At 73.1% G+C, this 40,885-nt stretch carries 38 protein-coding genes, 3 tRNA genes and 1 pseudogene; 13 read left to right on the top strand and 29 right to left on the bottom strand.

Features of this window, described 5'->3' with window-relative positions; all coding sequences use genetic code 11:
• Positions 1-78: 78 nt before the first annotated feature.
• The 9 genes from AB0H28_RS27815 to AB0H28_RS27775 all read right to left on the bottom strand — a co-directional run bounded on the left by AB0H28_RS27815 (position 79) and on the right by AB0H28_RS27775 (position 6,317).
• Positions 79-420 (bottom strand): hypothetical protein, encoded by a 342-nt coding sequence (locus tag AB0H28_RS27815; RefSeq protein WP_358046300.1) that lies wholly within the window; start codon positions 418-420, stop codon positions 79-81.
• 360 nt (positions 421-780) lie between these two features.
• A tRNA-Phe gene (locus tag AB0H28_RS27810) sits at positions 781-854 on the bottom strand.
• A gap of 75 nt (positions 855-929) precedes the next feature.
• A tRNA-Asp gene (locus tag AB0H28_RS27805) sits at positions 930-1,003 on the bottom strand.
• A 33-nt stretch (positions 1,004-1,036) separates the two neighbouring features.
• A tRNA-Glu gene (locus AB0H28_RS27800) sits at positions 1,037-1,109 on the bottom strand.
• Between the two features lie 143 nt (positions 1,110-1,252).
• Positions 1,253-2,050 carry a polysaccharide deacetylase family protein gene (locus AB0H28_RS27795; RefSeq protein WP_358046297.1) on the bottom strand — a complete coding sequence of 266 codons (798 nt, stop codon included), beginning with the start codon at positions 2,048-2,050 and terminating at the stop codon, positions 1,253-1,255.
• A gap of 74 nt (positions 2,051-2,124) precedes the next feature.
• Positions 2,125-3,072, bottom strand: coding sequence for a MerR family transcriptional regulator (locus tag AB0H28_RS27790; protein ID WP_358046294.1), 948 nt, complete (start codon positions 3,070-3,072; stop codon positions 2,125-2,127).
• Positions 3,062-3,655, bottom strand: coding sequence for an isopentenyl-diphosphate Delta-isomerase (gene idi / locus AB0H28_RS27785; RefSeq protein WP_358046291.1), 594 nt, complete (start codon positions 3,653-3,655; stop codon positions 3,062-3,064). The genes AB0H28_RS27790 and idi overlap by 11 nt, the downstream gene beginning before the upstream one ends.
• A complete protein-coding gene (gene crtI, locus AB0H28_RS27780) occupies positions 3,652-5,133 on the bottom strand; it encodes a phytoene desaturase family protein (RefSeq protein ID WP_358046314.1) in 1,482 nt (493 codons plus the stop codon). Before crtI ends, idi begins: the two co-directional genes overlap by 4 nt.
• A gap of 29 nt (positions 5,134-5,162) precedes the next feature.
• The gene (locus tag AB0H28_RS27775) at positions 5,163-6,317 is read right to left on the bottom strand and encodes a polyprenyl synthetase family protein (RefSeq protein WP_358046288.1); all 1,155 of its coding nucleotides are present in this window, start codon (positions 6,315-6,317) and stop codon (positions 5,163-5,165) included.
• 65 nt (positions 6,318-6,382) lie between these two features.
• Here AB0H28_RS27775 and AB0H28_RS27770 point away from each other — a divergent pair, with 65 nt between their 5' ends.
• Together AB0H28_RS27770 and AB0H28_RS27765 are read left to right on the top strand one after the other, a co-directional pair.
• Positions 6,383-7,297 carry a phytoene/squalene synthase family protein gene (locus AB0H28_RS27770; protein WP_358046285.1) on the top strand — a complete coding sequence of 305 codons (915 nt, stop codon included), beginning with the start codon at positions 6,383-6,385 and terminating at the stop codon, positions 7,295-7,297.
• Positions 7,294-8,616: a deoxyribodipyrimidine photo-lyase gene (locus AB0H28_RS27765; RefSeq protein WP_358046282.1), complete on the top strand. Its 1,323-nt coding sequence runs from the start codon at positions 7,294-7,296 to the stop codon at positions 8,614-8,616. The genes AB0H28_RS27770 and AB0H28_RS27765 overlap by 4 nt, the downstream gene beginning before the upstream one ends.
• Before the next feature lie 10 nt (positions 8,617-8,626).
• Here AB0H28_RS27765 and AB0H28_RS27760 read toward each other — a convergent pair whose 3' ends face one another.
• A complete protein-coding gene (locus AB0H28_RS27760) occupies positions 8,627-9,727 on the bottom strand; it encodes a serine hydrolase domain-containing protein (RefSeq protein WP_358046280.1) in 1,101 nt (366 codons plus the stop codon).
• A 92-nt stretch (positions 9,728-9,819) separates the two neighbouring features.
• Here AB0H28_RS27760 and AB0H28_RS27755 point away from each other — a divergent pair, with 92 nt between their 5' ends.
• Positions 9,820-11,304, top strand: a complete 1,485-nt coding sequence (locus tag AB0H28_RS27755; protein WP_358046277.1) for an FAD-dependent oxidoreductase — start codon at positions 9,820-9,822, stop codon at positions 11,302-11,304.
• 5 nt (positions 11,305-11,309) lie between these two features.
• Here the strand turns inward: AB0H28_RS27755 and AB0H28_RS27750 are convergent, their stop codons facing one another.
• Both AB0H28_RS27750 and AB0H28_RS27745 read right to left on the bottom strand, forming a co-directional pair.
• Positions 11,310-12,074 carry a crotonase/enoyl-CoA hydratase family protein gene (locus AB0H28_RS27750; protein ID WP_358046274.1) on the bottom strand — a complete coding sequence of 255 codons (765 nt, stop codon included), beginning with the start codon at positions 12,072-12,074 and terminating at the stop codon, positions 11,310-11,312.
• 123 nt (positions 12,075-12,197) lie between these two features.
• The gene (locus AB0H28_RS27745; protein ID WP_358046272.1) at positions 12,198-12,665 is read right to left on the bottom strand and encodes a nitroreductase family deazaflavin-dependent oxidoreductase; all 468 of its coding nucleotides are present in this window, start codon (positions 12,663-12,665) and stop codon (positions 12,198-12,200) included.
• A gap of 80 nt (positions 12,666-12,745) precedes the next feature.
• On the opposite strand from AB0H28_RS27745, the gene AB0H28_RS27740 reads away from it, so the two are divergent.
• Positions 12,746-13,597 carry a Rieske (2Fe-2S) protein gene (locus AB0H28_RS27740; RefSeq protein WP_358046269.1) on the top strand — a complete coding sequence of 284 codons (852 nt, stop codon included), beginning with the start codon at positions 12,746-12,748 and terminating at the stop codon, positions 13,595-13,597.
• Positions 13,598-13,615: 18 nt separating this feature from the next.
• On the opposite strand, the gene AB0H28_RS27735 is transcribed toward AB0H28_RS27740, so the two are convergent.
• The 12 genes from AB0H28_RS27735 to AB0H28_RS27680 all read right to left on the bottom strand — a co-directional run bounded on the left by AB0H28_RS27735 (position 13,616) and on the right by AB0H28_RS27680 (position 22,575).
• Entirely contained in the window at positions 13,616-14,653 is a 1,038-nt protein-coding gene (locus AB0H28_RS27735; protein WP_358046266.1) for a LysM peptidoglycan-binding domain-containing protein, read from the bottom strand.
• A gap of 14 nt (positions 14,654-14,667) precedes the next feature.
• The gene (locus AB0H28_RS27730; protein WP_358046263.1) at positions 14,668-15,099 is read right to left on the bottom strand and encodes a hypothetical protein; all 432 of its coding nucleotides are present in this window, start codon (positions 15,097-15,099) and stop codon (positions 14,668-14,670) included.
• Positions 15,096-15,566 carry a TadE/TadG family type IV pilus assembly protein gene (locus AB0H28_RS27725; RefSeq protein WP_358046261.1) on the bottom strand — a complete coding sequence of 157 codons (471 nt, stop codon included), beginning with the start codon at positions 15,564-15,566 and terminating at the stop codon, positions 15,096-15,098. Before AB0H28_RS27725 ends, AB0H28_RS27730 begins: the two co-directional genes overlap by 4 nt.
• A complete protein-coding gene (locus AB0H28_RS27720) occupies positions 15,563-15,973 on the bottom strand; it encodes a TadE family protein (protein ID WP_358046311.1) in 411 nt (136 codons plus the stop codon). The genes AB0H28_RS27725 and AB0H28_RS27720 overlap by 4 nt, the downstream gene beginning before the upstream one ends.
• A gap of 77 nt (positions 15,974-16,050) precedes the next feature.
• Positions 16,051-16,254, bottom strand: a complete 204-nt coding sequence (locus tag AB0H28_RS27715; RefSeq protein WP_358046258.1) for a hypothetical protein — start codon at positions 16,252-16,254, stop codon at positions 16,051-16,053.
• 25 nt (positions 16,255-16,279) lie between these two features.
• Positions 16,280-17,140 (bottom strand): type II secretion system F family protein, encoded by an 861-nt coding sequence (locus tag AB0H28_RS27710; protein WP_358046309.1) that lies wholly within the window; start codon positions 17,138-17,140, stop codon positions 16,280-16,282.
• A complete protein-coding gene (locus AB0H28_RS27705) occupies positions 17,140-18,042 on the bottom strand; it encodes a type II secretion system F family protein (RefSeq protein WP_358046255.1) in 903 nt (300 codons plus the stop codon). The genes AB0H28_RS27710 and AB0H28_RS27705 overlap by 1 nt, the downstream gene beginning before the upstream one ends.
• Positions 18,039-19,583: a CpaF/VirB11 family protein gene (locus AB0H28_RS27700; protein WP_358046252.1), complete on the bottom strand. Its 1,545-nt coding sequence runs from the start codon at positions 19,581-19,583 to the stop codon at positions 18,039-18,041. Before AB0H28_RS27700 ends, AB0H28_RS27705 begins: the two co-directional genes overlap by 4 nt.
• A complete protein-coding gene (locus AB0H28_RS27695) occupies positions 19,573-20,406 on the bottom strand; it encodes a ParA family protein (RefSeq protein ID WP_358046249.1) in 834 nt (277 codons plus the stop codon). The genes AB0H28_RS27700 and AB0H28_RS27695 overlap by 11 nt, the downstream gene beginning before the upstream one ends.
• Positions 20,406-21,071, bottom strand: a complete 666-nt coding sequence (locus AB0H28_RS27690) for an SAF domain-containing protein (RefSeq protein ID WP_358046246.1) — start codon at positions 21,069-21,071, stop codon at positions 20,406-20,408. Before AB0H28_RS27690 ends, AB0H28_RS27695 begins: the two co-directional genes overlap by 1 nt.
• The gene (locus tag AB0H28_RS27685; protein WP_358046306.1) at positions 21,068-21,907 is read right to left on the bottom strand and encodes a hypothetical protein; all 840 of its coding nucleotides are present in this window, start codon (positions 21,905-21,907) and stop codon (positions 21,068-21,070) included. The genes AB0H28_RS27690 and AB0H28_RS27685 overlap by 4 nt, the downstream gene beginning before the upstream one ends.
• A gap of 101 nt (positions 21,908-22,008) precedes the next feature.
• Complete coding sequence (locus AB0H28_RS27680; protein WP_358046303.1) at positions 22,009-22,575, bottom strand: hypothetical protein; 567 nt, start codon at positions 22,573-22,575, stop codon at positions 22,009-22,011.
• A gap of 580 nt (positions 22,576-23,155) precedes the next feature.
• Between AB0H28_RS27680 and AB0H28_RS27675 the strand changes: the two genes are divergently transcribed.
• Positions 23,156-23,926, top strand: a complete 771-nt coding sequence (locus tag AB0H28_RS27675) for a prepilin peptidase (protein WP_358046243.1) — start codon at positions 23,156-23,158, stop codon at positions 23,924-23,926.
• Between the two features lie 103 nt (positions 23,927-24,029).
• A complete protein-coding gene (locus AB0H28_RS27670) occupies positions 24,030-24,803 on the top strand; it encodes an SAM-dependent methyltransferase (protein ID WP_358046240.1) in 774 nt (257 codons plus the stop codon).
• A gap of 56 nt (positions 24,804-24,859) precedes the next feature.
• Here AB0H28_RS27670 and AB0H28_RS27665 read toward each other — a convergent pair whose 3' ends face one another.
• The 3 genes from AB0H28_RS27665 to AB0H28_RS27655 all read right to left on the bottom strand — a co-directional run bounded on the left by AB0H28_RS27665 (position 24,860) and on the right by AB0H28_RS27655 (position 29,423).
• A complete protein-coding gene (locus AB0H28_RS27665) occupies positions 24,860-25,153 on the bottom strand; it encodes a hypothetical protein (RefSeq protein WP_358046237.1) in 294 nt (97 codons plus the stop codon).
• Positions 25,154-25,413: 260 nt separating this feature from the next.
• Entirely contained in the window at positions 25,414-28,683 is a 3,270-nt protein-coding gene (locus AB0H28_RS27660) for a DUF87 domain-containing protein (RefSeq protein WP_358046234.1), read from the bottom strand.
• Complete coding sequence (locus tag AB0H28_RS27655; protein ID WP_358046231.1) at positions 28,680-29,423, bottom strand: hypothetical protein; 744 nt, start codon at positions 29,421-29,423, stop codon at positions 28,680-28,682. The genes AB0H28_RS27660 and AB0H28_RS27655 overlap by 4 nt, the downstream gene beginning before the upstream one ends.
• Positions 29,424-29,723: 300 nt before the next feature.
• On the opposite strand from AB0H28_RS27655, the gene AB0H28_RS27650 reads away from it, so the two are divergent.
• The 7 genes from AB0H28_RS27650 to AB0H28_RS27620 all read left to right on the top strand — a co-directional run bounded on the left by AB0H28_RS27650 (position 29,724) and on the right by AB0H28_RS27620 (position 39,901).
• A complete protein-coding gene (locus AB0H28_RS27650) occupies positions 29,724-30,041 on the top strand; it encodes a CU044_2847 family protein (protein ID WP_041799159.1) in 318 nt (105 codons plus the stop codon).
• A gap of 15 nt (positions 30,042-30,056) precedes the next feature.
• Complete coding sequence (locus AB0H28_RS27645) at positions 30,057-34,160, top strand: AAA family ATPase (protein ID WP_358046228.1); 4,104 nt, start codon at positions 30,057-30,059, stop codon at positions 34,158-34,160.
• Between the two features lie 107 nt (positions 34,161-34,267).
• Positions 34,268-34,708, top strand: coding sequence for a YbaB/EbfC family nucleoid-associated protein (locus AB0H28_RS27640; protein ID WP_358046226.1), 441 nt, complete (start codon positions 34,268-34,270; stop codon positions 34,706-34,708).
• 434 nt (positions 34,709-35,142) lie between these two features.
• The gene (locus tag AB0H28_RS27635) at positions 35,143-35,436 is read left to right on the top strand and encodes a hypothetical protein (protein WP_358046223.1); all 294 of its coding nucleotides are present in this window, start codon (positions 35,143-35,145) and stop codon (positions 35,434-35,436) included.
• On the top strand, positions 35,433-36,056 hold the full coding sequence (locus tag AB0H28_RS27630; RefSeq protein ID WP_358046220.1) for a sigma-70 family RNA polymerase sigma factor: 624 nt from the start codon (positions 35,433-35,435) through the stop codon (positions 36,054-36,056). Before AB0H28_RS27635 ends, AB0H28_RS27630 begins: the two co-directional genes overlap by 4 nt.
• A complete protein-coding gene (locus AB0H28_RS27625; protein WP_358046217.1) occupies positions 36,043-37,944 on the top strand; it encodes an EAL domain-containing protein in 1,902 nt (633 codons plus the stop codon). Before AB0H28_RS27630 ends, AB0H28_RS27625 begins: the two co-directional genes overlap by 14 nt.
• 484 nt (positions 37,945-38,428) lie before the next feature.
• Positions 38,429-39,901, top strand: a complete 1,473-nt coding sequence (locus tag AB0H28_RS27620) for an endo-1,4-beta-xylanase (RefSeq protein ID WP_358046215.1) — start codon at positions 38,429-38,431, stop codon at positions 39,899-39,901.
• A 126-nt stretch (positions 39,902-40,027) separates the two neighbouring features.
• On the opposite strand, the gene AB0H28_RS27615 is transcribed toward AB0H28_RS27620, so the two are convergent.
• Positions 40,028-40,525 (bottom strand): hypothetical protein, encoded by a 498-nt coding sequence (locus tag AB0H28_RS27615; protein ID WP_358046213.1) that lies wholly within the window; start codon positions 40,523-40,525, stop codon positions 40,028-40,030.
• Positions 40,526-40,802: 277 nt separating this feature from the next.
• A pseudogene (locus AB0H28_RS27610) lies at positions 40,803-40,885 on the bottom strand (IS5/IS1182 family transposase); the annotation flags it as partial.

Here is a 40,885-nt window from a genome sequence, read left to right as displayed (position 1 = left end):
CGACGGCTCAGCGGCCGGCTGTCCCACGGTGGTCTCGGTCGTCATCTGGCGTCTCTCCCTTGATCGGTCGATCAGCCGTTATTTGTACAGTCCCGCTGCGTCATATGCCGCGTTTACAACGTCCCATCCTTCTTTCGGTATCTGCTGAATCACCCGATGGTCGTAGAGGTCCTTGCCGTCGAACGTGAACTGATGTCGATGGATGGTGCTGTGGCAGCAGTCGATCCGGGCCACCTCAGCCCACTCTCCGTCTTCCCGCTGGGTCAGCTGTTGAAGCGCGAAGTCTACGATCCGGCCCTTGTACCAGCGCGGTCGCATGATGATCCTGTGACCTTCTGCAAGGTCCGCATCGATCAGCTCCTCCTCGGCTGGCGGGCAGGTTGGCCGGCGGTACACCTCCTCTTCCGGTTGGGTCGACATGTCGACTAAGCGCCGTCGTCCGCTCTTGTTGCTGTTGTTCGCCAGCGCTCTGCCTTCCCGTCCCCGATCAAGCTAGCCGCACCTCGCTAGGGGGAAATGATCAACATTGATCCCCCGCGTTCCCAGCGTCCCATAGTGGACTCACACGCACCAGAGTCCGATTTGATGGACCGAATCACCGTGAGAGCTAGACCCTGGGCCTGGACCGGCTGTGCGATCGGCGTACGACACGCGGCGGCAAACACCGGCCACGGGCGGTCAACCACGGGCATTGGCGATCGATGCGGCGGGGGCCATAAAGCAAGATCCCCACCGGCGTTTCGGCTGGTGGGGATCTCTGTAGCCCGGCGAAAGGCTATGTGGCCAGGGGCGGGGTCGAACCGCCGACCTTCCGATTTTCAGTCGGACGCTCGTACCAACTGAGCTACCTGGCCGTGGTGCTCGGCACATGCTACCGCACGGGCCGATACGCAGAACGCCGCGCAGGGTGTGCGCGGCGTCAGCGCTTGCGGTCCTGACGGGACTTGAACCCGCGACCTCCGCCTTGACAGGGCGGCGAGCACTCCAACTGCTCCACAGGACCTGGCTGGTGTTGCAACCGGCGCGAGCCGGATCGTGCCCCCAACGGGATTCGAACCCGTGCTACCGCCTTGAAAGGGCGGCGTCCTGGGCCGCTAGACGATGAGGGCGGCCCCGCCATCATTGCACACTCGCAACTTCAAGCGGACTTGCTCCCATCCGGCCCCGCCGGAGGCATGAGAAGCATATGCCATGCCTCCTCGGACGGCCAAACCGGTATGGCAGCAGGCGCATCGTGGAGTGAAACCGCAGGTCAGCGCAGCTGGACGATGCCGTACCGGCGCTTGAGATCCGGGATCAGGCGCCGGCAGGCGGTCATCGTCTGGGTCCGGTCGCCGCCTGCGTCGTGCATCAGCACCACCGACCCGTGTTTGCTGGCGGACTCCACCCGCTTGATGATCTTCTTGGCCGGCGGATGGTCCCAGTCCTGCGGGTCCACGCTCCAGTGCAGCGGACGCAGCCCGAGTTGCCGGGCGACGGTGAGTTCCTCGGCGGTCCACCGGCCGCCGGGCTGGCGGAACCAGGTGATCGGGGCCTTCGGTGCGGCGGCGTGGATGGCCCGGTTCGTTCGTTCCAGGTCGGCCCGGATCTCGGCGAGCGGGCGCCGGCCGAGATCCACGTCGTGCCGCCAACTGTGGTTGCAGAGCTGGTGACCCTCCCGCACGATCTGGGCCACCAGCTCCGGATAGCGCTTCGCCTGCCGGCCGACCAGACAGAACGTCGCAGTGACGTGCGCCGCCCGGAGCTGGGCCAGGATCTGCGGGGTGTAGCGCGGATCCGGCCCGTCGTCGAAGGTGAGCGCCACCCCCGGGCTCCCGCTGCGCCGGTGCAGGCCGGCCGGGAGCGTCTTGGGCAACGGTCGCAGCTTCGGCTTCGGTGGCGCGACGGTGGGGGTCGGCTTCGGCTTCGGCTTCGGGCTGGGGACCGGCTTCGGCGTGGCCGAGGCGGACGGGCCGGCGGCGACCTTCTCGGGAGTCTTGCCCGGGCCGCCGCAGCCGGTGACGAGGAGCACCAGGCCAAGCGCGAACACCATGACGGTGCGTGGACGCATCTGTCGCTCCCGGAGGGGGTCGGGGACGGACTTTCCGACCGTAGTGGACGGCGTCCCCGAGCGGGAGAGGGGCCTCAGCCCGCGGTCGACTGGTCCAGCGAATCCCGCACCGCGACGGCCAGCGAGAGCGCCTCGGCCAGGTCGACCGGCCGGACCACGCCCGCCGGCAGCGAATCGGCTCGCCAGCCGGGCCCGGCGGCCAGCGCCAGCAGCGGCCGGCGCGGGACGGCGAGCAGCGCGGCGAGCTGGTGCGGGTCGGCGGTGGCCCGGGTGTGCGACCAGAGCACCACGGCCGCCGGACCGGTCCGGTTGACCGCCTCGACGAGCGCGGCCACCGGCACCCGGGCGCCGAGCATGCGATAGCTCACCCCCGCCTCCGCCAGCGCGGCGGCCAGCGCCTCCAGCGGCAGCGAGTGCTGCTCCTCGTCGGCGCAGGAGAGCAGGATCCGGGGCGGGCCGACGGTGGGATGCGCCCGGGCCACCGAGGCGAACGCCTCGGACACGCACCGGGACACGAGGTGCTCCACCTCGATCAGCCCGGCGGTGGCGACGTGCCGTTCCCCGATGCCGGCGAGCACCGGCCGGAGCAGCCCCTCCCAGGTCGCCACCACGCCGTTCGCGGCCAGCGCCTCGGCGATGGTGCGGCCGATCGTCACCGAGTCCAGTCGCATGGCGGCGCGGGCCAGGCCCCGGGCGACCGGCCCGGCCCGGCCGACCGGGATGGCGGTGCCGCCGCCGTCGCGGACCGAGGCGGCGCCGGCCTTCAGGCCGACCCGCTCCGGCGGCAGCACGGCCGGCGCCTGCCGTGCCCAACGGGCCGCCTCGGCGGGCGCGATCCCCTCCGTGGTGAGCCGTCGCATGATTTCCAGGCGCGCGAGGTCGGCCGGCGTGTAGCGCCGGTGGTGACCCGGCACGTGTTCGCTGGGACCGAGGCCGTAGCGCTGGTGCCAGGTTCGTAGCGTGGTGACCGCCACGCCCAGACGGCGCGCGACGGCCCCCGCGCTCAGCGCCTCATCGGCCACCCGACCGCTCCGGTGCCTCGGTGGTGGGCGCGTCCGACCGGGGCGGGCCGGCCGGGTGCAGCAGCCGGTTCACCACGCCACCCAGCCAGGGGGCGTACGCGCGGGGGTCGGCGTCGAGGTCGGCCGACACCGCGCCCGGGTCGGCCCAGCGCAGCTCGGCCACCTCGTCCGGGTCGGGCCGGGTGGGCAGCTCGGCGGGAACGTCCGCGCGCAGCACGTGGTCGTACTCGAACTCGACCCGGCCGGTGGCGGGGTCCTCGGCGTAGTAGAGGTAGACCCCCACCTCGGTCAGGTCCACCGGGTCGAGGCCGAGTTCCTCGGCGAGCCGGCGGTTGGCGGCCTCGGTCAACGACTGGCCGGGCAGCGGGTGCCCGCAGCAGGAGTTGGCCCAACGCAGCGGGAACCGGGTCTTGACCGCGGCCCGCCGCTGGAGCAGGACCCGGCCGGCCGGGTCGACCAGCAGCACCGAGAAGGCCCGGTGCAGCCGCCCGGGCGGCTGGTGCGCGGCGGCCACCGTGGCCTCGCCGATCACCCGGCCGCCGTCGTCGACCAACTCGACCAGGTGGTCTTCCCGGGCCGTCATGAGATGCGCCCGGTGATCCGGGAAGCGGCCAGCTTGCCACTGATCAGCACCATCGGCACCCCGACGCCGGGCTGGGTGCCGGAGCCGACGAAGACCACGTTGCCCAGCTCCCGGTGCAGGTTCGACGGGCGGAACGGGCCGGTCTGGAAGAGGCTGTGCGCGGCGGCGAACGGTGTGCCGGCGGCCATGCCCTGCGCCGCCCAGTCGGTCGGGGTGACCGCCCGCAGCACCTCGATGCCGTCGCCGAAGCCGACGTAGCCGCGCTCCTCCAGCGTGGTCACGAGCTGGTCGGCGTAGCGCGCGGTGAGGTCGCCGGGCCAGTCGAACGGCGCCCGGTGGAGGTTCGGCACCGGGGCCAGCACATAGTAGGTGTGCCTGCCGGCCGGGGCCACCGACGGGTCGGTGCGGCTCGGGTTCGTCACCAGCAGCGACGGGTCGGTCATCAGCTCGCCTCGCCGGATCACCTCGTCGAACGTGCCCTTCCAGGCGCGTCCGAAGTGGATGTTGTGGTGGGCGATCTTGCCATAGCCCTGCTTCGACCCGACGTGCAGCACCACACAGGACGGCGAGTAGGTGAGGTCGCGCCGCCGGCCGGGCGGGAGCAGCTCCTGGTAGGCGACCGGCAGGTCCGGGTTGAGCACCACCACGTCGGCGGGGACGAACTCGCCGTCGGCGGTGGTCACGCCGGTGGCCCGCCCGTGCGCGGTCTCCACCCGGGTCACCGTGGTGCCGTAGCGGATCTGCACGCCGTGCTTCTCGGCCGCGCCGGCCATGCCGCGGGAGACCGCGTGGATGCCGCCGCGGGGGAAACTCACCCCGGCCACCGAGTCGAGGTACGCGATGACTGTGTAGATGGCCAGCGCGTCGTGCGGCGACAGGCCCGCGTACATCGCCTGGAAGGAGAAGATCCGCTGGGTACGCGGGTCGCGGAAGAACTGGTTGATCTTCGTCTGGAGCCGCCGGAAGGCGCCGTTGGCGAACAGCTTCAGCAGGTTGCCGGTGAGCAGGTCGGTCGGCGCGTCCAGGTTGCGCTCGATGAAGTCGGCCCGCTCCCACTTCCACAGGTTGCGGGCGTAGTCGACGAAGCGCAGGTAGCCGTCCGCCTCGCGGGGACCGCAGACCCGGGCGATCTCGGCGGCCATCCGGGTGGTGTCGGTGATGACGTCGAGCGTCGACCCGTCCGGGTAGTAGGCCCGGTAGGCCGGGTCGAGCGGGGTCAGGTCGAGCCAGTCGGTCAGCTCCTCGCCGACCGCGCCCAGCGCCTCGGCGATCAGGTCGGGCATGGTGAGGACGGTGGGACCGGTGTCGAACTCGTACCCGTCGACGCTGAGCCGGCCGGCACGCCCGCCCGGGACCGCCTCGCGTTCCAGCACTGTCACCTGCCGGCCGCTGCCGGCCAGGTGCAGCGCGCAGGCCAGCCCACCCAGCCCGGCGCCGACCACGACCACCCGGTCGGTCCGTCCGTTGACGGTGCGCATTCCGGCTCCCTTGTTCACGAGGTTGCTCATCAGGACCGCCGCGCGGTGGCGGCGGTGGCGAGGCCGGTCAGCGCGGTGCGCGCGGTCTCGTCGATCGGTGCGGTGGCGAGCGAGGTCAGCGCCTCGGTCACCCGTTCGGAGATCATCCGTTCCACCCGGGCGGTGGCGCCGGTGTCCCGGACCAGGTCGGCCAGCCGGGTCACCTCGCGGTCGCCGGTGACCGCGCCGGCCCGGTCCAGCGCGCGGCGTTGGGCGGGGTCGGCGAGCTGCCGAGCCAGCATCAGCAGCGCGGTCGGCTTGCCGGTGCGCAGGTCGTCCCCGGCCGGCTTGCCGGTGGTCGCCGGGTCGCCGTAGACGCCGAGCAGGTCGTCACGGAGCTGGAACGCCTCGCCGACGGCGAGCCCGTAGCGGGTGTACGCGGCGATCAACGGGCCGTCCGGGTCGACGCCGGCGAGGCAGGCGCCGAAGAGCAGCGGTCGCTGGACGGTGTAGCTGGCGGTCTTGTAGCGGGCCACCCGCAGCGCCCGGTCGACCGTCCAGTTCGCCGCGTCGTGCTCGCCGAGCACGTCCAGGAACTGACCGGCGACCGTTTCCACCCGCATCTGGTCGTAGCAGCGGCGCACGTCGAGCAGCCGGTCGGCCGGCAGGGCGGCGTGCGCCATCAGCCGGTCGGCCCAGACCATGCAGAGGTCGCCGATGAGCACGGCGACCGCCTCGCCGTAGCGGTCGGGGTCGCCGGTGTGCCCGGCGGCGCGGTGCCGCGCGGCGGCGGCGCGGTGGGCGGTGGGCCGACCGCGCCGGGTGTCGGAGGCGTCCATCACGTCGTCGTGCACCAGGGCGAACGTGTGCAGCAGCTCCAGCGCGGCCAGCGCGGGCAGCACCGAGGGCAGCGGCCCGTCACCGCCGATCACGCCCCGCCAGCCCCAGTAGGCGAACGTGGGACGCACCCGCTTGCCGCCGGCCAGCACGGCGTCGCGTGCCGTGGCGGCGAAACCGCCCATCGCTGCGTCGATCTCGGTGAGCGAGTCGACCTCGGCGGCCAGGAACGCGGCGAGCGTGTCGTCGATGCCGGTGATCAGGTCCTTCGTGAACGCGGCCAGCACGCCGTTGACCGGATCGTCCGTCGCTTCCGGCTGTGCCGGCGCGACGCGGAGCGCATTACCCGCAACTGCGTCGTTGGCCATGTGAGGGAGCGTACCCTAGGGTTACGAGTTGCGTCGATTGCTGCGTCGAAAACCGAGGAGGGCCGGTGGACACGGATCTCACCGCTGCCTATGACCGTTGCCGCGAGCTGCACCGGCGTCACGGCCGTACCTACTATCTCGCCACCCGGCTGCTCCCCGCATGGAAACGGCGGCATGTGCACGCCCTGTACGGATTCACCCGGTACGCCGACGAGATCGTCGACCGCACCGAGGACCTGCCGCCCGCCGAACGCGCCGCCCGGCTGCGCGAGTGGTCCGACCGCTTCGTCGCCGGCCTGCACGGTGCGTCGGTCGACGACCCGCTGCTCCCGGCCGTGTTGCACACCATCGCCGTGTTCGACCTGGACCGCGACGACTTCGCGTCCTTCCTGCGCAGCATGGCGATGGACCTCACGGTCATGTCCTACCCGACCTACGACGACCTGCTCGACTACATGGAGGGCTCGGCCGCCGTCATCGGCACCATGATGCTGCCGATCCTGGGCAGCTCCGACCCGGCCGCCGCCCGCGAGCCGGCCCGCCAGCTCGGGTTCGCGTTCCAGCTCACCAACTTCATCCGGGACGTCGCCGAGGACCTCGACCGGGGCCGCACCTACCTGCCGGACGAGGACCTGGCCAAGTTCGACGTCACCCGCGACGACCTGCTCGCCGCCAAGGCCGCCGGGCGTACCACGCCGGCGATCCGCGAGCTGATCGAGTACGAGGTGACCCGCGCCCAGGCCCACTACCTCGCCGCCGCGCCCGGCATCCCGCTGCTCAACCCCGCCTCGCAGGCGTGCATGCGCACCGCGTACGCGCTCTACGGCGGGATCCTCGACGAGGTCGCCGGGCAGGGCTTCGACGTCTTCGTGCGCCGGGCCCTGGTGCCGCAGCGGCGGCGGATGGCGGTGGCCGCGCGCTCGCTGCTCACCCCGACCGGCACCCCGGTCCGGGTGCCCGGCCCCGCCCCGGCCGGATGAGCGGGCGTACGGCCGTCGTGCTGTTCACCCGCGACCTGCGGGTGCACGACCACCCGGCGCTGGCCACGGCCGCCTCGGCGTTCGACCGGGTGGTGCCGCTCTACGTGCTCGACCCGGCGCTGCAGAAGCTCTCGCCGAACCGCACCCGGTTCCTCCACCAGAGCCTGACCGAGCTACGCGAGGCCCTGCGCGAGCGCGGCGGCGACCTGGTCGTCCGGCGTGGCGACCCGGTGGCCGAGACGATCAAGCTGGCCCGCAAGGTGGGCGCCGAGGGCATCGGCCTCTCCGCGGACGTGAGCCGCCACGCCCACCGCCGGGAACGCCGCCTGCGTGCCGAGTGCGACCGGCACCGCATGTTCCTGCGGCTCTTCCCCGGGCTGACCATCGTCGAACCGGGCGCGCTGCGGCCGACCGGCGGCGACCACTACCGGGTGTTCAGCCCTTACTTCCGCGCCTGGCAGGGGGTGCGGCTCCGGGACGAACTGGCCGCGCCGAAGCGGATCCGGCTGCCCGACGGCGTCGACCCGGGCCGGCTCCCGGAACCGCCGAAGGGCGACAGCCCGGACGCCGCCGAGGGCGGGGAGAGCGTCGCCCAGCGCCGCCTCAGGTCCTGGCTGCCCACGCTCGACCGCTACGACGACATCCACGACGACATGGCCGCCGACGACACCTCCCGGCTCAGCCCGTATCTCAGGTGGGGTTGCGTGTCCCCGCTGGCGGTGGCGAACCGGGCCGGCGACCGGGACGGGCCGTTCGTCCGGCAGCTCTGCTGGCGCGACTTCTATCACCAGGTCGTCGCCGGCTTTCCCGAGCTGTCCACGACCGCCTACCGGCGGGGCGCCCGGGAGGACTGGCGGGAGGACGGGCACGCGCTGGCGGCCTGGACCGAGGGCCGCACCGGGATGCCGATCGTGGACGCCGGCATGCGGCAACTGCGCGCCGAGGGCTGGATGCACAACCGGGCCCGGCTGATCACCGCCGGCTACCTCACCAAGCACCTCGGGCTGGACTGGCGGCCCGGGTTGGAGGTCTTCTTCCGCTGGCTGCTCGACGGCGACCGGGTCAACAACTCGGGCAACTGGCAGTGGGTGGCCGGCACCGGCAACGACAGCCGTCCGTACCGGGGCTTCAACCCGGTGCGGCAGGCCGAGCGCTACGACCCGGACGGCGCGTACGTGCGGCGCTGGGTTCCGGAGCTGGAGTCGGTGACGGGCAAGGCGGTGCACCAGCCGTGGCGGCTGCCCGACGAGACGCGTCGGACGCTCGACTACCCACCGCCGCTGGAGGTGCCCGGCGCCGACCCGGTCTGGTTGCGCTGATCCGAACCGGTCACAGGCAGGAGTGCAACGCCTCGACCAGCTCGTCCACCCGGTCGTGGTCGGCCAACCGCGCCGTCACGTACGCGCAGGTGTAACCGCGTGCCGGGTCCGCCCATGCGCTGCTGCCGCCGATCCCGCCCATGCCCCAACTGCCGTCCGGCTCCCACTGCATGCCGAGCGTCCAGTGCGCCGTCCGACCCAGCACCAGGTCCGGGCCGGCGTACTGCACCCGGGTCGCCTCGGCGACCACGTCCGGGCTGAAGAGGCGTACCCCGTCCAGCGTGCCGCCGGCGAGCAGGCCCGCGTAGAGCCGGGCCAGCGCGGACGCGGAGGCGTGCAGGTTCACCGCCGGGATCTCGGCGGCCCGCCACCGGTCGCCGTTCACCACGGCGACGTCCCGACCACCCGGCGGGTTGTCCAGCGCCCGGGCCCGCAGCGACCCTGGCTCACCGCGCATCCGGTCCGGCCAGCCCGGGTCGCCGTAGGACAGGTCGGCGCACCGCCGCCGGTCGGCCGCGCTCAGCCCGAAGGCCAGGTCCAGCCGCCACGGACCGGCGATCTCCTCGGCCAGGAAGCGGCCCACCGACCGCCCGTCCACCCGGCGGACCACCTCGCCCACCAGGTGTCCGTACGTCCAGGCGTGCTCGCCCGCGACGGTGCCCGGCGTCCACTCCGGCTCGGCGGCGGCCAGGTCGGCGCAGAGCAGGTCCCAGTCGACGATCGCGGCGGCGGGCCGGGGCACCGGGAAGGCGGGCAGCCCGGCGGTGTGGTCGAGCACCTGCCGCACGGTGGCCGGGGCGCGGAACCCCGGCCAGTACGCGGCCACCGGCGCGTCCAACTCCACCCGGCCCCGGTCGACAAGCAGCAGCAGGCAGAGCGCCGCCACCGGCTTGCCCGCCGAGTAGACGTCGACGAGCGTGTCCGGCCGCCACGGCCGGTCCGCGCCGACGACCGGCACCATCACGCCCGGCGGGACCGCCGCCGTGGTGCCGCCCACCAGCTCCACCACCGGCGCGCCGTCGAGCCGGACGCAGAGCGCCGCGCCGGTCTCCCGGCCGGTGGCGAACAGGTCGTGGAAGGCGTCCCGGACCGGGGCGAAGCGCGCATGCATCCGGTCACGGTAGGCCGTCGCACTCATTACCGGCGGAGGAATTACGGCCGGGTCCGGTGGCCCGACAACCGGCGGTGCGGAATGCTTGCGGGATGGCGGAGCCGGAAGTGGTGGACGTGGTCGTGGTCGGGCTCGGCGTCGGCGGCGAGGAGGTGGCCGGGCGGCTCGCCGAGGCCGGCCTCGACGTGGTCGGCGTCGAACGGGACCTGGTCGGCGGCGAGTGCCCCTACTGGGGGTGCGTGCCGAGCAAGATGATGATCCGGGCGGCGAACGCGCTGGCCGAGGCGCACCGGGTGAACGAGCTGGCCGGCGCCGCCGAGGTGCGGCCCGACTGGGCGCCGGTGGCGAAGCGCATCCGGCAGGAGGCCACCGACACCTGGGACGACGCGGCGGCGGTGGACCGGTTCACCGGCAAGGGCGGCCGGTTCGTGCGCGGCAGCGGCCGGCTCGACGGCCGCAACCGGGTACGCGTCGGCGACCAGGCCTTCGAGGCCCGCTACGGGGTGGTCCTCGGCACCGGCACCCGCCCCTCGATCCCGCCGATCGACGGGCTGGCCGACACGCCCTACTGGACGAACCACCAGGCCATCGAGGTCGAGGAGCTGCCCCGGACGCTGCTGGTGCTCGGCGGCGGCGCGATCGGGCTGGAGTTGGCGCAGGTGTTCGCCCGGTTCGGCGTCCGGGTCACCGTCGTCGAGGCGGCCGACCGGGTGCTCGCCGTCGAGGAGCCGGAGGCGTCCGCGCTCGCCGCCGAGGCGCTGCGCGCCGACGGGGTGGAGATCCACACCGAGGTCAAGGCCGGCCGGGTCAGCCACGACGGCGACGAGTTCACCATCCACGCCGACGGCGCCACCTTCACCGGCGAGAAGTTGCTGGTGGTGACCGGCCGCCGGGCCCACCTGGAGGAGCTGGGGCTGGACACGGTCGGCGTGCACGCCGGGCAGCGCTACCTGGCGGTCGACGGGCGGATGCACGTCACCGACGACATCTGGGCGGTCGGCGACCTCACCGGGGAGGGCGCGTTCACCCACATCGCCATGTACCAGGCCGGCATCGTGGTGGCCGACGTGCTCGACCACATGCGCCGGACCAAGGGTGGCCCGGACGCCAGCGGCACCGCAAGCGTGGTCGGCGGCGCGGCCGGTGTGGTCAGCGCGGTCGGCGGGGCGATGAGCGCGGGCGGCTCGCCCGCCGCGCCGGGCAGCGTCCCGGTCGCCGACTACCGGGCGCTGCCCCGGGTCACCTTCACCGACCCCGAGGTGGGCGCGGTCGGCCTGACCGAGCAGCAGGCCCGCGAGCGCGGCATCAACGTCCAGGTCGGCCACACCGACCTGACCTCGTCGGCCCGGGGTTGGATCCACAAGACCGGCAACGCCGGCTTCATCAAGCTGGTCGTCGACGCCGACCAGGGCGTGCTGGTCGGTGCCACCTCGGCCGGCCCGGCCGGCGGCGAGGTGCTCTCCGCGCTTGTGCTGGCCGTGCACGCGGCGGTGCCGATCAGCCAGCTCCGGCACATGATCTACGCGTACCCGACGTTCCACCGGGCCATCTCCGACGCGCTGCGCGACCTGAAGTGACCGCCTCAGCCGGCCGGCGCACCGTGCCGGCCGGCGCCGGCGGCGAACCGGCCGGCACCCCGCGCCCCGTCCACGGCCAGCGACTCCATCCCGTAGGCCAGCTCCACGGCGAGCGCCTCCGGCTCCGGCCGGCCGGCACCCGCGAGCATCGCCGCCCGGTCGTTGCGCAGGCAGGTCTGCGGGTGCCGGGCGATCTCGGCGGCCAGCCGCTCGGCCTCCGCCCGGGCCGAACCCGGCGCGACCAGCCGGTTCACCAACCCCATCGCGTACGCCTCGCCGGCCGGCACCGCCCGCCCGGTGAGGATGAGGTCCATCGCCCGGCTCTCCCCGATCAGTCGGGGCAGGCGGGCCGTCCCGCCGTCGATCAGCGGCACCCCCCACCGCCGGCAGAACACCCCGAGCGTCGCGTCCGACTCGGCGACCCGCAGGTCGCACCAGAGCGCCAACTCCAGGCCGCCGGCCACCGCGTACCCGGAGATCGCGGCGACCACCGGCTTGGACAGTGTCATCCGGGTGGGGCCCATCGGGCCGTCGCCCTCGGCCTCGACCCGGTTGCCCCTCGGGGTGCCGATCGCCTTGAGGTCGGCGCCGGAGCAGAACGTGCCGCCCGCGCCCCAGAGCACGGCCACCGCCGCGTCGGGGTCGGCGTCGAAGGCGCGGAACGCGTCGGCCAGCGCCCGCGCGGTCGGCCCGTCCACGGCGTTACGGGCCTCCGGCCGGTCCAGTACCACAGTGCTCACGGCGCCGGCGTGCTCAACGCGTACCCCCACGCCCCCAGCATGCCCGCCCCAGCACCTACCGCGCCACCGCCCACCACTCCGCCGCCCACCACTCCGCCGCTAATTCACGGAAATAGTCCCCATCCAGCTCGGGATGACCACTATTTCCGTGAATTAGCGGGCGGGGGTGGGGAGGTCGAGGCGGACCAGGGGGAGGCGGGTGTCGACGTCGGCCGGCAGTGGGGCGTCGCCGGTCAGCTCGGGGATGCCGAGGGCGCGGCCCAGCGCCGGGGCGGCCCGCCGGTGCCGCTGCCGGTAGCGCGCCAGCCGCCGCCGCACCTCCTCGCCATCCAGCACCGTCGCCCGCGCCGGGACGCCCTGGTCCGCCCCGCTCCACACCCGCACCGCCGGATCGGCGCGCACGTTGCGGAACCACTGCGACCCCGGACCGTAGCCGGAGGCGAGGAAGAGCGCGCCCGGCTCCCGGTCGACGACCTCCAGCACCACGTACCGGGGCAGGCCGGAGCGGCGGCCCCGATGCTCCAACATCATCAGTCGGCGGCCGAGCAGCCGGCCCAATCCGTGGCGGTAGAGCGGGATCGGCGCGCGGGCCAGCCAGCGGGGGATACGACGACGAGCCATGAGCCGACCGTACGCCGACGGCCAGGACAGAATTCCCCGGCGTCCGGTTTGGGTGCTCCGCTGCCGGGAAGTCGGAACAGGTGCGCCGACTACTGACGAAACTCGAACAGGCATCCGGGCTCGACCGGGTGGGTGACCGGCTGCAACGCGCCGTCCAGGGCACGCTCAGCTCGCAACGGGTCCGGGACGCGCTGCACGGCGTCTGGCTGGGCCACCCGCTGCACCCCGCGATGGTGCAGGTCCCGGTGGGCGCGTGGATCTCCGCCGCCATGGTGGACCTGCTGCCCGGCCAGCGCCGGGCCGCCACCGCCCTGGTCGGGCTCGGCACGGTCAGCGCGTTGCCGGCGGCGGTCGCCGGATGGAACGACTGGGCGGCCCTCTCCCGCGACCAGCGCCGGATCGGGCTGGTCCACGCCGGGGCCAACGTCGTCGGGCTCACCCTCTACGCCGGCTCGCTGGCCGCCCGGCTGAACGGACGGCACGGACTCGGCCGGGCCCTGGCCTACCTGGGGCTGTCCGCCGCCGGTGGCGGGGCCTACCTGGGCGGGCACCTGGCCTACAAGCAGGGCGCCCAGGTCAGCCAGAGCATCTCCGACCTGCACCTGATCGGCGACGGCTGGCACGCGCTGGGCGAGCTGAGCAGCCTGCCGCAGCGGGAACTTGTCACCCGGCGGATCGACGACGTGTCGGTGTTGCTCTACCGGCAGGGCGACGACGTCAGCGTGCTGCTGGAACGCTGCCCCCACCAGAGCGGGCCGCTCGGCGAGGGCGAGGTACGGCAGATCGACGGTCACGCCTGCGTGGTCTGCCCGTGGCACGGCAGCGCGTTCCGCCTCGACGGCGGCGAGGTGGTGCACGGCCCGGCCGCCAACGACCAGGTCGTCCTCCCTACCCGCGTGGTCGCCGGCCGGGTCGAGGCCCGGCTGCCCTGACAGCCCGGCCCGGCGATCTCAGTCCCGCCGGTGCCGTCCGCTGCCCGACGCGCGCGCCGGCACCGGCCGGCGCCGCAGCCCGAGCACCGCGCCGATCTGCGCACCCACGATGCTCGCCACCGCCAACACCGCCGAGATGGCCAGCGGGCGGTTAATTCCCTCCTCGGCCGTGGCCCGGGACGCACCCGCGGCCATCGCCGGCTGCTGCCCGTCCGGTGCCTCCACCGTGGGCGTGGCGTCCCGGGCCGGCGTGTCCGGCGCGGGCTTCGGCTTCGCAGCCGCCGAGGACGCCCCGGCGGGCTTCCCCGGTGCCGGCTTCCCCGGTGCGGGCTTCCCCGGTGCCGGCTTACCCGGCGTCACCACCAGCCGGCCCGCGGCGTGCCGCCGGGCGCCGTCGTCCACCGCGCCACCGGGCAGCTCGATCAGCTGACCGGGACGGATCCGGTCCGGGTCGGCGAGCCGGTTCATCCGGGCCAGCTCCCGGTAGCGGTCGAAGTCGTCCAGGTAGCGGTCCGCCACCTCGCCCAGATAGTCACCCTTCGCGACCCGGTAGACCGCCGGGCCATCGGCGTCCGGCACCGGCGTGGCGACCCGCGGCGCGGAGTATGCGGTGGTGACGGCCGGCGCGGCGACCGCCGGTTGCGGGGCCGTCAGCGCGGCGGCGCTCGCCGCGGCCGGACTCGCCGCCAGGATCAGCGCCACCGAGCCGACCAGCGCGGCGGCGGCCCGCTGCTGGCGGTGCATCCCGGGCAGCTTCGGTGCGGGCCGGCGCAACGCCGACGCGAGCAGCTCCACCACCACCGAGAACGCGAACGTGGCCCAACCGAACCAGCCCACCACGGCCAGCGCCCGCAGGAAGAGCTGCCCGTCGTCGCGGCTGGTCAACGCCGTACCCACCTCGGCCAGCGTGGGCAGGTGGTCGGGCAGCGGGTTGCCGGCGAAGGCCAGCAGCGCCACCGGCCCGCCGGTCAGCACCCCGACCAGCACGACGAGGGCGCCGAGCCCGGTGAGGACCTGACCGGCCCGGCGGGCGGCGGAACGTCCTGGTGCACCCATGGCGGCCTTCCTTCCTACGGTGGTGGCGCGGTGAGCGCCCGAGCGGTGGCCTCACCGGTGACGGTGGCGGTCTTCTGCCCGCCGAACAGACCGATCAGGTCGCGGCGGTAGGTGATGCGCACGCGTACCCGGATCTGGGTCTCGGCGCCGACCACCGGAAAGTCGACGTCGTGGCCGCCGACCCCGCCCGCGGCGCGGAGGTAGTCGGCGACGGCCGCGCGGGCGGCAACCTGGTCGATCCGCGTCGGCCCGCCCTCGACGGCGCTCGCCCGGTCGATCATCTGGCCGCCGCTGCGGGCCGCCTCGGCGGCCAGGTTGTCGGCGCGTTGCAGCGTCCGCAACTGCCCGGCACCGTCGTAGGCGAGGCCGACGATGCCGAGGACGCCGGTCATCGCCACCGCCAGGAAGAGGCTCACCCGCCCGCTCTCCGCGCCGCGCCGCGTCATCCCCGGCTCCGGTAGGTGTCCAGCGGCGAGGTGAAACGCGCCGAGACGGTCTTGCTGCCCGGCACCCCGGGCAGGCCGGGCGCGCGCAGGTCGTCGAAGGAAACGGTGCAGGTCACGGTGACCGTCACGGTCGCCGGCACGCCGGCGGCGCTGCGGTACGCGCGCCTGAACGTGGTCGGTCTGCCGGCCACCGACCCGGCCAGGTCGAGCGTCGGCGGGGCGGTGCACCGCAGGCCCGACCAGTCGAGCTGGTCGCGGGCCGCCTGCTCGGCCGCCCGCTCGCCGTCACGGGCCGTCCGGGCGAGCGACGCGGCCCGGGCGGCGTCGTGCGCGGCCGACTCCACCGCCTCGTCGGCGACCGCGGTCCGGCCGGCCACGCCGGCGAGCACCATCAACCCGATGAAGGCGGGGGCGAGCACCGCCACCTCGATCGAGACGGAACCGCGGTCCCGGGCCGCCGCTCTCATCCCGTGGTCCACCGTTCGGTCGGGCCGTGCGCGGTCTGCACGACCTCGAAGTCCACGCCGGGCACCACCGACAGCGAGCGCCCGCGCACCGTGCAGGTGACCTCCGTGGCGGTCCGTACGCAGGTCGGACCGGCCCTGTCCCAGCCGACCAGCCAGTCACCGGAGCGGCGCAGGAAGGTGATCGCCTGATCCCGCCCCGCGCCCGGCGCGGCGTCGAACGAGCGCTGGGCGTTCACTCCGCTCTGCGCCGCGTTGAGCGCGGTCGACCGGGCGACGAACCAGACGGCGACCTGGATCGAGCCGAAGAGCAGCACCAGGATCGCCGGCATCATCACGGCCAGCTCGACCGGGTTGGCGCCCCGTTCGCGCCCGCCCGCGTCGAGGCGGGCGCGAACGGTGGCGACGATCCGCCCCGGACCGCGCGGACCGGTGGGCCGCCCGGCGGTCGCCGGCCGGCTCCGGACCGTACGGGCGGGGCGGTGCGTCACTTCGGCTGGGTGTTGTTCGGGATGGCGTTCATCCAGTCGTTCGCCTTGGTCAGGGCGAGCGCGGTGACCGCCATGGCCACCGCGACCAGGCCGAAGATGATCACCGCGGTCGGCACCGGGCTGTCACCGCGCTCACCGTCGCGACGCAGCTCGGCGAGGCGGTCGCTCACCGCCGAGTACAGGTAGGTGTAGAGGAACATGTCTTCTCCTTCTCCGGAACGGATGTCACAGGCGGGCCAGGAACGGGTAGACGGCGAAGCCGAGCAGGACGAAGACCAGCAACGAACCGGGAATGTCCAACTTGCTGGTCACCCCCTCGGCGCGGGTCAGGTTGTCGGTGCGGATCTGGTCGCGCAGCGAGTCGGCGCGGGAGCGCAACGTCTCGTGCACCTGGGCGCCCTCGCTGCCGGAGGAGCGCATGATCGCGCCCACGTCGCTCAGCTCCGGGATGCCGATCCGGTCGGCCAGCTCCTGCAACTCGTCCCACGGCGAGTGCATCTGGAGTTGGGCCAGCCGCAACGCCTCCCGGATCCGGTCGAACACCCAGCCGTCGCAGACCGCCGCCGCGCGTTCCAGCGACTGCACCGGGCCGTGCGCGGCGGAGAGCTGCAACGCCACCAGGTCGAGGTAGGTGCAGACCGCCTGCCGGAACTCGTCCCGGGCGGCGTCGGCCTTGGTCAGCACCGCGCGGTGCGCGATCAGGCCGGCGGCCAGCGCCAGGCCCAGGCTGGCCAGCACCGGCACGGCCACCGGCAGGTTCACCCCGCCGAGGAACAGCACGGCCGAGGCGACCGCCGGGGTGGCGAACCCGATCAGCGCGGAGAGCAGCACCGACAGGGCGTACTGCTCGGGCGTCCGGTCGAGCAGTACGAGCTGCCGGGTCGGCGGGCGCAGCCAGCGGGCGAAGCCGCCCAGCCAGTCCGGCCCGGCACCGGCCACCGGCGCCTGGCCGGGCGGCTGGTGCAGCCGGCGCAGGGCCGGGCCGAGCGCCGGGGTGGCCGGCAGCGCCTCCCGGACCGCCAGGAAGAGGCCGAGCCCGACCGCCGACCCGCCCAGCACGGCGATGACAAGCTGCCAATTCAGGATCACGCGATCGCCTCCTGCGGGTCGGGGGCCGGCAGGAAGCGCGCCGGGCGTGGCGGTTGGCTCATCGACCGCACCCAGACCAGCAACCCGATGAAGGCCGCACCGAGCACCGCCATCACGAGTTGCCCGGTCACCGTCCCGTAGGGACGGATGTAGTCGCTGTTCAGCAGCCCGTACGCCAGCGTCGCCAGCGTCATGCCGGTGAGGAACCGGACCGCGAAGCGGGGCTGGGTCCGCTTCGCCTCCACCTCACGGCGGGTCGCCACCTCGGCGGACGCGGCGCCGGCGATCGAGCCGAGCACGTCGCCGAGGCGCTCGCCCCGGTCGGTGAGGTGCAGGATCAGCGCGGCCACCACCTGGTCGGCCACCGGGTCGGCGATCTCGTCGGCGAAGGCGAGCAGCGCGGAGCGCGCGGTCCAGCCGGCCTGGAGGCGGGCAGACAGCGTGCGTACCTCCTCCTGGATCTGCTCGGGCGCGGTCGAGATGGTGCCGACGATGGCCTGTTGCAGCCCCTGCCCAGTGGCGGAGATGTCCTTCAGCCGCCGGGTCCACTCACCGACCGCCTCGACCCGGGCGATGGCCCGCTGCTCGGCCCGGCCGACCGCGAACAGCCACGGCACCCCGGGCACCGCGAGCGCCACCAGCAACCCGACCACCGGCAGCCCGGTGAGCAGGAACGCCAGCGCCCCGGCGACCACCGCGCCGCCGAGCAGGAACTGGTGGCGACGCTGCTCGGCGCGGCCGGCCCCGGAGCCGGTCCAGAGCCGGCTCAGGCCGGGCCCGGCGGTGCCCGGCGTCGACCCCGGCGGCCGGCGGGTGCCGACCAGCGCGACCACGGTCAGCACCAGCCCGGCCACGCAGGCCGCGCCGGACACGAGTGCGATCAGTTCGATCTGCGTCACGCCGGGCCCCCGTTCGGCCGCCGTCCGAGGCGGGTGTGCCGGGGACGCCGCCAGGCGCCCACCCCGGCCTCGACGAACCGGGTGAGCAACCGGGCGTCGTAGCCGACCCGCAGCAGTTGGTCGCGGATCCGCTCGGGCAGGTGGCGCGGGACCGCCCGGCCGTCCGGCCCCGGGCCGAAGACCGTGGTGGTGGTGATCCGGTTGCCCTCGCCGACGCCGATGACCTCCTCGACGTGCGAGACGAAGCGGTGCTTGCGGCCACCGATCGCGGTCTCGTCCTCGACCGTGACGTAGACGATCAGGTCGAGCGCGTTGCCGGCCATCCGGCGGGCCTGGTCGACTGTCATCTCCCGGCCGTGGGAGAGCGCCAGCTCGATGATCCGTTCGCTCACCCCGGCCGGGGTACGGGCGTGGATGGTGCACATCGACCCGCGGCTGGTGGTCATCGCCTGGAGCATCGGCACGATCTCCCGGGACCGCACCTCGCCGACGATGATCCGCAGCACGCCCATCCGCAGCGACACCGGGATCAGGTCGGCGATGCTCACCTCACCGGCGGGTCGCCCGTCCGCGCCGCGCTCGCCGTGCCCCTCCCGCGACTCGAAGCTCATCACCGCCCGGTGCTTGTGCCCGCGCCGGGCCGGCAGCAACTCGCGGCTCTCCTCCAGCAGCACGTACGGCTCGTCGGCGGGGATGTCGTCCATCAACGCCCGGATGACAGTGGTCTTGCCGGCCCCGGCCAGCCCGGCGACCATGATGTTCAACCCGGCCCGCATGGACGCGCGGAGGAAGTCGCGCAGCAACGGGTCGATCATCTCGTCCAGGTCGGGCCGGCCGCCGGCGATGTCCTCCAGGCTCACGTCGAGCGTGTTGTGCTTGCGGATCACCGCGTAGGGGCGGTGGCTGACCAGGAAGACCGCGGCGAGCCGGCTGCCGTCGGGCAGTTGCAGGTCGAGCGTGGGCTTGGAGGTGGAGAGCGACCGCTCGGTGGCGCCGGCCCGGCGGGCGGCGGCCTGGAGGATCTCCACCAGCTCGTCGTCGGTCTCGGCGATCGGCTCGGCCCAGTCGACGCCGCCGCCGTGCCGGGTGATGCGCACCTGGTCGCAGCCGAGGATGTGCACCTCCTCGATGGTGTCGTCGACCAGCAGCGTCTGGAGCCGGCCCAGCCCGACCAGCTCGGCGGTCACCTGGTCGAGCAGGAGCCGCTCCGCGTCGGCCGGCATCGGGGTGCCGCCCCGGCGCACCGCGTCGGCGTACGCGGAGACCACCGCGACGGCCAGCCGGGCCCGCTCGACCTCCTCGGCGTCGGCGTCGAACTCCCGCCCGCGCTGCCACTGGGTGAGCCGCTCGCTCAGCTCCCGACGCAGCTCGCGGACCACCGCGAAGTCGACCCGGGGGCGCGGCGGTGGCGCCGGCGGGACGGCGGGCAGCGCCGGGCCGGCGACGTGATGCCGCCCGTTCGGCGGGGCCAGCGGCGGGACGGTGGAGACGACGCCGTGCTGCTGCCCGCGCGGGTCGTGCGAGACCGGCTCAAACCGCACCGGGCACCCCCTGCGTGGCGGGTGTTGGCGCGGTGGCCGTCGCGGTCGCGCCGGGCCAGGCCAGGCGGGCCCGGCGCCGGTCCAGCAGCGCCCGGACCGGCACCTCCAGCGCGCCGGCCGCGCGCATGAGCGGCCGGTTGGCCCGCACGGTGCCGCCGTGGGCGAGCACCTCGGCCGTACGTGGGTCGTGCGGCAGCCGGGCGATCACCGGCAGCCGCAGCACCTTGCTGATCTCGCTGGTGCCGTGCCCGTCGCCGACCACCAGCAGGCGCAGGTTCCCGGGCGGGACGCGGTGTTCGGTGAGGTCCCGTTCGATCGCCCGGACCGTGGCCCGGGTGGCGGAGAGGTCGGGCAGGTGCGCGCGGGTGACCAGCAGCACCACGGCGGCGGCGCGCAGCAGCGGCCACGGTGGACCGCCGACCGCCAGCCGGCCGCAGTCGACGAGCACGTCGTAGGCGGGTTCACCCCGTTCCAGCCCGGTGAAGTAGTCGGCGAACCGCTGCCAGAGCGGCACCACGCTGCCGGCCTGCGCCGGGTCGACCACGCCGGGCAGCAGCAGCCGTTCCCGGCGGGGCGCGTCCAGGTCGACGAGTTGGGACCAGAACGTGCGTTCCAGGCTGCCGTCGCGCAGCTCGCCGACGGCCAGTTCGCCGATGCCGCGTGGGCCGTCGAGCGCCCCGCCGAGGTAGCCGGCGAGGATCGAGCCGCCCGACGGGTCGCACTCGGCCAGCACGAGCCGGCGGTGCCAGCTCAGCGTGGCGGCAAGCGCCGTGGTGGTGACGCCCGGCGAACCCTTCGCCGAGACCAGGGCGATGATCGCCATCAGGCGGCCTCGGTGAGCACGACCGCGAGCCGGTCGTCGGCGGCCAGCACCACCACCGCCGGCACGTCCCGGACGGCCAGGGCCAGGTAGACGACGACGTCGTCGCTCTGCTGCGCGGCGGTGTCGATCACGGTGGCCTCGAACCGGGTGCCGCCGCCGCGGGTCGCCTCGCCGCTGCTGGAGCTGGTGTCCGGCGTGCTGACCAGCAGCACCTTGTCGCCGGGGTGCAGCTCGCGGGCCGGCACCTGGTCGGCGGAGAGCCCGAGGGCGATCTGCTGCTGGCCGGGGCCGAGCAGGGGGGCGTCGGTGAGCTGGGCCGGGGTGAGCAGCGTGCCCGGGGTGAGCCGGACGGCGGCGCGCAGGCCGAGGAGTTCCGTCATCCGGTCGGCCGGCACCGGCCGCAGCTCACGCCCGCCGGAGACGCGCACCGGCACCAGGTCCTCGGCGGTGAGCTGCTGGCCCACCTCGACCGGCCGGGCCACCGCGAGGTAGCTGCCGGTGGATCGCACCGAGGTGACCGCGAACGCCGCCCCCAGGCCACCGAGCGCGATGAGCAGGATCGCGAGGCCGAGCAGGCCGGGTCGGATCCGTCGCTGCCGGACCACCTTCGGCGGCGCCACCGGCGCCTCCACCGGGGTCCCGTTGCGGGCTGCCACCACACTCATCGGGTCACCACCTGAAGTTCGTTGATCTGCACCGGGACGACACCGCTGACCCGGCTCTGGGCGATCTCGCCGGTCTCCCCGCCGCTGGACGACCACTCGACGGTCCAGAACGTGGTGGCGTGCACCTGGTAGGTGCCGGCCTTCGGGTAGCCGTTGCGCAGGCCGCAGTCGGGCGAGTAGCTGCCGGCCCGCGGCCCGTTCGCGCTGTAGGGGGTGCCCGGCCCGGTGCACTCGACGTCGAGGCCGGGGGCCATGTGCCAGACGATCCGGGTCACCTTCGCGGTGATCGTGACGGTCAGCCCTCGGTCGGAGGCCGAGGCGTGCAGCGGCCCGAAGTAGGACGCGCCGGGGCTGGCCCACATCCAGACCGGCAGGCCGACCAGCCCGGGGCCCTTGCTGCGTCGGGGCGCGACCGCGGCCCGGGGGCGCAGCAGCGAGATCGAGGCCAGCGCGCGGCGGGCCAGTTCCTCCGGGTCGGGCGGGGCGCCGTAACCGGGCGGCGGGGCGTCGAGCAGTTGCTGCCGCATGCTGCCGACGTCGCCCCCGTTGCAGGTGAGCTGATACCACTGCTGCCCGGCCGGCGCGTCTTGCTGCGGCTCGGCGAGCTTGTAGTAGCAGCCGTCGCCGTTGTTGAACCAGCCGAGCTGCTCGTCGTAGCAGGGGATGACCCGGCCGTTCCACTGGCACTTGGCCGCGCCGCCCCCGTTGCCACCTCCGCCGCCGTCGTCGCCGCCCCCGGGCTCGCCGGGGATGCCCGGGTCGTCGTCCCAGACGTCGCAGTCGACCTGGTCGGGGGTGCAGGAGCCGCCCGGGTCGGCGGCGGCCCGGGCGGGCACGCCGCCCAGCGCGAGCAGCGCCACCAGGCCGGCGGCGAACCATCGCCGGTGTGGCGTCCCGGCCCGGGTCCCACGGGCCGGGACGCCGACTCCTCCCCAGGTCAGCACGGTTGGTCCTGGTGCGCCGCGCCGGAGTTGATCAGCCACCGGCCGTCCGGGTAGCGGGCCGCGGTCGCGGTGGCGAGGTATCGCCCACCGCGGGTGCCGGGCACGGTCTTGCGGTCCTTGGCGTAGACCAGCCGGTAACCACGCGCGTCCAGGCAGTCCTGGATCTCGACGGTGGGCGGGTCGGCGGCCAGGTCGACCGAGACGACGGTGGGGTCGGAAACCAGTTTCCCGGTACGCATCGCGCCGTGCTCCTTCGCGTCACGAATTGCCACCCGCACCCGGGTCAGCAGCGGGTCGGCGAGAAAGCGGTCCAGCGCGGGATGGCCGGGATCGCTGCGCGCGCTCGCCGTCCGGGAGGCATCGAGATATCCGGAATAAGCGGTGAGTGCCGCCTTCTCGGCGGCGCTCTCCGCGGCGGTGGAACGGGCGGCGGGTGCGGCGGCACGCCCGGCCAGGGGGCCGGCGGCCACCTCGGGCCCGCTGCCGCAGCCGGCGGCGCCGACCACCAGCGCGAGGCTGAGCAGGCACGATTCCCATCGGCGGGATTGCCATACGCGCAACGCCGAGCCCTCCTCGGTGCCGGCCGGTGCGGTCACATCGAGCCGCCCCGGGCATGCGGAAGCGCGCCCGGATCTGTCCGACCGGGCCTCGATCGCCACCGCTTGCATTTACCTGTGCTGATCTTCGTCAAATGTGGTGCTGATGTCCTCGGTCGGCCTCCGACGCCAATTGATCGGGGGTTGCGTCGTACCCAAGGGGCGAGCATAGGCTGACGTCAGCCGATGCAACAGAGGCAATTCACGTGAACACGGTGAGTGAAGACGGGTGGTGGGGGCCGGTGCATGTCCGGACGGTGACGAGGGGGTCGACAGTGGTCGCCCGAGTGGCAGTTGTGCGCCCACCCGCACCCGTCCACCGGCCCCGGGCGACCCGCCCCGACGCCGCCGGAATGGGCGGAGACCAGCCGGTTCGTCCGATCCGTCCCACCGCCCGGACCCGCCCCACCCGCGCCGGCCGCACCGACCTCCCCGGGGCCCCGACGGGTGCCTCTTTCCGCGCCATCCGTCACACCGTGATCGAGAATCGATCACGCTGCGTGCTCCGAAGTGGAGGCGGCGAGGGCCGACCGGGGGAGCCGACGTGACCACCGAACGGGTCCACCGACCTCATCCGCCGGCGGTCGTCCGTCGACCGGTCGTCCGGCTGCTCGCCATCCTCGCGGTCGTGCCGCCGGTCCGGCTGGCGGTGGCCCGCTACGCCGTACCGCCGGGCCGCCCCGACCGGACCGGCTGCGACGCCTGCGGCACCCCGATCGGGCTGGACCGGCCGCTGCCGGCGCTCGGCCCGGCCGCCCGCTGCCCGGGCTGCCGGACCCGCGTCGGCGCGCCGCCCGTCGTGGCGGAGGTGGCGCTGCTCGTCGCGGCGGCCGTGCTGGTGCTGGCCGGCGGCCCGCTCGGCGCGCGGCCCGCCCTGGCCTGGTGGCTCGCCTGCGCGGTGCCGATGGCCCTAGTGGACGCCGCGTCGCACCGGCTGCCCGACCGGCTGACCTGGCCGGCGGCGGCCGGGACGTGGGCGCTGCTCGGGGTGGCCGCGCTGGCCGGTGCCGGCCCGGCGTCCTGGGTGCGGGCGGTCGCGGCCGGGCTGGCCCTCGCCGCCGGCTTCGCGACCACCACGCTGCTGCTCGGCCGGCGCGGATTCGGCCTGGGCGACGCCAAGCTGGCGCTGGGCGCCGGCGCGCTGCTCGGCTGGTACGGCTGGCCGGTGCTGGTGGCCGGGCTGCTGCTCGCGGTCACCGGCGCCGCGGTGGCCGGGCTGGCGCTGCTCGCCCTCCGGCGACTGCGCTGGTCCAGCCACCTGCCGTTCGGTCCGTTCCTCATCCTCGGCACCGCCACCACCCTGCTGCTGGTGTAAGGAGGGGCCCCTTGTTAACGCATCTGGTAGAGGAGGGGCCCCTTATTAACATGCGGTCACCACGGGTCAGCGAAGCGTCGCCGGAAGTGCTAGACATCAGGGCGTGACGGACGCTGAGACGCGACCCAACGTGGCCCGGATGTACGACTACTACCTGGGCGGCTGCCACAACTTCGCCGCCGACCGGGCCGCTGCCGAGGAGATCCTGAAGATCTTCCCGGACACGTCGGTGGCGGCCCAGACCAACCGGGCCTTCCTGCGGCGCGCGGTGCGCTGGGCCGCCGAGCGGGGCGTACGCCAGTTCCTCGACGTCGGCGCCGGGCTGCCCACCCAGGGCAACGTGCACGAGGTGGTCCGTGCGGTGAACCCGGACGCCCGGGTGGTCTACGTCGACCACGACGAGGTGGCCGTCGCGTACGCCCGGCGGCTGCTGCCCACCGACGGCCGCACCGTGGTCGTCCGGGGTGACCTGCGACGGCCCGACGAGTGGCTGGCCGACCCGACGCTGCGGTCCACGATCGACCTGACCGAGCCAGTGGCGCTGCTGCTGGTCGCGGTGCTGCACTTCGTGCCGGACGCGGACGACCCGTGGGCGGCCGTGGCCCGGCTGCGCGACGCCACCGCCCCCGGCAGCGTGCTCGCGGTCTCCCACCTGACCCTGGACGGCGCTCCGCCGCTGCCCGCGCGGGCCGGCACCGAGGTCTACCGCCGCAGCAGTGCGCCGTTGGTGCCCCGCAGCCACGCCGAGGTGGCCCGTTTCCTCGACGGCTACGACCCGGTCGAGCCCGGCCTGGTCCGGCTGGCCGACTGGCGACCCGACGGCGAGCCGAGGGCGGCGGTGTCACACGGCTACGGCGGGGTGGGCGTGCGCCGCTGAGGCGCGGTGCCGGTCCGGTGGAGGCCGCGACGGGCGGCCCCCGAGCGCGGTGCCGGTCAGTCGAGGCTGCGGTGGGCGGCCCAGAGCACGGCCGCCCGGTCGGCCGCCGCCGCCACCAGCGCGGCCAGCTCCGGCCGGTCGGGCACCGGGAACGACACGTACGCGCCGCGTCCACCCGCGGTGGGCCGGCCGTACGCCTTCGCGGCGAGCCGCCCGTCTGGCAGCAACCGGACGTTGAGTGTGGTCAGCGTGAACTCCGCACCGCGCCGGGTGTCGGTCCAGCGCAGCGGCTCCGGCACGGCCACGTTTATGGCGAGGGCGTTGACGTCGGGTGCGGCGTCGCTGCTCATCCCCGCATCGTCGCACGGCGGCTCAGTGTCGTCACCGTCGATGCCCACCAGGGGGGTCCGACGAGACGTGGGCCCAGGTGCGCAAGCACTTCGACGACGACCAGGTCACGGCGCTGGTCTGCCAGGTCGGGCTGATCAACGCGGCGAACCGCTTCGCGGTGATCGTGCACCAGCAGGGCGGCTCGTACGAGGCGGGGAGTTTCGCCGCCATGCTGCGCCGAGCGGCGGAGCGCCGGCGCGGACCGGTTCCGGGCCGGCGCTCACCCGGCGGGCGGGGTGGCCGCGCGCCGGACGATCTCCTCCACGGTCAGCGGGCTGCGGGGGTGGTGGGTCAGGCACATCGGTGCCTGCATCTTGACGAACCGGGCACCCTCCACGGCGGCGTAGAACTGGCCGGTCCGCAGCTTGCCGATGTCGGGGACGTCGGTGCCCTTCGCTCTGGCCACGTCCCGGGCGGCCTCGATCTGCACCGGCACGGTGAGCAGGCCGAAGAACTGGGTGGCGGCGTTGCCGGGGATCTGGTTGTGCAACGCCTTGGGCGCCTGGGTGGCGAAGACGAGTCCCAGCCCGTACTTGCGGGCCTGCGAGGTCAGCGCGAGGGTGCTCTGGGTGCAGGCCGTCACCGCGCCGGACGGAGCCAGCGTCTGTGCCTCGTCCATGACGAAGAGCCCGCCCAGCGGCCGGTCCCCCGCCGGATGGCGTTTGATCCACGTGAACAGGGCGAGCTGGAGTTGGTTGACGAAGCTCTGCCGCTGGTGTTCCTCGGTCAACCCGGCGAGGTTGATCACCGAGATCCGGGCTCGGCGGCCCGGTGGCGGGGTGAGCAGTTCACCCGGGTCGACAGGCGTGCCGGCGCCGCCCAGAAGCGGATCGTTGATCAGCGCGGCCTTGAGCAACTGCGCCATGCCGGCCGCCAGCTTCGGCGCGCTGTCGAGCTGGCTCACCCCGTCCGGGAGGTCGTTGAGGACGTCGCTGAACTCGCGCAGGTCGTTGGCGCCGGTGCGGGCGTAGCTGATCAACGCCTCGCGCAGCACGGCCCGGCCGAGCCGGGCCTTGTCGGTGCCGCCGTCCACCCGGGCGTGCGGGGCGAGCGTGGCGACGGCGGCGTTCACCGCCGAGGTGAATCCGTCCGGGTCGTCCAGCACGTCGGCGAAGACCGGCAGCGGTTGGAAGGTCAACGGCCGTCCGGCCTGCCGGCCCGGCGTCCAGATGACCACGTCGGTGCCGGACAGGTACGCCGCCGCGCGGCGGGCGTCGTCGGCGTCCCAGCCCGCCGGCGGGGCGGGCCAGGGCTCGCCGAGCCGGGCCAGGTCGTTGTTGGGATCGAGCACGATGGCGGAGACGCCCCGCAGGGCGCACTCCTCGACCAGGCGGCGGATCAGGACGGTCTTGCCGGACCCGGAGCCGGCGAAGATGACGGTGTGCCGGCGCAACGCTTCGAGGTCGATCGGCACCGGGTCGGGCCGCCCGGTGACCGTGCCGATCGCCATCCGCCCCGGGTCGATGCCGGCCACCGGCGGGAGGGCGACCGTCGGCGGCGCCGGGTCGGGCGCGGCGGTGTTCGGCGGCGCCGGGTCGGGCGCGGCGGTGTTCGGCGGCGTCCCGACCGGCCCGGGGAGCGGAGCCGGTGCTTCCGCCGACCGCTGCCCGGCCGGGACGGCTGCCGTCTGGCTCGGCCAGTCGGCCAACGCCTCCCGGAGGCAGGCGATGTCGGAGGCCGGCCGGCGGTCGCCGAACCAGGGCCGCAGCGTCTCCCGCCCGTAGTCCTGGATGAGCTGTTCCAACGCGGCCATCCGGGCCACGTCCGGTGCGTCCAGGCCGAGCGTCCGGCCGCCGGCCCGCTCGAACGCGTCCAGCACCTCGCGGGTCCGGGCACCGGTCGACCAGTCCGCGCTGCGCAGCAGGAAGAGCTTCCGCTTGGCCACCCCCTCGGTGAGCCCGGCCGCCGTGATCGCGTTGCGGATCCGGTTGAGCGCGGCGATGTGGTGCGGCGCGGAGATCGCCCGGAACGACAGGTGCTCCTCGTCCTCGCTGTCCTCGCTCAGGCTGTGTCGCAGCCGGGCGTGCAGCGCCGGTTTGGTCCCGGCGGCGATCGGGTCGAGGCTGAACGCGTCGACGGCCTGCCCCTGCGCGGCGATCCAGGCGGTCAGTCCGGCTTCGAGCAGTCGCGGCACGCGGGCGTCCTCCGACTCCGGGGACCGGGCGGAGGCGGTTTCGGCGGCGGCGACCAGCTCCGCGTACCGCTCGTCGATCTTGGTGAATCCGGTGGTCGGGTTCTCCGGCGGGGGCCCGGTGACCAGGGCGGATCCGATCCCGTCGGCGGGGCGGTCGCCGGTCGTGTGCAGCAGGTGGCGCAGTTCCCGTGCCTCGCCCTCGGCCAGGCAGGCCCGGACGTGGGTGTCGATCCGGCGCAGTAGCTCGCGGGGGGTGAAGCCGACGACCTCCCGGAGCGCATCCGGGTGCACCGGCCAGGTCGGGTGCGGCGGCGTGAACCCGACCGTCTGGAAGAGCACCGCGAACCGCTTCTCGACCAGCTCGCGGCCGACCTCGACGCTGCGGATCTCCTTGAGCGGGGCGGCCTCCCGGAACCGGTCCTGGACCGTGTCCGTCGCCTGCTGCTGGATGCTGCGCCAGGTCTGCGGCAGGCACGAGACGACGGACAGGGTCCGGCGGGTGGTCTCGCGCAGCGCCATCAGACCGCTGGCGACCTGTTCGAGCAGGAGCGAGGTCTGCCAGTCCGCGTCGCCCCGGGCCTCCTGGTTGGTCGCCTTCACCGACTGGGCGATCATCAGGTCGATCTGGTCCACCGCGATCACCGTCGGGCCGACGACGGCGAGCAGCCGGGAGATGTCCCGGACCACCTCCTGGGGCGCGCGCCGGCTGCGCCGCAGCCCCCACCCGGCGCGCTGGCCGGGCTCCACCTCGTCCATCGAGGACAGGAAGTCGTAGCCGATGTCCTGCACGGTGGACTGCTCGGCGGCGTACAGCGCCAGGGCCCGCGCGGTGTCCTGGCACTCGGTGCCGAGCTGCCGATCCGTTTTACGGATCAGGTCGATGAGCGCGTCGAGCGTCGACCGGGTGAGTTCCGTCTCCCCGGTGACCGCTCGTCGTACCGTCCTGGGCGCTCCCACCTCGTCGGCCAGGCGGCGCAGGAACGCCCGCAGCTGGGTCGTCCCGTCCGGCATCGGCCGGACCAGGCCCTCCAGCATCGAGATCGCGGTGCGTTGCCAGAACGTCCGGGCTTCGAGCAGCTCGACCAGGAAGAAGAAGCCGCCGCGTCGCTGCACCTGCTGCCGGACCGTGCCGATCAGGTGGGTCTTGCCGGTGCCGCGCTGACCCAGGAGGGCCACCCCGACCGGGCTGGAGTCGGTGCTGGCCTGCGCCTCCGCGAAGCTGTCCAGCACCGTAGCGACGACGTCGTGGTGCAGGCCCGCGACGTGGAACGGGGTGGGCTTCCAGACGTCGTCGGGGGTCGGTGCCCAGTTGAACCTCAGCGCCGCCAGAGCACGGCGTTGCTCGTCACCGATCATGAGGAGATGGCGATCAGATGCTTGTCCTGGTTGCCGATGGTCACCGCCGCGGCCCGCTCCCGCGGCTTGAGCACCTTCTGGTTGGACTCGGGCACCAGGTGCACGCCGCGCTCCTGGTTGAGCGTGACGAGTGCGGCGTCGAAGTCACTGCGGTCGAGGTCGGCGAGGGCGTCGCGGAGGTCGGAGAGCATGACGTAGTCACCGGGCTTGGCGGCCAGCCCGCGGTAGGCCCGCTGGATCAGCGTGACCGCGTCGCCGGCCGGGACTTCCGGCGGCGGCACGGCCGCCGGAACCACCTCGTCCCGGTTGATCTGCAGGCGGAACAGGTCGTCGGCGCGGACGCCGGAGTGGTCGATCAGCCGGCGGAGAAAGTCGAGCGCGACATAGAGGGTTCCGCCCGCCGCGCCAGCTCGCTTCGGTGGCTCCGCGCCCAGCTCCTCGGTGGCCCGAGCCCATCCCTTGTCGGTGAGCGCCAAGGTGATCGGTTTCTCGGTGACCTCGATCAGGCCGTGGGACTGAAGACGGCGGCGGTGCTCCGGCTTCAGGCTGATTCCGACGACATTGGTGAAGTACGTCTGCGGCAATGGTGCCGCCTTCATCATCAGCGCGACAAGAATGCACCGGTCGACGAGGGTCAGTTCTTTTTCCGGCATGCGGATGCTCCTCTGCGGCACGAGCTCCCACCGCGTCGACGGTGTGATCGAAGGCTCGGAAGGGGTGGCCATGATCGAGGTGGGCAACGGGGCGGCCCCGACGCACGGGCCGATTCTGCCGACGGTGCCCGGCTCGCGCAAGGTCACCGATCGCGCTGACGAAAGCCGACAGGGCGACCCGGTGGATCTTCAACGATCCTGCGTGGACGGCCTGGCTGACCCACCTGTTCGGTCTTCGCGGCGCAGTTCGCCGGCCCGACCATTGCCAACCGACGAGGGCAGCGGGCAGCATGGCAGACCGGCGAGAGGGCCGGAGTTCTGCTCCGCCGCGACCCCTCCTGCCTGTTCTCGGGAAATACGCCACGGAGGTAACCGGTGCAGTCTGAGGTGGTCCGCTACCAGGTCGACGACGAAACGGTTGCCCTGATCGAGGTGGAGCCGACCCCCGGTTTCCAACCCGCCGGCTTCGGCGACGTCGCGGGCTGGGTACGCGAATCCGCGGCGCCCGCGGTCGCCGCCGCCCGAGAATTGCTGGAACAGGTCAAGACCGTCTCTCCAGACGCGGTGGAGGTGCGTTTCGGAATCAAGGCCACCGGTACGGCGAGCTGGGTGGTGGCCAAGGCGACCGGAGAGGCGAACTTCGAGGTCACGCTCGCCTGGCAGCCGGATGGGCCCACCGATCGCGGTGCCGGCCCACGGCGTTGACGGCCGGGTCGGCCCGTGACGACGGCTCCGGACGACAGCCCCTGGGCGGTTGCCCTGCACCGTGAGGCGAGTCCGCACACCGCGATCGGCAGCGGCATCGTCATCGCCGCCGACCTCGTGCTCACCTGCCACCACGTGGCGTTCAACGCCGACGGCGTCCTGCACCCCGATCTGTCGATAGCCTTTCCGCTCGCGCCCAAGGTCGCCTACTTCGACCGGCGCAAGGTCCGGCGGTGCCGGCACGACGGCATGCCGGACGCGCACGTCGACCTGGTCGTGCTCGAACTCGTCGAGCCGGTGCCGGCCACCGTCACCCCCGCCCGGCTGCGCTGCCTGGCCCCCAAACCGCTGCTGGAGCGCCCCTTCTGGGCCTACGGCTTCCCGGCCGGGGTAATCGGCGGCCTCGGCGCCACCGGTTCCTTCGTGGAAGCCGGCGGATACGGCCGGGTCACCATCGACAGCGGCGCCGCCGGGCCGCTCAGCAAGGGGTTCAGCGGCGGCGCGGTGTGGTCCCCGGAGTACCAGGCGGTGGTCGCCGTCGTCGTCACCGCCGACGGCCGGGGCAAGGGCCAGGCGGTGACCCTGCACCACGCCGACGAACAGGTGCCCGCGATGACGTTGGGCGCGTTGTCGGCCTGGCGGGTCGAGGACGCCGACGACACGGCGCTCTCGGCCTGGGGATGGACGCTGAGCACCGACGGCGAGGCCGGTCGGCACTGGTCGCCCCGGGCGCGGGGCGTCGCCGTCGACACCGAGGGCGGGGTCCGGTTCCGGGGGCGTACCGCCGCCCTTAGACGCATCGTCGACTTCATCGACGGCCCGGCGCCCGCCACCCGGCCGCTGATCGTCACGGGATCTCCCGGCGTCGGCAAGTCCGCCGCCCTGGGCCGCGTGGTGACCACTGCCGACCAGCGGATCCGGGCCGGCCTGCCGGATGACGACACGGCGGTGCGGGCCACCGTCGGCTCGGTCTCCTGCGCGGTGCACGCCAAGGGCAAGACCGCACTCGAGGTGGCGGCCGAGATCGCCCGCGCCGCCGCCGTCGACCTGCCCGGCACGCCGGTCGACCTGATGCCGGCGGTGCGCGACCGGCTGGCGCGCCGGCCGGCGCGCTTCGCCCTGGTCATCGACGCGCTGGACGAGACGGCCGACCCCGGCCAGGCGCGGCAGGTCATCGACGACGTCCTGTTGCCGCTGGCCCGCGAGTGCGGCCGGTACGGCGTCCGGATCGTCGTCGGCACCCGGCGCGGTGACGACCGGGGTGACCTGATCACCTGCTTCGGTGATCCGATCGAGCTGGTGGACCTGGACGCGCCGGAATACTTCGCCGAGGCCGATCTCGTCAACTACGCCCAGGCGACCCTGCGACTGCTCGGCGCGGAACGTCCGGGCAACCCGTACACCGAGTCGGTGGTGGCCGCCCCGCTCGCCCACCGGATCGCCTCGCTGGCAAAGGGGAACTTCCTGGTGGCCGGTCTCGTCGCCCGGGCGCACGCGCTGCGCGACATCGAGCCGGTCGACCCGGCCTCGGTGTCGTTCACCGCGACCGTGGCCCACGCGCTCGACTCCTATCTGGCCGGGTTGCCGGCGGCCGGCTCGGCCTCCGCCCGGCTGGCCCTGACCGCCCTGGCCTACGCGGAGACGCCGGGGCTGCCGCTGTCGCTCTGGCAGATCGCGGTGACCGCGCTGGGCGGCACGGTCACCGAGAGTCAGCTCCTCTCGTTCGCCCGCACCTCGGCGGCGAACTTCCTGGTGGAGACCGGCGGCGGCAGCCGACCCGCGTACCGGCTGTTCCACCAGGCCCTCAACGACGCGTTGCTGGCCGGCGCCTCCCGGCGGGACGACCAACGACGGCTGGTCGCCGCGTGGACCGACCTGGCCGCCGGAATCGGATGGGCCTCGGTGCCCGACTACCTGCGGCGCTCCCTGCCCCAGCACGCCTGGCGGGCCGGGCTCGTGGAGCGGCTCCTCGCCGACGAGGACTATCTGCTGCACGCGCACCTGGACCGGTTGCTCTCGGTCGTCGACACCGAACGGCCGCTGACGCCGCTGTCCCGGTCCCGGGTGCGGCTGCTGCACCGCACGCCGCTCGCGGTCTCGGCGGCGCCGGCCGAACGCGCGGCCCTCTTCTCGGTGGTGGACCGGCTCGACGGGCTGGGCAGCGGGATCGAGGCCGACACCGCCCCGTACCGGGCGCGCTGGGCGCACACCCCGCCCCGGCAGGAACGCAGCGTGCTGGACGGGCACTCGCAGGCCGTCTACGACGTGGCCGCGATCGAGCTGGACGACCGGCGGTTGCTCGCCTCCGCCGGCGACGACGGCACGGTCCGGCTGTGGGACCCGTTGACGAACCAGGCCGAGGCGGTCTTCACCTGCCACGGGGACACGATCCGCGGGTTGTGCGCCGTCCGTACCGGCACCGGCGAGACGCTGATCGGCACCGCCAGCCACGACGGGACGGTGGGGCTGTGGGAGCCGCGGACCGGGATCCGCCGGCACGAGCTGCGCGGGCACGAGGACTGGGTACGCAACATCTGCGTCATCCCGCTGCCGGACGGCGACCTGCTCGCCTCGGCCGGCGACGACCGGACGGTCCGGGTGTGGGATCCGGTGACCGGAACCCAGCGGTACGAGTTGACCGGGCACTCCGGGTGGGTGACCGCCGTGACGTACGTCCCGGCCGGCGGGCGGCACCTGCTCGCCTCCACCGGCTTCGACGGCGTGGTCCGGATCTGGGAGCCGACCGGTGACACCCGGCCGAAGCTGGTCCTCACCGGGCACGTCGGCTGGGTGACCACCCTGTATGCCGTCCGCGCGCCGGGCGGGACGCTGCTCGCGTCGGCCGGGTACGACGGCACGGTCCGGCTTTGGGAGCCGCGGACCGGCGAGTGCGTGCGCGTCCTCGAAACGGGCGGACCCATCACCGACCTCTGCACCGTCGAGGCCGACGAGGGTTGTCTGCTCGTGTCGACCGGCGAGGACGGACTCATCCGGATGTGGGACGTGTCGACCTGGCACAGCCGGCCGAGCCTGCGGGGACACGCGAGCTGGATCCGCGCGGTGTGCGAGCTGCGTACGGCGAAGGACCGGATGTTGGCGACGGCGGGTGACGACGGCACGGTCCGGCTGTGGGACCCGGCCGGCGGCCGACCGGACACCGTCGCCGAGCGGGACCGGCTCGGGCCCGTGCACAGCCTCTGTGCGGTCCCCGACGACCGGCCGGACCTGGTCGCCTCCGGCGGTGTCGACGGCCGGGTGCGGATCTGGGACGCCGCGACGGGCCAGCGGCTGGCGGAGATCCCGACACCCGGTGGGCCGGTCAACGCGATGTGCGCGGTCGCCGACGTCGAGGAGCCGCTGCTCATCACCGCCCAGGACGACAACACGGTCGGCTCGTGGAGTGTGCGGCACGGCGAGCTGGTGGGGTCGATGACCGAGCACCACGCCCCGGTCGCGGCCGTCTGCCCGATCGTCATCGGCGGGGAGACGCTCATCGCCTCAGCCGGCGACGACCAGGCGATCCGGCTGTGGCACCCCCAGACCGGCGCCGTGCGTCGGGTCCTGCTCGGGCACGTCACCCACGCCTGGGTGACCGCACTGGCGGTCCTGCGGTGGCCGGGCGTGGAGGCGCTCGCCTCGGCGGACAAGAGCGGCACCGTGATGCTGTGGGCCGGTCAGGACACCCCGGTGTGGACCCGGCAGGGCCACCAGGACGCGGTCACCGCGCTCTGCGGTCTGGTCGTGGCGGGTCGCCGGGTGCTGGCGTCGGCCAGCGCGGACCACACGATCCGCATGTGGGACGCCGAGTGGGGCGAGCCCGCGGGCGGGTTCACCGGTCACACGGCCGCCGTCACCGGGCTGAGTCTGGTCCGGGTCGGCGGGCGGGAGCTGCTCGCCTCGACCAGCCGGGACCGGACGGTGCGGATCTGGGACCCGTCCACCGGGCGCACGGTGCACACCATCCCCGTCTACCATCCGGCGCTCACCTGCTGCACGGTCGGCGGCACGCTGCTCGTCGGCCTGGACCAGGGCCTGCTGGCGCTGGACGTCGACGGTGGTGGCGACCTTCCGCCGCAGGCCACGGAGCGGGTGATCGGCCGGGTCGCGGTGCGGTGCTGAGCCGGGAGCCCCGACTGTCGGGCACCGTACTGTCCGTAGTCATGCGCGTGGATGCGGTGTTAGCCTCCTCGCGCCAGGCGTGATCATGGGAAGGTATCGGGGGACACATGGGGGCCGGCTTCGCGAACTCCGGCGGCCTGCTGGATCCGGACGGAGCCGTCGAGCGGCTGGCGGCCTGGAAGGGACGCATCGACCAGCTCGCCGCCGACACCAGGGCGATGAGTGACCGGCTCCAGCAACTGCGGGTCACCGCCGCCGACGGCAACGGCCTCTGCGAGGTGACCGTCGACTCCACCGGGGCGCTGTGCGACCTGCGGTTGGGCCCGCGCAGCCAGCGGGTCGCGCCCGACGTGGTGGCCCGGACCGTCATGAACACGATCGGCGAGGCGAAGCGGCAACTCGCCGACCGCTCGCAGGAGATCATCGCCGACACGGTGGGCACCGACTCGGCCGCCGGCCGGGCGCTCGCCGAGCGCGTCGGGCAGCGGCTGCGCGACCCGGACGCCACCGAGGGCGGCGGCATCGGCCACCGGCCCGGCCGGTGGTGAGCGGGGTGGCCGAGGGGTTCGCCGTCGACGCGGACCAGATCCGCGCGTGCAGGTGTTTCGCGGTCGGGTGATCCGGCTCACTCCTGGCGCGCCGTCGGCAGGGGTGGGGTTCGACTCCCCGCACACGGGTGACGGGGCACGGCACACCATCAGGTGCAGATCCACGACGGCGAGGGTGGGACAGGGGACCCCCGCAACCCGGGGTGGCCGCGCTCCCGGGGAGGTGACCAAGTTGTCACTCCGCGTTACCGAACGCGCGTGCAAATTGCCGAAGATGTCACCCGACGTTCCGCTTCCTCGGCGTGACTTTGTGCTGTATTGCCAGCTCGTCGACCTGGTTGTCGATCTTCGTCAACATTGTGGACGGAACACTGTCTACATTCGCCCCTCGCCACGGATAGTAATTGGCAGACCAAGGGGGCTGAGGGGGAACGATGAACGAAGCGCTGGCGCAACCGCTCACCGACTATCAGGTGATGGCCGTGGTCGTGGCCGTCGCCGGAGTGGTGGGGGGCTTGGTGCGGGCCTGCGTGGCGTACCGGGCGCGGATACATGAGGCACGCGAGGCCACGACACGTACGACAGCCCGGGTGACCTGGCTGATCCGGATCACGGAGGCCGACCACGACCTGGTGCGGATCGTGGAGCGTGATCGCGACGGGCATCGCGAGGTGGAGCTGAGCGGACGCGACATGCCCAAGTCCGTTGGCACCGGGGAGGCGGCGTGAGCGACGTCGAGGGAACCGCCGCCCGGACGCCGGAACCGGCCGACGGCGAGGACGCGCGCACGGCGGCGGCCGTACGCCTGAAGGCCGAGCACGACCAGGAGTTCGCCGCCTTCGTCGAGGGCTCCTACCACAGCGTGGAGCGGATTCTCCGGTCGGTGTGGTGGGACCGCGAGATGGTGGCGGACGCGCTGCACGAGGCGTACCTGCGCGCGCGGGACAAATGGCCCAAGCTCCGTGACCACGTCCGGCCGATCGGCTGGATCGTGTGCACCGCCCGGTTCCAGATCCTGAAGGACCGTGATCGGCGCCAGCGGGAGGCCGCGGTGCCGCCGGAGGACCTGCCGCCGGCGCCGCACTCCGACATCGCGGACGAGTGGGAGGCGCAGGAGACGCTGCGGGCCTGGCTGCTTCAGCTTCCGGCCCGGCACGCCGAGGTGTTCCAGATGTCCCGGGAGGGCTTCTCCAACCGGGAGATCTCCCGCATCCTCGGACTGACCGAGAACAGCGTCCGCTGTTACAAGGCCGCCGCCAAGCGAGGGCTTGGCGAGTTGGCCGAGAAGGCCGGCTTCACCCGTTCGGACGGCCGTCGAGGTCAGGGGGAAAGCCGTGGATCTCGATGACATCCTCGCGTTGGCCGAAACCAGGCCCAGCGCTCTGGAACTGGCCCGAGCCCGCCGCGTCGCGCGCACCGTGCAGAGCCGGTACGACGTCTCGCTCGCCGAGGGCTACGAGATCATGGTCGATACCGACCTTACCGACCCGGTGACCTGGGAGGTCGACGAGGCGACCCGGGTCGCGCGCGCCGCCCAGTTGTCGAAGCTGGGCACGATCACCTGGCTGGCCGGCGGGTCCGCGCGCCCGGGACGGCTCTTCTGGTCGGACGAGATGGCAATGATCTTCGGGTACGCGCCGGGAACGCGGCGTCTCACGCCCGGGACGCTCTTCGACCTCGTCCATCCCGAGGACGCCGGACGGGTCCGTACGACCGTGCGGGCGGTGTGGGAGCAGAGCCGTCCCGGCGAGGTCGGCTTCCGGGTGATCCAGCCGGGGGGCCGCATCCGTCACATCCGTTGCCATCTCGAAATACTCACCGCCGAGGACGGTGCGTCGGGGATCATCGCGACGGGGGAGGACGTCACCGCGCTCGAACTGGCCCGGCAGGAGCGCCGGCGGCTCGCCGTCCGCAGCCGGATGCTCAGCGCCGACCTGGCGGTGCCGGACGTCCTCACCGGTCTGCCGACCCGCAGCTACGTGATCGACGAAGTCGATCGGGCGCGCCGCGCCACCGGCGGTGCGCTCGTCGTCGTGGCGACCGAACCCGCCAACCGGCTGCCCGATCCGCTCACCGACGAGGACCGTGACCAGATCACGGTGGAGGTCGCCCGGGTGCTGCGCACGGTGGTCGGCGCGAAGGTGACCGGTGGACTGGTGGGCTCCGGTTCGTGGGGGGTGCTCCTCACCCCGGCCGATGGATATCCGGAAACGGCGGAGGACCTGGCGACCAGGATCGTCGGCACGTTCCGGGATTACCTGTTCAGCGTGCGGCAGAGGCCGTTGCGGCTCACCGTCTCGGCCGGGGTGGTGCATTTCGGCAGCGACGTGCCCGCTACCGGGTTCGACCTGCTCATCGACGGCGAGAATGCCGCCCGCGACGCGCGCCGGAACAATGCCGCCGTCATGGTGCTCCAGGAACCGGTCGAGGAGAAGAAGCGGATGCAACGATGCCGTTCGCGGATCCACCGCGTGGTCTCGGCCAACAGGTTCGCCCTCTACGCGCAGCCGATCGTCGATCTCCAGCTCAACCAGGTGACCCGCCACGAGATTCTGCTGCGGGTGCGGAGCGACACCGGCGAGCCGGTCGCCCCGTGGGCCTTCCTCGACATGGCCGAACGGGTCGGAGAGATCCTCACGGTGGACAAGTGGGTCGTCGACCATGCCCTGGAACTGATCGGTCGGGGAGCGCAGACCTCCCACTACCAGGTCAACATCTCCGGCAGATCGCTTGCGGACCCAGGGCTGCTCACCTTCGTCACCGAGGCGATCGACCGGCACGGGGTCAAGCCGGAGTGCCTGACGTTCGAGATCACCGAGACCGCGCTCATCGAGAACCGGAACGAGGCCCTTGCCTTCGCCACGGGGATCAGGAAAGTCGGCTGTCACTTGGCGCTCGACGACTTCGGCACCGGATACAGCACGCTCACCCACCTGAAACAACTTCCGGTGGACCTCGTCAAGATCGACGGGACGTTCATCGTCGATCTCTGCCGGTCGCCGGCGAGTCAGGCCGTGGTGTCGATGCTGGTCAAGCTGTGTCACACCCTCGGCATCCGGGTCGCCGCCGAGTATGTCCAGGACGAGAAGACCATCGAGCTGCTACGAGACCGTGGAGTCGACTTCGCCCAGGGCTACCGGACCGGGCGACCCGAACCGATCACCGTCGGCCAGCGGGCGGCGCAGACGATCGAACTGGAACTACGGTTTCCGCCGCAGTGCACCGCGCTCGGCTGATCGCGGCCGGTCGCGGTCAGGGCCGGAGCACCTAGCGACCGCGTACCCCCGCCTGGGCCATCGCCGGTGGCGCGTCCGCCGCGTTCTCAGGTGGCAGCACGGCGTACACCGCGGTTGTCCGGAGGCGTCGCGAGCAGGCCGGCGCGGGCCGTCGACGTGCGTGTCCACGGCCGCGACGGTGACGCCGCCAGCCCGCGCCAGTGCCGGCCCGGCGAGCGACACCGGCTGCGCCGGCCGGAATTTTCGGTCCGGTGTCGGAACAGTTCCGGCCTCCTCTCGCACCCAGATCTAGGACTACCGGGAGGTCATCGACATTGACCGATTGCGGTAGCGCGAGTATGTTCCACTGGAGTTACCGGTAGGTTTCCGAAAGTTTCAGCGCCGGTGGCGCGGAACGCGTACCGCCCGGTGGCGCCCCGGCGCCAGGTACGCGGACCGTGTCGACAACCCTGCGCATCACCCGTCCGATATGCAGAGGAGTGTCATGGAACGTCCACAGAGGCGGCACCGCTACCGCGTACTGGTAGCCGCTGCCGCCGGGTCGCTGGCCCTGGCTGCCACCGCACTGATGGTGCCCGGCTCCGCCCAGGCGGCCACCACGCTGGGTGCCGCGGCGGCGCAGTCCGGCCGCTACTTCGGCACCGCCATCGCGGCGAGCCGGCTGAACGACTCGACCTACAGCACGATCGCGGCGCGTGAGTTCAACATGATCACGGCCGAGAACGAGATGAAGCCGGACGCGACGGAGCCCCAGCGGGGTCAGTTCAACTTCTCCTCCGGCGACCAGATCTACAACTGGGCGACCCAGCGTGGCCTGAAGGTACGCGGCCACACGCTGGCGTGGCACTCCCAGCAACCGGGTTGGATGCAGAGCCTGAACGGCAGCAGTCTGCGTCAGGCGATGATCGATCACATCAACGGGGTGATGGCTCACTATCGGGGCAAGCTCGCCGCGTGGGATGTGGTCAACGAGGCGTTCAACGAGGACGGCAGCCGGCGTAACTCGAATCTGCAGGGCACCGGCAACGACTGGATCGAGGTGGCGTTCCGCACCGCGCGCGCCGCCGACCCGTCGGCGGAGCTCTGCTACAACGACTACAACATCGAGAACTGGTCGTACGGCAAGACGCAGGGTGTCTACCGGATGATCCAGGACTTCAAGTCCCGGGGTGTGCCGATCGACTGTGTGGGGTTGCAGACCCACTTCACCGGGGGCAGTTCGCTGCCGGGCAACTTCCAGACCACGCTGTCCAGCTTCGCCGCGCTCGGGGTGGACGTGGCGCTGACCGAGGTCGACGTCACCAACGCCTCCACCAGCCAGTACGCCGGGCTCACCCAGGCCTGCCTGAACGTGCCGCGGTGCATCGGCATCACGGTGTGGGGGGTGCGCGACAGCGACTCGTGGCGCTCGGGCGAGAACCCGTTGCTGTTCGACGGCGGCGGCAACAAGAAGGCCGCGTACAACTCCGTCCTGAACGCCCTCAACGCCGCCGGCCCCGGGCCGACCACGTCGCCGACGGCGACCCCGACCGCCACCCCGACCTCCGGTCCGACCACGCCGCCGCCGTCCGGCGGCGCCAGCCGGATCCTCGGCAACCAGTCGGGCCGGTGCATCGACGTGCCCAACTCGTCGCAGACCAACGGCACCCGGGTGCAGCTCTACGACTGCCACGGGCAGGCCAACCAGCAGTGGACGTACACCGCGAGCAGGCAACTGACCGTGTACGGCGGTAGCCGCTGCCTGGACGCCGGGGGCTCCGGCAACGGTGCGGGCATCCAGATCTACAGCTGCAACGGGCAGAGCAACCAGCAGTGGAACGTCAACTCCAACGGCACCATCACCGGCGTCCAGTCCGGTCGCTGCCTCGACGTCTGGGGCACCGGCAACGGTCAGCAGGTCCAGCTCTACGACTGCAACGGGCAGGCCAACCAGCGGTTCCAGCTCGTAGCCAACTGACGACCCGTGGTGGCTCACCGTCGCGGCGGTGAGCCACCAGGTCATCGAGCAGGTCGTCGTGCCCACAGCGGAGCCTGTCGGGTCAGCGATGGGGCCGGGCATTCGCCCGGCCCCATCGTGATCAGATCAGGTACCGGCCGGGCAGCTTCCTCCGCTCGGTATGCAACCCCGGACCACGGTGCCGTCTGATCGCACGACAATGGTGAGCTGGGGCTGGAACACCGTGTACGGGATGGGACCGTAGAAGATCCGGGCGGTGAATTTGGTGCCGCTGGTCACCGCCCGCCAGGATCCCTTGGTCTGCCCGTTGTACTGCTCGTACTGGCCCGAGCTGGAGCCCCGCGAGTCAAGTACCAAGCCGGCCAGCCCGCCGAGGGCGGTGACATCAGCGGTGATGACGGCCGGGTCTGGCGGTCCGGTGCGGGTGGCGTTGCTGACCACCAGTCCATCCCAACAGTAGTACTGGCTCATCTTGAAGAAGGCATACTCATTTCCATAGATGTCCTTGATTCGCCAGCGGACCGAGGGCGCTTCATTCCCGCTACTGGGGCATTTCAATCCATTGCTTTTGCCGCTGTAGGAGCCCTGCTGGTCGACGACCACCTCGGTGCGCAGGTCGAGCAACTTGCAAGGGTCTACGCGCAGCTGGCTGATCTGTGTCGAGGTGTAGTACCGGTCGCCTCGGCTCGGCTCACCATTACCTGACCGTCGAAGTACGACACCGACACACCGCCGCAGTTGTACGGGGCCGGCCGGAGGGTGAAGGTGCCCAGGTCCTTGTTGACCCCGTCGGTGGCTCCGGACGAGTTGACCCCCTTGGCGACGAGGTTGATCGTCACCTGGTCGTTGGCCGATTTCGGGGACCAGAAGATGTTGGCGTCGTAGTACCAGTGAGCCTTTTTCATCCTGCGTAGCGGTTGGCTTCGACGTGGTGCAGAACGAGGATGGCCTGCACGATCGGAGTCGCTCGTCGTGGGCAACAGC

The organism is Micromonospora sp. NPDC050980 (genome assembly GCF_040653835.1).
In the GTDB taxonomy this organism is placed as follows: domain Bacteria; phylum Actinomycetota; class Actinomycetes; order Mycobacteriales; family Micromonosporaceae; genus Micromonospora.
The sequence above is the reverse complement of the archived record's forward strand: the minus strand, read 5'-3'. Positions and strand labels throughout refer to the sequence as shown.

Bases quoted from the DNA above. Each gene is read 5' to 3' on its own strand.
- AB0H28_RS27690 (WP_358046246.1), bottom strand. From the start codon at position 21,071: ATGAGTGTGGTGGCAGCCCGCAACGGGACCCCGGTGGAGGCGCCGGTG.
- AB0H28_RS27640 (WP_358046226.1), top strand. From the start codon at position 34,268: ATGGGGGCCGGCTTCGCGAACTCCGGCGGCCTGCTGGATCCGGACGGA.
- AB0H28_RS27795 (WP_358046297.1), bottom strand. From the start codon at position 2,050: ATGCGTCCACGCACCGTCATGGTGTTCGCGCTTGGCCTGGTGCTCCTC.
- AB0H28_RS27695 (WP_358046249.1), bottom strand. From the start codon at position 20,406: ATGGCGATCATCGCCCTGGTCTCGGCGAAGGGTTCGCCGGGCGTCACC.
- AB0H28_RS27725 (WP_358046261.1), bottom strand. From the start codon at position 15,566: ATGAGAGCGGCGGCCCGGGACCGCGGTTCCGTCTCGATCGAGGTGGCG.
- AB0H28_RS27765 (WP_358046282.1), top strand. From the start codon at position 7,294: ATGAGCGGGCGTACGGCCGTCGTGCTGTTCACCCGCGACCTGCGGGTG.
- crtI (WP_358046314.1), bottom strand. From the start codon at position 5,133: ATGCGCACCGTCAACGGACGGACCGACCGGGTGGTCGTGGTCGGCGCC.
- AB0H28_RS27635 (WP_358046223.1), top strand. From the start codon at position 35,143: ATGAACGAAGCGCTGGCGCAACCGCTCACCGACTATCAGGTGATGGCC.
- AB0H28_RS27730 (WP_358046263.1), bottom strand. From the start codon at position 15,099: ATGACGCGGCGCGGCGCGGAGAGCGGGCGGGTGAGCCTCTTCCTGGCG.
- AB0H28_RS27620 (WP_358046215.1), top strand. From the start codon at position 38,429: ATGGAACGTCCACAGAGGCGGCACCGCTACCGCGTACTGGTAGCCGCT.
- AB0H28_RS27735 (WP_358046266.1), bottom strand. From the start codon at position 14,653: ATGGGTGCACCAGGACGTTCCGCCGCCCGCCGGGCCGGTCAGGTCCTC.
- AB0H28_RS27760 (WP_358046280.1), bottom strand. From the start codon at position 9,727: ATGCATGCGCGCTTCGCCCCGGTCCGGGACGCCTTCCACGACCTGTTC.
- AB0H28_RS27660 (WP_358046234.1), bottom strand. From the start codon at position 28,683: ATGATCGGTGACGAGCAACGCCGTGCTCTGGCGGCGCTGAGGTTCAAC.
- AB0H28_RS27745 (WP_358046272.1), bottom strand. From the start codon at position 12,665: ATGGCTCGTCGTCGTATCCCCCGCTGGCTGGCCCGCGCGCCGATCCCG.
- AB0H28_RS27715 (WP_358046258.1), bottom strand. From the start codon at position 16,254: ATGTTCCTCTACACCTACCTGTACTCGGCGGTGAGCGACCGCCTCGCC.
- AB0H28_RS27755 (WP_358046277.1), top strand. From the start codon at position 9,820: ATGGCGGAGCCGGAAGTGGTGGACGTGGTCGTGGTCGGGCTCGGCGTC.
- AB0H28_RS27775 (WP_358046288.1), bottom strand. From the start codon at position 6,317: ATGGCCAACGACGCAGTTGCGGGTAATGCGCTCCGCGTCGCGCCGGCA.
- idi (WP_358046291.1), bottom strand. From the start codon at position 3,655: ATGACGGCCCGGGAAGACCACCTGGTCGAGTTGGTCGACGACGGCGGC.
- AB0H28_RS27815 (WP_358046300.1), bottom strand. From the start codon at position 420: ATGTCGACCCAACCGGAAGAGGAGGTGTACCGCCGGCCAACCTGCCCG.
- AB0H28_RS27665 (WP_358046237.1), bottom strand. From the start codon at position 25,153: ATGAGCAGCGACGCCGCACCCGACGTCAACGCCCTCGCCATAAACGTG.